The 57,671-nt window shown below is 54.3% G+C and carries 42 protein-coding genes and 1 tRNA gene (2 of these 43 cut by a window edge); 9 read left to right on the top strand and 34 right to left on the bottom strand.

Going from position 1 to position 57,671, the window contains the following annotated elements:
* From B088_RS00415 to B088_RS00270, 30 genes are all read right to left on the bottom strand, one after another.
* Positions 1-538: the 5' portion of a vWA domain-containing protein gene (locus B088_RS00415; RefSeq protein ID WP_018106429.1), read on the bottom strand. 497 nt of this gene lie to the left of the window's left edge; only the first 538 of its 1,035 coding nucleotides appear in the window; it begins with the start codon at positions 536-538; its stop codon lies off the left edge, out of view.
* Positions 539-550: 12 nt separating this feature from the next.
* Positions 551-1,531, bottom strand: coding sequence for a vWA domain-containing protein (locus B088_RS00410; RefSeq protein WP_018106428.1), 981 nt, complete (start codon positions 1,529-1,531; stop codon positions 551-553).
* Positions 1,528-2,520 carry a hypothetical protein gene (locus tag B088_RS00405; RefSeq protein WP_155802226.1) on the bottom strand — a complete coding sequence of 331 codons (993 nt, stop codon included), beginning with the start codon at positions 2,518-2,520 and terminating at the stop codon, positions 1,528-1,530. Before B088_RS00405 ends, B088_RS00410 begins: the two co-directional genes overlap by 4 nt.
* Positions 2,521-2,534: 14 nt before the next feature.
* The gene (locus tag B088_RS00400; protein ID WP_018106426.1) at positions 2,535-3,407 is read right to left on the bottom strand and encodes a DUF58 domain-containing protein; all 873 of its coding nucleotides are present in this window, start codon (positions 3,405-3,407) and stop codon (positions 2,535-2,537) included.
* An 11-nt stretch (positions 3,408-3,418) separates the two neighbouring features.
* Positions 3,419-4,417 carry an AAA family ATPase gene (locus B088_RS00395; RefSeq protein WP_026170401.1) on the bottom strand — a complete coding sequence of 333 codons (999 nt, stop codon included), beginning with the start codon at positions 4,415-4,417 and terminating at the stop codon, positions 3,419-3,421.
* A gap of 140 nt (positions 4,418-4,557) precedes the next feature.
* Positions 4,558-5,859, bottom strand: a complete 1,302-nt coding sequence (gene rimO / locus B088_RS00390) for a 30S ribosomal protein S12 methylthiotransferase RimO (RefSeq protein WP_025081442.1) — start codon at positions 5,857-5,859, stop codon at positions 4,558-4,560.
* A gap of 11 nt (positions 5,860-5,870) precedes the next feature.
* Complete coding sequence (ftsY, locus tag B088_RS00385) at positions 5,871-6,830, bottom strand: signal recognition particle-docking protein FtsY (protein WP_018106423.1); 960 nt, start codon at positions 6,828-6,830, stop codon at positions 5,871-5,873.
* Positions 6,831-6,842: 12 nt separating this feature from the next.
* On the bottom strand, positions 6,843-7,997 hold the full coding sequence (gene nspC, locus B088_RS00380) for a carboxynorspermidine decarboxylase (protein ID WP_018106422.1): 1,155 nt from the start codon (positions 7,995-7,997) through the stop codon (positions 6,843-6,845).
* 311 nt (positions 7,998-8,308) lie between these two features.
* A complete protein-coding gene (locus B088_RS00375; RefSeq protein ID WP_025081441.1) occupies positions 8,309-8,758 on the bottom strand; it encodes an ATPase in 450 nt (149 codons plus the stop codon).
* 49 nt (positions 8,759-8,807) lie between these two features.
* Complete coding sequence (locus tag B088_RS00370) at positions 8,808-10,652, bottom strand: V-type ATP synthase subunit I (RefSeq protein ID WP_155802224.1); 1,845 nt, start codon at positions 10,650-10,652, stop codon at positions 8,808-8,810.
* 8 nt (positions 10,653-10,660) lie between these two features.
* Complete coding sequence (locus tag B088_RS00365; protein WP_018106419.1) at positions 10,661-11,305, bottom strand: V-type ATP synthase subunit D; 645 nt, start codon at positions 11,303-11,305, stop codon at positions 10,661-10,663.
* 22 nt (positions 11,306-11,327) lie between these two features.
* The gene (locus tag B088_RS00360) at positions 11,328-12,683 is read right to left on the bottom strand and encodes a V-type ATP synthase subunit B (protein WP_018106418.1); all 1,356 of its coding nucleotides are present in this window, start codon (positions 12,681-12,683) and stop codon (positions 11,328-11,330) included.
* 13 nt (positions 12,684-12,696) lie between these two features.
* Positions 12,697-14,490, bottom strand: a complete 1,794-nt coding sequence (locus B088_RS00355; RefSeq protein ID WP_018106417.1) for a V-type ATP synthase subunit A — start codon at positions 14,488-14,490, stop codon at positions 12,697-12,699.
* Positions 14,491-14,526: 36 nt separating this feature from the next.
* Positions 14,527-15,441 carry a DUF2764 family protein gene (locus tag B088_RS00350; RefSeq protein ID WP_018106416.1) on the bottom strand — a complete coding sequence of 305 codons (915 nt, stop codon included), beginning with the start codon at positions 15,439-15,441 and terminating at the stop codon, positions 14,527-14,529.
* A gap of 6 nt (positions 15,442-15,447) precedes the next feature.
* Positions 15,448-16,062: a hypothetical protein gene (locus B088_RS00345; protein WP_018106415.1), complete on the bottom strand. Its 615-nt coding sequence runs from the start codon at positions 16,060-16,062 to the stop codon at positions 15,448-15,450.
* A gap of 264 nt (positions 16,063-16,326) precedes the next feature.
* On the bottom strand, positions 16,327-16,521 hold the full coding sequence (gene rpsU / locus B088_RS00340; protein WP_018106414.1) for a 30S ribosomal protein S21: 195 nt from the start codon (positions 16,519-16,521) through the stop codon (positions 16,327-16,329).
* A gap of 273 nt (positions 16,522-16,794) precedes the next feature.
* Positions 16,795-17,793, bottom strand: a complete 999-nt coding sequence (locus tag B088_RS00335; RefSeq protein ID WP_025081440.1) for a glycoside hydrolase family 130 protein — start codon at positions 17,791-17,793, stop codon at positions 16,795-16,797.
* A gap of 6 nt (positions 17,794-17,799) precedes the next feature.
* Positions 17,800-19,086 carry an MFS transporter gene (locus B088_RS00330; protein ID WP_018106412.1) on the bottom strand — a complete coding sequence of 429 codons (1,287 nt, stop codon included), beginning with the start codon at positions 19,084-19,086 and terminating at the stop codon, positions 17,800-17,802.
* A gap of 3 nt (positions 19,087-19,089) precedes the next feature.
* Positions 19,090-20,568, bottom strand: coding sequence for a rod shape-determining protein RodA (gene rodA, locus B088_RS00325; protein ID WP_018106411.1), 1,479 nt, complete (start codon positions 20,566-20,568; stop codon positions 19,090-19,092).
* Between the two features lie 4 nt (positions 20,569-20,572).
* Positions 20,573-22,414 carry a penicillin-binding protein 2 gene (gene mrdA, locus B088_RS00320; RefSeq protein ID WP_018106410.1) on the bottom strand — a complete coding sequence of 614 codons (1,842 nt, stop codon included), beginning with the start codon at positions 22,412-22,414 and terminating at the stop codon, positions 20,573-20,575.
* The gene (locus tag B088_RS00315) at positions 22,411-22,938 is read right to left on the bottom strand and encodes a hypothetical protein (protein WP_018106409.1); all 528 of its coding nucleotides are present in this window, start codon (positions 22,936-22,938) and stop codon (positions 22,411-22,413) included. Before B088_RS00315 ends, mrdA begins: the two co-directional genes overlap by 4 nt.
* Positions 22,935-23,798: a rod shape-determining protein MreC gene (gene mreC / locus B088_RS00310; RefSeq protein WP_018106408.1), complete on the bottom strand. Its 864-nt coding sequence runs from the start codon at positions 23,796-23,798 to the stop codon at positions 22,935-22,937. The genes B088_RS00315 and mreC overlap by 4 nt, the downstream gene beginning before the upstream one ends.
* Before the next feature lie 66 nt (positions 23,799-23,864).
* Positions 23,865-24,884, bottom strand: coding sequence for a rod shape-determining protein (gene mreB, locus B088_RS00305; RefSeq protein ID WP_018106407.1), 1,020 nt, complete (start codon positions 24,882-24,884; stop codon positions 23,865-23,867).
* Between the two features lie 19 nt (positions 24,885-24,903).
* Positions 24,904-26,478 carry a bifunctional phosphoribosylaminoimidazolecarboxamide formyltransferase/IMP cyclohydrolase gene (gene purH, locus B088_RS00300; RefSeq protein WP_018106406.1) on the bottom strand — a complete coding sequence of 525 codons (1,575 nt, stop codon included), beginning with the start codon at positions 26,476-26,478 and terminating at the stop codon, positions 24,904-24,906.
* Between the two features lie 43 nt (positions 26,479-26,521).
* Entirely contained in the window at positions 26,522-27,817 is a 1,296-nt protein-coding gene (locus tag B088_RS00295) for an L-serine ammonia-lyase, iron-sulfur-dependent, subunit alpha (protein WP_025081439.1), read from the bottom strand.
* 382 nt (positions 27,818-28,199) lie between these two features.
* Positions 28,200-28,272 (bottom strand) — tRNA-Pro (locus tag B088_RS00290).
* A 256-nt stretch (positions 28,273-28,528) separates the two neighbouring features.
* Positions 28,529-30,136: a phosphoenolpyruvate carboxykinase (ATP) gene (gene pckA, locus B088_RS00285; RefSeq protein ID WP_018106404.1), complete on the bottom strand. Its 1,608-nt coding sequence runs from the start codon at positions 30,134-30,136 to the stop codon at positions 28,529-28,531.
* A gap of 269 nt (positions 30,137-30,405) precedes the next feature.
* Positions 30,406-33,633 (bottom strand): carbamoyl-phosphate synthase (glutamine-hydrolyzing) large subunit, encoded by a 3,228-nt coding sequence (gene carB / locus B088_RS00280; RefSeq protein WP_018106403.1) that lies wholly within the window; start codon positions 33,631-33,633, stop codon positions 30,406-30,408.
* Positions 33,630-34,712, bottom strand: a complete 1,083-nt coding sequence (gene carA / locus B088_RS00275; protein WP_018106402.1) for a glutamine-hydrolyzing carbamoyl-phosphate synthase small subunit — start codon at positions 34,710-34,712, stop codon at positions 33,630-33,632. The genes carB and carA overlap by 4 nt, the downstream gene beginning before the upstream one ends.
* A 26-nt stretch (positions 34,713-34,738) precedes the next feature.
* Entirely contained in the window at positions 34,739-36,622 is a 1,884-nt protein-coding gene (locus B088_RS00270; protein WP_018106401.1) for an amidophosphoribosyltransferase, read from the bottom strand.
* 428 nt (positions 36,623-37,050) lie between these two features.
* Here B088_RS00270 and B088_RS00265 point away from each other — a divergent pair, with 428 nt between their 5' ends.
* From B088_RS00265 to B088_RS00255, 3 genes are all read left to right on the top strand, one after another.
* Complete coding sequence (locus B088_RS00265) at positions 37,051-39,273, top strand: trypsin-like serine peptidase (protein WP_025081438.1); 2,223 nt, start codon at positions 37,051-37,053, stop codon at positions 39,271-39,273.
* A 15-nt stretch (positions 39,274-39,288) separates the two neighbouring features.
* On the top strand, positions 39,289-40,479 hold the full coding sequence (locus tag B088_RS00260; RefSeq protein WP_018106399.1) for a TlpA disulfide reductase family protein: 1,191 nt from the start codon (positions 39,289-39,291) through the stop codon (positions 40,477-40,479).
* A gap of 396 nt (positions 40,480-40,875) precedes the next feature.
* Positions 40,876-41,352 (top strand): Lrp/AsnC family transcriptional regulator, encoded by a 477-nt coding sequence (locus B088_RS00255; protein ID WP_018106398.1) that lies wholly within the window; start codon positions 40,876-40,878, stop codon positions 41,350-41,352.
* On the opposite strand, the gene sov is transcribed toward B088_RS00255, so the two are convergent.
* Both sov and ruvA read right to left on the bottom strand, forming a co-directional pair.
* Positions 41,349-47,357, bottom strand: a complete 6,009-nt coding sequence (gene sov, locus B088_RS00250; protein ID WP_018106397.1) for a T9SS outer membrane translocon Sov/SprA — start codon at positions 47,355-47,357, stop codon at positions 41,349-41,351. The genes B088_RS00255 and sov overlap by 4 nt on opposite strands.
* Before the next feature lie 18 nt (positions 47,358-47,375).
* Positions 47,376-47,993, bottom strand: a complete 618-nt coding sequence (gene ruvA, locus B088_RS00245; protein ID WP_018106396.1) for a Holliday junction branch migration protein RuvA — start codon at positions 47,991-47,993, stop codon at positions 47,376-47,378.
* A gap of 376 nt (positions 47,994-48,369) precedes the next feature.
* Here ruvA and B088_RS00240 point away from each other — a divergent pair, with 376 nt between their 5' ends.
* From B088_RS00240 to B088_RS00225, 4 genes are all read left to right on the top strand, one after another.
* Complete coding sequence (locus B088_RS00240) at positions 48,370-49,752, top strand: UDP-N-acetylmuramoyl-tripeptide--D-alanyl-D-alanine ligase (protein ID WP_018106395.1); 1,383 nt, start codon at positions 48,370-48,372, stop codon at positions 49,750-49,752.
* A gap of 6 nt (positions 49,753-49,758) precedes the next feature.
* Positions 49,759-50,565: a ZIP family metal transporter gene (locus B088_RS00235; protein ID WP_018106394.1), complete on the top strand. Its 807-nt coding sequence runs from the start codon at positions 49,759-49,761 to the stop codon at positions 50,563-50,565.
* Positions 50,566-50,570: 5 nt separating this feature from the next.
* Positions 50,571-51,371 (top strand): zinc transporter ZupT, encoded by an 801-nt coding sequence (gene zupT, locus B088_RS00230; RefSeq protein WP_018106393.1) that lies wholly within the window; start codon positions 50,571-50,573, stop codon positions 51,369-51,371.
* A 253-nt stretch (positions 51,372-51,624) separates the two neighbouring features.
* Positions 51,625-52,158, top strand: a complete 534-nt coding sequence (locus B088_RS00225) for a DUF4294 domain-containing protein (RefSeq protein WP_245546710.1) — start codon at positions 51,625-51,627, stop codon at positions 52,156-52,158.
* 2 nt (positions 52,159-52,160) lie between these two features.
* On the opposite strand, the gene B088_RS00220 is transcribed toward B088_RS00225, so the two are convergent.
* Positions 52,161-54,236, bottom strand: coding sequence for a DNA topoisomerase 3 (locus tag B088_RS00220; RefSeq protein WP_018106391.1), 2,076 nt, complete (start codon positions 54,234-54,236; stop codon positions 52,161-52,163).
* A 25-nt stretch (positions 54,237-54,261) separates the two neighbouring features.
* The gene (locus B088_RS00215; protein WP_018106390.1) at positions 54,262-56,013 is read right to left on the bottom strand and encodes a phospho-sugar mutase; all 1,752 of its coding nucleotides are present in this window, start codon (positions 56,011-56,013) and stop codon (positions 54,262-54,264) included.
* 566 nt (positions 56,014-56,579) lie between these two features.
* Between B088_RS00215 and folP the strand changes: the two genes are divergently transcribed.
* Positions 56,580-57,467: a dihydropteroate synthase gene (gene folP, locus B088_RS00210; RefSeq protein ID WP_018106389.1), complete on the top strand. Its 888-nt coding sequence runs from the start codon at positions 56,580-56,582 to the stop codon at positions 57,465-57,467.
* A 17-nt stretch (positions 57,468-57,484) separates the two neighbouring features.
* Positions 57,485-57,671: the beginning of a diadenylate cyclase CdaA gene (gene cdaA / locus B088_RS00205; protein WP_018106388.1), read on the top strand. Its footprint extends 635 nt past the window's final position; the window shows 187 of its 822 coding nt (coding positions 1-187); its start codon is at positions 57,485-57,487; its stop codon lies beyond the right edge, outside the window.

Genomic DNA, 57,671 nt, shown 5'->3' with positions numbered 1-57,671 from the left:
GGGTCGCCAGCTTTATCGCATCGCCTATGACTGTCCCCTGAGCTGCTATTAAACTTGGATCAGCAGACTGAAGAAACATCTTGGCGGAGACAAAGTCCGACGTGATAGGTAGCTGAATGTAGGCTTCCCCGGCGAAGTAGATCAGACCGATCTTGTTATTAGCCAACTCGTCCGTCATACGAGACACAATGTTCTTGGCTAACGTGAGACGACTCGGGGTAACATCCTTGGCAAGCATCGAATTAGAGAGGTCGAGAGCGACGATCATCTCGATGCCCTCCAGCTTTACCTTCTCCGGCTTTGATCCCACCTGTGGGCGGGCAAGCGCCACTACGATGAGCATTCCGGAAACGATGAGTAAAATGTCCTTCGTCAACTTACGTCTCAGAGAGAGATCGGGCATCAGCTGACGGACCAGCTCTGTCTCGCCAAAGTTCTTCAGCTTTTTCTTGTCCCTCCTAATCCTCAGGAATGCCCACACCAAGAGGAGCGCGAGAGGCACGAGCAAAAGCAGTATATAGGGGTGTAAAAATCGCATATCCTCAGTTTATCACGGCATCGTACGGAAGACTGTCGTCCTCAGCAGGATCGCCCCAAATAAGCAAAGCAAGGCGGCACAGAGCCACGGCATAAAGTGCTCGGACTTCTCCGTATAGTTATGTACCTCCAGCTTGATCTTCTCCATCTGATCGATCTGGTCGTAGATCTCCTCCAAGCTCGAGTTGTCCGTAGCTCTGAAGAAACTACCGCCGGTGGTCTCAGCGATGGTCCGGAGGGAGCTCTCATCGATCTCCACCGGCATCATCTGATACTCGATACCGAAGTCCGTCATCACGGGATAGGGTGCCTGCCCCATCGTGCCGACGGCGATAGTGTAGACTCGGATCCCAAAGCTCTTCGCGATCTCAGCTGCCGTCATGGGGTCGATGGTTCCGGCATTGTTGGTTCCATCGGTTAGGAGGATCACCACCTTACTATCACCCTTCTGGTCCTTCAGCCGGCTCACTGCGGTGGCGAGACCGTCACCGATTGCCGTCCCGTCTTCCAGCAGTCCTATATCTACTTGACTGAGGAGACTGAGTAGGATGGCGTGGTCTGTAGTGAGCGGACACTGAGTAAAGCTCTCTCCGGCAAAGATCACTAAGCCAATGTTATCATGCTCACGAGAGGAGATGAATTCACTTGCCACTGCCTTCGCTGCCTCCACACGATTAGGTTGCAGGTCCCGAGCAAGCATACTTCCTGAGATATCCAGAGACATCATAATATTGATACCTTCTGTCTCACTTGACGACTTGTTGCTGAAGCTCTGCGGTCGGGCAAGCGCCGTCACCATACACGAGTAAGCGATGAGCAGCAGGGCAAATGGGATCCAGGTGAGGCGTGATCGCAAGCTGCGACGCATACCTCGGAAGGCATTGGCTGTGCTCAGAGTAAAAGTAGCCGGACGCTTCTGCCTACGTATGTACAGGTAGACAAAAAGCGGCAGAAGCAGCAGGAGAAGAAAAGCCCAAGGATGTGCAAAAGTCATAATTCTTCCTCTTTCTTATCCTTATCGTCCTCCTTAGTCTCCACCTTCGGTCTATGCTCCTCGACAAAAGCTCGAGAGGCACTCAGGAGACCCACATTCTCCCCCATCTCCGGTCGGTACTTGGCAAACTTCGCCAGATCGGCAGTTGTCAGGATGCGACTCAGGTCATCGTACATCCGCTCACGGCCGATGTGAGAGCGAAAGAGGTCCAGGATCTCTGACGAGGTCTTCTCACCCGTCTCGAAGCCATAGACCCGCTTGAGGTAGCGACGCAAAATATCTGACATCTCGGTATAGTACTCCTTCACCTGATCGCTCTCCCAGAGCTTCTCGTCCTTGAGCTTCGCCAGCTCCTCCACCGCTTCCTCGTAGGGATCACGGAGTGGCTCCTGGGCAACGGCAGACTCGGTTACAATTCCCTTCTTTCGCCGACTTATGAGGTAAGCAATCGACATGAAGAGCAAGGCAATAAGACTCAGAATAGCGTAAAACAGTGCAGCGTAGTAGAGATAGTCCCAGAGGACAAAGTCTGCCAGCCACTGGGGCTTGATATCCTTGATCTCATCCGGATGCTCGAGGTCCACAGGGACAGTTCCGACCATTAGGATCGGCTGATCCTGTGACCCCACAGGCTGATCAGCAATCATCGCCACAATATGCTCGAGAGTATACGATGCGGAGTCAAACGAAGTAAGAGTCACCTCGTAGACGATCTGACGCAGGCGGTCACTGATCATCGTCGTATCTCCGGTGGCAACACCCAAGATCTCCACCCCGGAGACCAAAGTGTCTGCAGGCAGAGCGAGCTGAACCTCCCTATCCGCTGGTGCGACGACACTCACACTAAGAGTGGTCTGCTCACCGATCAGGATCTTCGTCGGCTCCAGCTTCGGAATCACACGCGTCTCATCCTGCGCAAACCCGTTTCCGCACACACAGGTGAACAGAAGGATAATGGCAAGCCGGATGTGGCAGAGGCGATAATTCATATCTATATCAGTCATCAGATCCGAGGGTGAGTAAAGAGTCGCTGCAGTCTCGGCACATAGTCCTCCGAGGTCGACACGCTCGCATATCCGATATTGTACTTACTGAAGGTCTCCCTCAGCTTGGCGGAGAGCTCCTGCCAGTATTCACGATACTGCTTCCGGACGGACTTGGATGAGCTATCGATCACACGCACCTCGCCTGTCTCCGCATCCCTGACGCGTAGCAGTCCGACCATCGGCAACTCCGCCTCATGGGGATCGTAGACCTGCATAGCGAGTAGGTCGTGCTTATTGCGCACCACTGCCAGAGTCTTAGCATAGTCGCTTCCGTCGATAAAGTCGGAGAGGAGAAAGAGGGTGCAGCTCTTTCGCTGCACATTGTGAGCAAAGCGAAGAGCCACCGAGATATCCGTTCCCGACCCCTCAGGCTCGATAGAGAGGATCTCCGAGAGGATTGTCAGCACATGCTTGTGACCCTTGGAGGGGGGTATATACTTCTCCACCCGATCGGAGTAGAAGATCACGCCGACATTATCGTTATTCTTTATGGTACTAAAGGCGAGCGTGCCTGCGATCTCCGCCACTCTCTGCCGCTTTGTCATACCCACGGTACCGAAGTGCTCACTCCGCGAGATATCCACGAGCAGGATCATAGTAAGCTCTCGCTCCTCCTCGTAGACCTTGACGTACGGACGGGCATAGCGTGCGGTGACATTCCAGTCGATATCTCGGACATCATCCCCCGGCTGGTACTCTCTCACCTCGCTAAAGGACATTCCTCGTCCCTTGAAGGCTGAGCGATACGCACCGGAGAAGATATCCTCCGACAGACGACTCGACTTAATCTCGATCCTACGGAGTCTCTTGAGCAACTCCTGTGTATCCATCACCTCTCCGCTCAGGGCACCTGTACCTTATTGAGTATCTCAGTGATCACCTCATCCGTCTTGAGATTCTCCGCCTCAGCCTCGTAGCTGAGACCGATACGGTGACGCATCACATCGTGACAGACAGCACGCACATCCTCCGGAATGACGAAGCCGCGATGCTTGATAAAGGCGTAGGCTCTTGACGCGAGTGCCAAATTGATCGAAGCACGGGGCGAAGCACCATAGCTGATCATCCCCCTAAGGCTATCCAGCCCGGCATCGCCCGGGAAGCGGGAGGCAAAGACGATATCGATGATATACTTATTGATCTTCTCATCGAGGTAGACCTGATGCACGATCTCCCGAGCCTTGAGGATCTGATCACCGGAGACCACGGGGCGAACTTCGGCCGGAGTAGCCTTGATCTGCTCCGTCACGATACGGCTCTCCTCCTCCTTCGTGGGGTATCCTACCAGCACCTTGAGCATAAAGCGGTCGCTCTGAGCCTCCGGCAGTGAGTAGGTTCCCTCCTGGTCGATCGGGTTTTGAGTCGCCATGACGAGGAAGGGGCGTGGCAGCTCAAAGGTCTGGTCAGCGATCGTCACCTGACGCTCCTGCATCGCCTCGAGCAGCGCACTCTGCACCTTGGCAGGCGCACGATTTATCTCATCGGCAAGGACAAAGTTGGCGAATATCGGTCCCTTCTTCACGCTGAAGGTCTCAGACCGCTGACTGTAGATCTGAGTACCGATGACGTCAGCCGGGAGAAGGTCGGGAGTGAACTGGATCCGGCTAAAGTCGGAGTCAATAAGCTCCGCAAGAGTCTTGATCGCAAGGGTCTTCGCCAGTCCGGGGACACCCTCCAGGAGGATGTGTCCGTCAGCAAGTAATCCTATGAGAAGCGATTCCCGAAGATGCTTTTGCCCAACGATGACACGATTCATCCCCTCATCAATGAGGGTGAGAAAACCGCTCTCCCGCTCGATCATCTCCGTCAGTGCCCTAATATCTACGCTTGGTTGTTCCATTTCTAATTCTAATGCAATGTCTACCTGAGCCTCCCCCTCACACAGTTACAAAGATACCGATTTCGCCCCAACCCCTGCCGAAACAACTAATAATCTTACTTAACGAGCTGTCTCAGACAGTACGGTCGGTGTCCTTATGGTCAGGACTCTGAGCTCAGCACCTCACCGATGAGATCATAGTCGGCGGTGCCGGTGATACGCACCTGACAGAACTCCCCCACACTAGCTTCTCCCGTGAGGATTACCTCAGGATCCACATCAGGCGAGTCGTACTCTGTCCGACCGATATAGTGTCCCTCCTCCTCTCGGTCAACCAGTACTCTGAGCGTCTTGCCCACCATCGACTCCGCTGTCTCTATGGCGATCTCCTGCTGCAGGGTCATCAGGCGGTCATAGCGCTCCTCCTTGACCTCCTGCGGGACATTGTCGCTGTAGTGTCGGTAGTCATAGGTCCCCTCCTCGTGGGAGTACATAAAGGCACCCATTCGCTCAAATCGCTGCTCGCGAACGAAGTCCATCAGCTCCTCAAAATCCTCATCTGTCTCCTCCGGGTGCCCGACCATCAAGGTGGTCCGGATCGCAATATCGGGAACCTCCTCGCGCATACGTCGTAGGAGCTCCTCCGTCTCCTGACGGGTCACTCCCCGTCGCATCACTCGTAGCATATGGTCGGAAGCGTGCTGCAGGGCAATATCGAGGTACTTGCAGACCTTGGGCTGCTCGCGCATCACCCTCAGGAGATCCATCGGGAACTGTGCCGGATAGCCATAGTGAAGCCTCACCCACTCGATTCCGTCGACCCGGCAGATCTTCTCGATCAGCTCAGGCAGTCGTGGCTCTCCATAGAGATCCCGTCCGTAGTAGGTAAGATCCTGTGCGATGACTAAGAGCTCCTTCACTCTCGAGGCAGCCAGCCCCCTTACCTCCTCGAGGATCTCCTCCTCCGGTCGGGAGACATGCCTGCCGGTAATGATGGGAATGGCACAGTAAGCGCACTGCCGACTACAGCCCTCCGCAATCTTCAGGAAAGCATAGTGATCCGGCGTGGTCGTCAGGCGTGAGTCGGCGACCGTGCTATGGTATGCCTTCCCAAGGTGAGTGATCAGATCCTTCCAGTCAAACTTCCCATAGATCCCATCCAGCTCCGGGATAGCCTCTCTCAGCTCCTCCCGGTATCGCTCACTAAGACAGCCCATCACATAGACCTGCCCCACCTGCCCCGAGGACTTACCGGAGACCACCTCGAGGATCATGTCGATGCTCTCTTTCTTGGCACTCTCGATGAAGCCGCAGGTATTGACCACCACGATCTCGCCCTCTACCTTGTCGGGATTATGACGAACCGTATAGCCACTCTCTGCAAACTGTCTCATAAGCCGCTCCGAGTCGATCAGGTTCTTGGAGCAGCCCATAGTGATGACGTCTACCCTATTCTTCCGCATAAGCTGAGCTGTCAGAGTGAGCCATCGAAGAGGGAGTCCACGAACTCTTCCCTATTGAAAAGTTGCAGGTCGGTCATCTGCTCACCGAGACCGATATACTTGACCGGGATCTTGAATTGGTCCGAAATGCCGATCACCACCCCTCCCTTGGCAGTGCCATCCAGTTTCGTGATGGCGAGGGTATTAACGTCGGTCGCCTCGGTAAATTGCTTGGCCTGCTCGAAGGCATTCTGCCCGGTGGATCCGTCCAGCACCAGCAGGATCTCCTGCGGCGCCTCCGGATGAACCTTCTGCACCACTTTGCGGATCTTCGAGAGCTCATTCATCAGCCCCACCCTGTTGTGGAGCCTCCCGGCGGTGTCGATGATGATCACGTCTGCTCCATTCGCCTTGCCGTGCTCGACGGTGTCGTAGGCGACTGAGGCCGGGTCGGAGCCCATCTTCTGCTTGATGACCGGGACACCGACACGCTCTCCCCAGATCTCCAGTTGCTCGATGGCGGCGGCGCGGAAGGTGTCCGCTGCCCCCAGCACCACGTTGAGCCCCTCACTATTATACTGATAGGCAAGCTTACCGACGGTGGTGGTTTTGCCCACGCCATTGACCCCGACGACGAGGATCACGTAGGGCTTGACCTGCTTGGAGAGGTCGAAGGAGGTACCATCCTCCGTCCCGTTCTCAGCCAAGAGCGCTGCGATCTCTTCCTTCAGCAGCCGATTGAGTTCCCCGGTGCCGACATACTTATCCTGAGCGACACGCTTCTCGATCCGGTCAATGATCTTCAGCGTCGTCTCCACACCCACGTCACTGGTGATGAGTATCTCCTCGAGCTTATCGAGTACCTCGTCATCCACCTTGGACTTACCCGCCACGGAGTGAGAGAGTTTGTCGAAGAAACTCTGCTTCGTCTTCTCCAGACCGGTGTCCAGTGTCTCTTTCTTTTTCTTAGAGAATAATCCAAAAAATCCCATCGCTCTATATCTTTAATCCATTCTTGTCTTGTAATCCTCATAACCGTAGGCTCGCAGCAGCTCCGGCGTACCATCGCTGTGGAGTAGGTAAATAGAGGGGTGAGAGATGCCATTGAACATGGTCGTCTTCACCGTAGTGTAGTGTATCATGTCCTCGAAGATCAGCCGCTCCCCCACCTCAGGCTCATGGTCGAGGTACCAGTCGCCCATCACGTCTCCGCTGAGACAACTATTGCCACCCACCCGATAAGGTCCATAGGTATGCTCCTCGTCACGCGTTATGGAGGCTCCCCGAATGGCCGGCTGGTAGGGCATCTCGAGACAGTCGGGCATATGGCAGGAGAAGGAGGCATCGATCATCAGCGTGGTGACACCACCATGGGTCACCCGGTCAAGTATCGTGGTGATGAGAGGTCCTGTCTGCCAAGCAAAGGCACTCCCCGGCTCCAGGAGCACCCGCAGGTGAGGATAGCGCCGGTGGAAGTCTGTGAGAAGCTGTATCAGCAGCTCCACGTCATAGTCCTTTCGCGTCATCAGGTGACCGCCCCCAAAATTAACCCACTTAGCTCGCTCGAGGTAGCGTCCAAACTTCTCCTCGATCACGCTCAGCGAGCGCGCAAAGGTGTGCGAGTCGTCCTCGCAGTGCGAGTGAATGTGGATCCCCTCGATGCCGACCGGCAGTTCGTCCGGCAGGTCAGCGAGCGGTACGCCCAGTCTCGAGTCTGGTGAGGCGGGATTGTAGAGGTCGGTCTCGATCTCGCTGTACTCAGGATTAAGCCTGAGTCCACAGCTGATCGGATGTCCCGCATAGTCACGTACCGTGGGATACCAGCGGTCAAATTGCGAGAGAGAATTGAAGGTGATATGGCTGCTGCAGCGAAGGATCTCCTCCATCTCATCCGGACGATAGACCGGAGCATAAGTATGGGTCAGTGCTCCCATCTCCTCGTAGCCCAGTCGTGCCTCCGAGAGGGAGCTGGCAGTGGTGCCACTGATATACTCCCTAAATATCGGGAAGGTCTTCCAGAGAGCAAAGGCCTTAAAGGCCAGTATGATCTCCACGTCCGCCTCGACCGACACGCGCCGTATCAGCTCCAGATTGCGCCTCAGGAGCGTCTCCTCCATCACATAGGAGGGAGAGGGTATGCTGTGATATCTTTCGTTCATTTCTCAAAGGTACCAATTTCTTATGCTCATACCATTTTGTACTGCAGAGCACACGCATTAGGACCATGAGGCGGTGCCCTCAGACTAATATCGGTATTAGTGATCACTATAGTCGGTATTAGTCCTCACTAATACCGGTAATAGATAAGTCCATTACCGGAGTTAGAAACGAGCCATCGCTATCTATTGGTTTTCAAACTGGTGTATAGACTATGCTCTAGGACCACGACAATCTTGATATCGGAACAAAAAAAAGGATGCATCCCGCTACAGGACACATCCTTTTGTGAGTCTATATTAGTCTCTACATATCAGAGAGAGAACATGGTCAGGAGGGTAACGAGGAGCGCCAGGATCGCGTAGAGCTCGGGGAAGACCGCCTCGACCATGGAGATGGCAAATACATTGTGACCATCAGCGGTAGCAGCGATACCGTGTGCGAGCACCTTGCCCTGCTTGATAGCAGAGAGGAGACCTACCGACCCGAGGAGCAGACCACAGAGGAGGATAGCTGTGGCTGAGAGTACAGACATATCGGCAGCGATATGCTGACTGGCGAAGTACCAGCCCACAAATCCATAGAGACCCTGGGAGGAGGGAAGGGCCGAGAGACCAATGTACTGACCCATCTTGGAGGGATCCTTGCGCATAGCCCCGATAGCGGTGATACCGCAGGAGGAGAGACCATAGCAGCTACCGATACCGGCGAGACCGACCATCAGTGCGATACCCAGGTAGGCCATTAGAAGTGTAGTAGACATAAATTGATTTACTTATTGAGTTTGTTATTGTTTTGTCAAGAATAATATATCACTTGGAGACCTTCTCCTCGATCGGAGAGTAAGGTGTGCCCCCGCCCTCGTACTCGGAGTTATTGAAGTACTCCACATAGGTCAGTCGGACTGGGTGGACAAGCGAGCTGATCATCGTTAGGCAGAAATTGAGTCCGTGACCAAAGGCGAGAATCAGCAGTCCTACCGGGATCGCTGCCCAGATGGGCATAGAGGCGGTGACGGTCTCAGTGAGGGTATTGAAGACCCCACCGAGGATACCGCCCGTCAGACCGATGGCGAAGAGGCGGATATAGGAGAGCGTATCTCCGAGAAGCCCTGACGCGGTATTGTAGGTATCCCACAGTCCTTTACCAAGATTGACAAAGACGTTCTTGCCCGGAGAATTGAGGAAGAAGACTGCGAAGACACAGAGCCCCACGACACCCCAGAGAGCGTACTCAAGCCACTGTGGTAGCTGAATGCTGAGGGCGGGCAATCCAACCACAAGTCCGATGAAGATCACCATAGTCGGCCAGGCAAAGCTGGCGAGCGAGGCGCGAGTGCCGCTCTGGTGTCTCACCTTGAAGGCTGCCACATACTTTGCAAATAGGATTTGGACAAGTCCCAGTGCCAGGGAGATCACCATCAGGTTATCCGACGAGAGGAAGAAGTCCTTGATCGAACTGAGGAAGGGAACCTCGACGAGTGAGATGCCAAAGAAGGTACCAGCAAGGAATCCCATTACCACACTGGCTCCACCGAGCCACTGGAAGAGCTCGAGGTACATCTTGGCACTCTCGCCCACCTTGCGCTTAAAGATCGTTGCCAGGATCAGCACCACCAGCCCATATCCTGCATCCCCAGAGCACATTCCGAAGAAGAGCATGAAGAAGGGCGCAATGAAGGGCGTCGGGTCAAACTCCCAGTAATTAGGGAGCGAGAACATCTTTACCAGAGGCTCAAAGGCCCTGGCGTAGCGATTATTGGAGAGCTTGATGGGCACATTCTCCCCATGGACAATTTCCTCCTGGACATAGGCGATCCCCTCCTCTGAGAGCGCTGCCTGCATGGCGGCATCCTGCTTGGCGGGGACATAGCCCTCCAGCACCATCAGTCGGTCGTCATAGAGGCGATCCGCCTGATAGTAGGCATTGTCCATCTGGTAGGTATCGGCGAGACGGGCCTCCTGCCGGTCAAGTATCTGATCGTGATAAGCGAGATAGAGCTTGGAGTCTGTCAGGAGCTTCAGGTCCTCCTCCACACTCTGTCTCTCAACCCTAAGCGAACTAATAGATCGGTCGGGTAGATGAACCTGCTCGGCAAACTCGAGCTCAGGCTCCGGCTCGTCCTCGGAGGTGATGGTGACGAAGTAGGTGGAGCGACCGGCAGTCTGGATAATCTGTGCGTGGTAGAGCTCCTCCCACTCCTTATTGTACCTCTGAGAGAGGACAGTCCAGAAGGTCATATGGACCCCCTTAGCCCTCAGCTTAGAGATCAGAGTCGGGTCGAAGTCGCCCCAGTATGAGAGCTCATGCTCCTGGGACTTTAGGTCAGAGAGGATCCTCGACTTTTCCTTGATACGAGAGTCAAGGTCACTGATCTGGCTCCGATATGTGGCGTAGTCCGTCAGGGTATCCTGAGGGAAGTCTATGTGACGGATATCCTCAGGGGTCTGATCCTTCTGTAAGGGATGCTGGTCCATGAGGAAGCCGAGGCTCTTACGCAGATCGGCCAACTCGTCCTGTCGAGCCTTTACCTCTCTGATGCGGTCGAGCTCGTTGGGATCCTTATTCTGTCGGACATGGATCACGCCTAAGGAGCGCAATTTCTGTAGGAACGCCTCGTACTCCGGCTCAAAGACCAGAAACGAGTACTTATTCATCGTCTCTATCATACTATTGCTTCCTTTTCTGATTCTGCCTCCATGGCGTTACGGCGCTTCTCCTTCTCCTCATCGAGATGAGCACGCATGATCTTCTGAGACGCCTTGGAGAGCGATTCTTCATCCTCGAGATAGCGCTTGATCTTCAGGATCGCCTCCTTTAGACCGGGGATCTGAACTTTCTCGAAGAGGTTGACCTTCTGCGTCGTCTTACGTCTGGCATGCTGCAGGATGTCCAGCTCCAGACGTCCGACCTCTGCCTGGATGCCCACTGTCGCGAGATCCTTGATCAGCTGGGTGCCCTCCATGTACCAGGAGGGGGTATTGAGGAGACTAAACGGGCGCACCTCAAAGTCTACCTCTCCCAGCACCGGTACGGGAATACCGGCCACCTTACGGGTCTCGAGATGAACGTCCTCCACTCGGACGAGAGAGGGATCAAACTCACTCCAGAGAGCGGTCATGGTGTCAAAGTTCTCAATGCTCTGCTCTACCTGAGCCTCGAGATCCTCGACTTCTTTCTTGACCCGTCGTACCTCGAGACGAAGCGCACTCTCCTTACTCTTGATCGTAGGGAGGATCCGTTCTCGGAGCTGGAGATCCTTTTTCTGCCTCTGGAGGGAGGTCTTGTTGTATTGAAACTTTACAGCCATACCTCAGTCATACTCACCGGGATTACTCTTCCTCCTCGGAGTGACCGACCATCTCTACATCCTGTGGCCAGTACTTGTCGACAAGAGACTGCTTGATCGCCACCTCGGCAGGTGTAAAGTGCCGAGCGAAAAGGCGCCATGCCGTATCGAGCATCTCTGTGGTATTGATATTGACGTCGATGGCGAGGAGGTCATTGGCATACTCCTTGGCGAAGTCGAGCGTACGCTCGTCGTAGTCAGTGAGGTCAAATCCGTTCTCCAGCTTGGTCTGAGCATTGGACGCATCGGCGAAGAGACGAACTCCGGCATTCATCACCTGTGGGTGATCCTCGCGGGTCTTCTTCCCGATCACCTGCTGCTTCAGTCGAGAGAGTGAGCGGAAGGGGTCTACGATCACCTTGCCAATAGTGCTGTCGGTGCGGAGATAGAGCTGTCCCTCGGTAATGTATCCGGTGTTATCCGGAACTGCGTGGGTGATGTCTCCACCCGAGAGCGTCGTCACGGCGATGATAGTGATGGAGCCGCCGGAGGGGAACTGGGCAGCCTTCTCATAGACCTTCGCAAGGTCGGAGTAGAGGGAGCCGGGCATAGAGTCCTTAGAGGGGATCTGGTCCATCTTATTGGAGACAATGGCCAGCGCATCAGCGTAGTTGGTCATATCCGTTAGGAGGACAAGCACCTTCTCATTCTTCTCCACAGCGAAGTACTCCGCTGCTGTGAGAGCCATATGAGGGATCAGTACCCGCTCGATGGACGAGTCCTCAGTGGTATTGATAAAGGAGACAATACGATCGAGTGCGCCTGCCTCTGCAAAGGTATTGCGGAAGTAGAGGTAGTCGTCATTCGTCAGTCCCATACCGCCAAGGATGATCTTGTCGGACTCAGCGCGCATCGCCACGGTTGCCATCACCTCATTGTAGGGCTGATCCGGGTCAGCAAAGAAGGGAATCTTCTGTCCCGTCACGAGAGTGTTATTGAGGTCGATACCTGAGATACCGGTCGTAATGAGCTCTGAGGGCTGCTCACGACGGACCGGATTCACGGACGGTCCTCCGATCTCTACCTCCTCGCCCTCAACGATCGGACCGTCATCGATAGGCTCTCCGTACGCATTCATGAAGCGTCCGGTGAGAGAGTTGCCCACCTTTAGGGCGGGAGCTTTACCGAGGAAAGTCACCTCGGCATTAGTCGGGATGCCTTCCGTGCCGGAGAAGACCTGCAGCGTCACCACATCGTCCTCGAGTCGGACGACCTGAGCCACACGACCATCGATGAGAGCGAGCTCATCGTTACCCACACCGGTAGCACGCAGAGAGCAGGTTGCCTTGGTGATGTCGGAGATGTGGGTGTATATCTTTTGGAATGCTTTCTTAGTCATAATCAGTCTACCCTTAGGCGTTAGCCGTTTCCTGTACAGCGCGGGACTTGTCCGCCAGACGTGTCTCCACCATCTTCTTAGCCCGCTCGCGATACTTATTGTAGTCCTCGCTACGGAACTCGGAGTAATTCATCTGCCTCAGCTCGTTAATCAGCTCCTTGAAAAAGACGGAGACCTCATTGAAGTCCTCAAATGCAAGGTCACTCTCGCAGATGTCTATCACTAGAGCCAGCATCTCCTGCTGACGCTCCAGAGGACACATAGCATCGATGGCGTCAAAGGCATCCTGCTGTAGAATGACGAAGTCGATCAGCTCCGACTTCCAGAATGTGACGTGGTAGTCCACAGGCACACCGTCATCACCGAGGATATTGATCTGCTCAGCGATCTCGAGTCCCTGACGCATACGTTGCTTGATCTGGCCAACCATCTCCAGCCAGTCAGGAGACGCAGCCTCAGCAACATACTTCTGAAACTCCGGGTACTCCAGATACTTCGAGTAAGAGTCGATAGGATTGACTGCCGGGTAGCGCTTCTTGTCTGCGCGATCCTGCTGGAGAGCGTAGAAGCAGCGTGCCACCTTCTGAGTATTCTCCGTCACCGGCTCCTTAAGGTTACCACCGGCAGGAGAAACAGTACCGATGAAGGTGATCGATCCGGTCTTGCCATTCTTCAGGTGGACATAGCCGGCACGTGCATAGAAGGCAGAAATAGTAGCCGAGAGGTCCATAGGGAAGGCATCGGGTCCAGGCAGCTCCTCCATACGATTGGACATCTCACGGAGTGCCTGAGCCCAGCGAGAAGTGGAGTCGGCCATCAGCAGCACCTTCAGACCCATCGTTCGGTAGTACTCGGCGATCGTCATAGCGGTGTAGACTGAGGCCTCACGAGCCGACACCGGCATATTGGAGGTATTGGCGATGATGATCGTGCGCTCCATCAGCTTGCGACCTGTATGAGGATCCTCGAGCTCGGGGAATTCCTTGAAGATCTCGACCACCTCATTGGCTCGCTCACCGCACGCAGCCATAATCACGATATCCGCCTCGGCCTGCTCCGAAATGGCGTGTTGGAGGACCGTCTTACCGGTACCAAAGGCCCCGGGGATAAACCCGGTACCACCCTCTACCATAGGATTGGAGATATCGATACAGCGGATCCCTGTCTCCAGTAGCTTAAAGGGTCTTGGCTTATCTACGTAGCAGGGTACGGACTGACGGACCGGCCACTTCTGAGTCATGGTGATGGAGTGATCCACCCCACTCTCGTCCGTCAGCACAGCCATCTCGTCGTCCACAGTATATTGTCCCTTGGGCGTGAGCTTCTTCACCGTATACGTGCCCTTGAATGTAAAGGGAACCATAATCCTATGGGGCTGGTGATTCTCCTCCACAAGACCAATCCAGGATCCGGCCTCGACAGTGTCGCCTACCTTAGCAGTCGGCTCGTAGTCCCACTTCTTATCCCGATCAAGCGGATCAGTATACTCTCCACGCTTGAGGAAGAGTCCGGTCATCTTATCCAGATCATTCTGGAGACCATCAAAGTTCTTAGAGAGCAGTCCCGGACCGAGGGTCACCTCGAGCATATGTTGCTCAAATCGGACCTGATCACCGATCTTCAGCCCACGAGTACTCTCATAGACCTGCACATCCACCAAGATCCCCTCGATCTTGATGACCTCAGACATCAGCTCCGAGCCATCATCGAGGATGACGAAGCAGATCTCATTCTGTGCGACCGGACCATCTACCTCTACAGTCACCAGGTTGGAGACCAACCCTACCACCTTACCTGTAGTTTTCATCTATATATCGTTTTTTATTATTGTCTATCCCAAAGCTTAGAGACGGTTATGTTTCTTGGCCTCTGCCCGAAACTTCTCCAGGTCAGACCGACTCTCGTGATTGAGCTGATCCATAATCTCCCTGAAGCGACTCTTGCCCATCTCTGCGTCGAGCGAGCTCCAGCGGCTCAGCATCTGCAGCTTGAGCAGATAGGCGAGCATGGTATCTATGGAGAATGTGTCAGCAAAGGTGAGACTGTCTAAGTAATCCCACTTGAGCTGATCTATCCGATGCTCCCTCACAGAGAGATCCTGCTCCTCTGATATCTGCAGCACTTGCTGCACCACCTCTCCCTCCTCGAGGAAAGTGATATCGTGCCAGTTGCCACTCCTCAGAAGACGCACCAGGTCACTATCCCCGACGATCAGCCTACGAGCGTCGAGGTCGTGACGCTTGATAGTGATGGCTGCCAGCACAAGGCGAATGGATCGATCGAAGCGAACCCAGGTGCGGACAAACTTATCCCCCCGCTCCATAACGTAGCGGAAGTAATAATTATCTAAGATATCCTCATAGAAGTGCTCTGCCGGGCGGTCGATCTCCTGATCGTGGCGATACTCATACATAAAGTCCACCAGGTAGGAGGGATAGGTCTTCGGATCAAAGTGCAGCTCCTCGCCTACCATCTCAGAGGTAACCATACCTCTCTCCGCGGCGGTGATCAATCTGCGCAGCTCATCCTGTCCCACCACGTATGGAGTCTGTGGGTCGGGGATCGGTCGATCGTAGAGCAGTGCTACCAGTGCCCTATTGTCCTCACTGAGGAGCAGAAGATCCAGGAGCTGGTTGTCTCTGCGGCTAAGCTGCCCGCGCAGAGTCTCCACATACTCCCAGGGAGTAAGCGGAGGATTTTTCCCTATCTCCGGTCTCAGTGTCGGCAGACCTGCTCCTAAGGCATAATACTCAGCCATAGAGGATCACTCCTTGTCAGGTGTCGTAAAGAGAGCCTCCCGAAGCTGAGGACGCATAAAGTCCTTGAAGTACTCCGTCAGAGCCTCCTTGCTTACCACGACCTCGTAGCCCTTATCGGCAGGGGCGATGGCAAAAGAGGCTGCCCTACCCTGGACACTCTTGATCTCAAGTCCCTTCTCAAGGATCCCGGCGGCATGGTTCATAAAGTACTTACGGAGAGCCTCACCATCCTCAGTAGATACGGTGACGCTATTGCTTCCCTCGTCGAAAAGCTTCTGGCATAGTCTCAGCACTACATCGTAGAGTCTCTCAGGATCGGCAAATGCCTGGTCAATCCCCTTGCTGACGGCACGGTCATTGATCATATCACCGATCTCCGTCCTCAGCGCATCAGCGGCACGATCAGCCGAGAGCTGAAGCTCCCTAAGGGAGCGCTCACGGAGGCCGGCCACCTCGCTCTCTGCTCTGGATAAAATCTCCTTAGCCTTGGCCTCTGCCTCAGCAAGGATCTTGTCTCTCTTCTCCTCTGCTGCTGCTACGATCTCCTCTGCGCGAGAGTCAGCCTTGGCGATGCCATCCTTATAGATCTTACTCGCCAGCTCTTGTACTTTGTCGTCCATACAAACTCACTCGATATAGTTGCTTAACTGATTTTCATACTCTACGTGGACAACTCCACGCATAATGTTAGCAAACTTACAAATATTTCCCATTAAGAGAAGCCTAATCCCAATACAAAAGCTCAATTATCCAAGATATTATCCCGGCCGAGCTAAGAAAAATGAGAGACAACGGTAACTTACCGCTGTCTCTCTATACTTTACACCTCCTCAGTGCTATATTATATTCTACATGGTCTACTCACCTCGTGTGATAGGCAAGTATCACTCCATCATCTCTCTACGCATATTCTCCACGTAGCGAGCCTTCTCCATCTTACGACGGCGAACGTCGGATGGCTTGCGGAAGTTGCGATTATCGCGCAGACGGCGCATGGTGCCTGTGCGGTCAAACTTCCTCTTGAATCTCTTCAGGGCGCGCTCGATATTCTCGCCCTGGCTTACTGGTACAATGATCATATAGATATATTTCAATGTCCACGGGGATCCATACGTCCCCGTTTCGCCTGCAAAGGTAACCTATTTAATCGGGTTTCCCAATACTATTCCCCTGATTTGACACACTCTGCCATCGTGAGTCACAAAGAGGCTCCAAACTAATATCGGTATTAGAGAAATCTATTACCGGTAATAGCGAATACTAATACCGACATTAGTCGCAACTAATACCGGTAATAGAATCGACGCAGATGGACAGGATCTCTCTCCGATCAGAAACCTCCTTACTCTTTACTACAGAATGTTTGTCCTCCGAGTAAAGTCAATAATCTCCGGTATATAGCCAAAGGCGAGACCCGTGACGGAGTCGGCACATCCGTAGTAGACGGCTATCCGTCCGCTATCCGGATCATGAATAGCTGCACAGGGGAAGCAGACATTGGGGACATCCCCGACACACTCATAAAGCTCCTGCGGAGAGATAAGGTATGCCCCACTCCGTGCAGTCACCTTCCAAGGCTGATCCTTATCAAGGAGAGCAGAGCCGAAAGCGTATACATATCCATTGGCGCTCCTGAGCACACCATGGTAGATGAGCAGCCAGCCCTCCGAGGTCTCGATGGGGATGGGTCCTGCACCGATCTTGAGACACTGCCAGGCACTTACCTCGAAGTCCGCCGGTGCCATCACGTGTCGGTGGTGTCCCCAGAACTCGAGATCCGGCGACTCGCTGTAAAATATGTCTCCAAAGGCAGTATGACCGTTGTCACTCGGACGACTCAGCATAGCGTAGCGACCATTGATCTTACGAGGGAAGAAGACGCCATTGCGATTAAACGGCAGAAATGCATTCTCCAGCTGGTGAAATGTATCGAAGTCCTCCGTCCACGCCACTCCGATGGTAGGTCCATAGTAGCCATTGCACCACGAGACATAGTAGCGACCATCGATCTCTGTCACTCGAGGGTCGTAGCCATAGACCCACTCCCCCACCTCGGGGATGTCGCACCGGAAGTCTATCTTATCAGGAGAGATGTCCCAGGAGAGCCCATCCCGGCTAAACCCCACGTGGAGACGCATCCTCCGATTGGTGTCGTCGCACCGGAAGACACCGGCAAATCCGTCCCTGAACGGGACGACGGCACTATTGAATATACTGTTGCTTGTCAGGGTCTCGTGCCGACCAATTATGGGATTCTTGCTATATCTCCATAGCGGGGCATTGCATCCCTGAGGACGATCCTCCCACGGCATATTGGGGAGAGGTCTCCCGGCGATCTTGATTGATTCCATATTCATTTAGTTAGTAAGTTTGTTTCCATTCTCATCGTAGGAGAAAGGTACCACTTTTGCACATATCAGCCCCGGGATCGACACAAGGACAGCGATAAGGAAGAAGGTACTATACCCCACCGCATCGCTGAGCGTGCCACTGACCAGTCCGGGAATCATATAGCTAAGGTTCATCAGGCTATTAGCGATGGCATAGTGCGCCATGCGATGAGGTCCGGGTGCCACCTGCTGCATCATGAAGAGCGTCAGTCCGACGAATCCGAATCCGTAGCCAAACTGCTCCACCACAATCCCAACCGCCGGCCACACCAGACTGGTGGGGCGGAAGAAGGCGAGGAGGAAAAAGATGATGAAGGGGAGATTGAAGATCAAGGCGAGGGTGAAGAGGACCTTCCGAAGTCCATAGTGGCCAATATAGTAGCCGGCTAGGATGCTTCCTCCGATGAAGGCTATCGTCCCGAGCGTCCCATAGATGAGACCAAAGTCCGAATTTGTCATACCCAGTCCGCCGAGGTCAGAGTCGGCCTTCAGAAAGAGAGGTGCGACCTTGATAGCCAAGCCCTCAGTGAAGCGGTAGAGGAAAATAAAAAGCAGGTAAAACCAGATGTGCTTTTTATCAAAGAAACTGACAAAGATCTCCCACACCCCCTGTAGAGTCTCTCTGACAGATCGCTTCTCATCCACCACAGGAGTCTGATTGCGGGGTAGCACGGCCATGTGCCACAGACCAAGCAGGAGCATCAGCGCACCAGCCACCACTATCATACTCTGCCAGGAGCGGACAAGACCGATGGAGTTCGTGAGGTAGCCCACGAGGTAGACCAGTCCCCCTTTGGCCAGCACCTTAGCAATGTTGTAGAAGGCACCCTGCCACCCGACAAACTTACTCTGAAGTGTCGGAGTGAGTGCCTCCATGTAGATCCCGTCCCCGGCTATATCGTGCACCGATCCTGACAGAGCCATCACTGCCATTAGGAGGAGCAGGAGGGGGAAGGACTCCTCTAAGCCAAGTGACGCGGCAATCAGACCCAGCATCAGTGCCGAAATGATCTCGGAGATGAATACGTACTGCCGCTTGCTCCCGAAGAGCTCCATCACCGGACTGAAGAAGGGCTTCAGGCTCCATGGCAGGATCAGGAGGGAGGCCCAGAAGGTGATCTCCTTGTCGGGAATGCCCATGTCCTTGAAGAGCAGCAGCGAGACATCCGAGAGCATCACCATAGGTAGTCCCATGGCGAAGTAGACTGTGGAGACCCAGGAGATAGGATTGAGATTGGTGGCGTTACTCTTCATATCTTATCGCAGCGTGGAGACGGGCATACGTGAGGCGTCCAGTCGCAGGAGGACAAAGAGGAGGAGAGTAAAGCTCAGCAGAGACGATCCTCCGTAGCTGATGTAGGGGAGAGGAATACCGATCACGGGGACGAGACCGATCACCATACCTACATTTACCAAGAGGTGGAAGAAGAGTATGGAGGCAACTGAATAGCCGTAGACTCTGGCAAAGGTGTCCGGCTGACGCTCTGCAATGTAGATAAGGCGGCAGATCAGAGCAAGGAAGAGCAGTAAGACGACTAAGCAACCAATGAAACCTTCCTCCTCTCCAATGGTACAGAAGATAAAGTCCGTAGTCTGCTCAGGCACATAGGAGAGCTTGGTCTGTGTCCCCTGCAGGAAGCCCTTGCCGGTAAGGCCACCGGAACCGATTGCGATGAGGCTCTGGTGAACGTTGTACCCCGCCCCGGCCGGATCATCCTTTAGCCCCAGAGAGACAAGGATTCGGGTCTGCTGATGAGGCTGGAGGATGTTGTCAAAGAAGTAATCCACGCCGGCATACATCACGATGCTGACCACCACAAAGGCGATCAGGAGACCGATATGTCTCCCGCGATGATTGTACACCTGCAGTACCACCCAGGCAAGGAGGAACAGTAGTGACAGGACGGCGAAGATGGAGAAGTCTACAGGGGCCCAGATAGAGATAATGGCGGCTGCGAGCATCAGCCCGGGAGCGATCACCAGACCTGGCAACCAAGCTCGACTCAGATCGCAGTATGCCTGGGCTGATAGTACCACTGCAGTATAGATCATCAGCATCACGATAAGCCGCCCGGCGGAGGTGACTCCCCACATCACTTCGGAAAACCTTAGCTCAAGGATAAAAAGAAGAGCACAGAAGACGCCGAAGAGGGGTACTGCACTGCTGAGACCCTCCCGATAAAGGATGATGATGAATGAAGCGTAGACGAGTGCAGAGCCGGTCTCTGACTGCATGATAATGACCAGCATCGGTGCAATGATAATCGCACAAGCCACTGCCAAGTCCCTCGTCCGCTCCAGGCTGAAGTTGTACTTCGACATCCACCACGCCAGCATTAGGGCGGTGGTGAGCTTGGAGAACTCTGCCGGCTGCAGTCTCACCGACTCGGTAACCACTATCCACGAACGGGATCCCTTAATGTCCGGTGCGATAAAGATCGTCAGGATCAGCAGACCGATCATCATGAAGTAGAGGACCGGAGCGGACTGCTTTAGGAAAAAGGTGTCGATGAGAAGTATCGCGATGGCGGCAGATAGGGAGATTCCGATCCAGACCAATTGAGAGAGTGCCCTTCCCTCGATGCTGAAAGAAGTGTCAGTAATCGTATAGGTCCCATCGGCAGCGTATATTGCCAGCCAGCCGATCGCTACCAGTATCAGGTAGAGAAGGATTGTCAACCAATCCGCTCGGTGTCGCAGCCCCATGGTGCCTCCGGATGAGTATCTTGCGGCCATATCGTTATCGGATTACAGTGGATAGCATCGCCTTCTCGTAACTGGTAGACGATGGTGTAATAGAGTCACCATGGAGATAGTAGTCCAGCATGAGACGACCTATCGGGACGGCGTAGGTGGCACCGAAGCCCCCATTCTCCACCATGACAGCAATGGAGACCTTGGGGGACTCCATGGGTCCAAATCCGAGGAAGAGAGAGTGATCCTTTCCATGAGGATTCTCAGCTGTCCCTGTCTTGCCGCAGATAGCATAATCGGAGAGGTTTGCCTTGCGACAAGTTCCCCCTGTCACCGCCATACGCATGCCCTCAGCAATCACTTGGAAATACTCAGATCGGATCCCTGTCTCCATACGTTCGACGTAGAGAGAGTCCTGCGGCATACCATTGATCTCCTTCACCAAGTGTGGGGTATAGTAATGCCCTCTATTGGCAACGATAGCTCCGAAGTTGGCAATCTGCATGGGTGTAGCGAGGATCTCGCCCTGTCCGATCGAGATGGAGACTATAGAGCTGGAGGTCCAGCGACCATTGTGGATCTTGTCATAGACCTCAGAGTTTGGGATATAGCCACGGCTTTCTCCGGGGAGATCGACTCCGGTCTTATGTCCGAAGCCCATCTTGACAATGTAGTCTCTCCAGTGATCAAAAGCTTCTTCCACGGTAGCATAACGCGACCGGTCGTCGAGGAATGCGCGCAAGCCCCAGCAGAAATAGGCGTTACATGAGGTAGCGATAGCGTGTCTGAGATCTAGCGGCGAGCCGTGCCCGTGGCAGCGAGGACGTCCTCTCAAGAGCGGGTATCCACGATAGCAAGAGTACATCGTCCCCGGAGTGATACACCCCTCCTGTAGATAAGCTGCCGCTTGTACTGTCTTGAATGTTGATCCCGGAGGATAAGCCGCCTGCGTCGCACGATTGTATAGCGGCTTACTTGGATCGGTGACTAACTGCTGATAGTTTCGACCTCGCTCCTTACCAACAAGGCGTGCAGGGTCAAACGATGGTGAGGAAACCAGTGCTAGCACTTCCCCGGAGTTTGGCTCGATCATAACGATCGCCCCACTCTTTCCTTGCATCAGCTTCTCGCCATAAGCCTGTAGCTTGATATCAATGCTGAGCTTCAGATCATGCCCTGAGGTGAGCTCTTGATCATACTTTCCCTCCTCGTACTGACCCTGCACCCGTCCGTGTACATCCCTCAGGAGGATTGACGTCCCTTTATTTCCTCTCAGGAAGCGCTCATAGCTCTTTTCCAGTCCGGTTGTACCGGCGTAGTCACCGGGTGTGTAGTAGGGGTCTCGCTTGATATCCCCGGGACCCACTTCGCCGATATTCCCCAACAGAAGTGCCCCTGCCGTATATCGATAGGCCCGTGAGGTGTGATGCTCAATGAGGAGACCGGGAAACTTGTAGAGCTGCTCCTCCAGCAGACCCGCCTCGACTGAGGTAATCTGAGAGAAGAGAGTCTGCGGGACAAAGGGCGAATAGCCTCTATTGGACTCCCGATCCTTTACCTGCTCCAGCCGATCACGAAAGTCCTGGAGATCGATGTCCAGTATATGGCAAAAGGCAAGACTATCGAAGTCCTCCATCTGACGCATGATGATCTTCGCATCTGCTGTTGCAGTATTATAGACGACAAGACTATCGTTGCGATCTCGCATCAGTCCTCGTGATGGGTACAGGGTCCGGTGATAGAAGGCGATATTCTCCGCTGCGAGCTTATACTCCGGCGAGAGGACCTGGACGTAGAAGAGCCTCGCCACATAGACGATCACCACCAGCGTCACCACCCCAATGATGATATAGCTGCGCTCACTATACCGACTCCGCGACCTACTCATCCCCTCTTACGCGGCATAAAGAGTGCATCAAAGATCATAAAGAGCAGCACCGTTATCATAACGGATCCGCCTATGTACGGTAATGTGTGAACCAATAGTCCTGTGGAAAAGAACTCAAGGAGGAATATTGCACTGATCTGTACCAACGTGAGCGTTAGGATGAAGAGAAGATAAGCACCGGCACCCATTAAGCGAGGAGTGATAAGCGGATTCTCTTCGTCCGCATTATCTAGATCATCCTTGTCCACTAACCCTCCAAGAAGCTTCGGACGCAGGTAAAGCGTCAGAGCAGAAGAGGCCATGTTGAGTCCCGGAGTATTCATCATCAGGTCGATAAAGAGTCCAATGCAGGCAGCGACAAGCGTCAGCACCCACGGTTCCGTGCGATATGGCATCTTGAAGAGCGGGTAAAGATAAAGGATCGGCAGGAAGTACTGGAAGAGCAGGAGATGATTGAAGAGCACCACCTGCAGGAGCAACAGCACGAGGGTTAGGATCCCAAGCCTCAGGGTGTACTTACTCATACGGATCGTCTATCGGTGACAGGTTCTTCGACGGCAGTTCGCTCCTGACGATTTTCATACTGCAGGACGTACACATACTTGAGATCGGCAAAGCGAGTAGATAGCTTCACCCGATAAGCAAAGAAGCTGTCATCAGGCGACTTCCCGGGACCGACTATGGTGCCGATGGACAGACCGGAGGGGAAAGAGGCCGAGAACCCGCTCGTAAATACAGATCGCCCCGGCTCCAGAGACTGATGCTTGGGGATATTAGTCAGCAGCGAGTGATCAATGTCCTGACCGTCCCACTTCAGCACGCTGACGAAGTCAGAATCCTCCACCTTACAACTCACCCCAAAGGTACTATTGATTACCGGCACAACTCTCGAGTAGTGGTCGCTCACCGCCTGCACAATACCGACCACCCCATCTGTACTAACGACTCCCATGTCCACCGCAACGCCATCAAGCTTGCCGATATCGAGTGTCAAGTAATTACTCTTGTCGAAGAGAACCATCCCCACGACCCTGCCCACTATGTAGTGGTAGGGAAAGGGTCTCTCCAGGGTGTCACGTCCCAGACGCTGCCATGAGAGAGAGTCGACCGAGAGTCGCTCCAGCTGATTGTGTAGCCGTAGCACCTCCCGCTCCAGCTGAGCATTCCTATGGAGCAGCTCCACATTAGCCTCCTCCAGGCCGGTGTACGCACGTATGGTCTGTGCCGTCTCCATCACCCTGCCGGTGAGGTCGTTGGCAGAGCTCAGTATGACACTAGATCGGTACCTACTACCACTGAAGAGAAGCGCGAGAGCGATCACCTCCAGGAGTAGGAAGATCAGAAGATGTCTCTTGGACCGGAGAAATTCGATGAGGCGATCCATTAAGACGTATGACTTGAGAAGGACCCCGCCCTGCCAAACCTGACAGCCAGAGGGATCCTGTATGAGTTACTTAAAGAGGAGTGTGTACTTATCTGAGTTCTGGAGGGCAATGTATGTGCCGTTGGCAACGGAGTATAAGGGATCCTCAGCAATCTTAAAGGGGATCTGGAACTTGGACTGAAGTCTCTTATCCAACCCCTTCAGCTGAGCACCACCACCAGCCAGATAGATCCCGTTATTGAAGATATCGGCATACAGCTCAGGAGCAGTATCGTCCAGAGCGTTACCGATAGCGGTCTCGATCTTGGTGATCGACTTATCGAGGCAGGTCGAGATCTCGTGGTAATTGACATCCACTGTCTTCGGCAGGATGCTGGCAAGATCCTGTCCCACTACCGTGTAGGGATCAGGCTCATCGTCCAGTTGCTCCAGTGCCGAGCCTACATTCTTCTTGATCTCCTCAGCAGTTCGCTCTCCGATACGGATACCGTGCTGGACCTTCATATAGTCCACGATATCGTTGGTGAATTCGTCACCAGCCACCTTGATCGACTTATTATTCACGATGCCACCCAGCGAGATCACTGCGATCTCCGTCGTACCACCGCCGATATCTACGATCACGTTACCGGTAGGCTCCATCACATCGATGCCTATACCGATAGCTGCAGCCATTGGCTCGTGTATAAGGTACACCTCATTAGCCCCGGCCTTCTCTGCCGCATCGCGCACAGCTCGTATCTCTACATCCGTGCTGCCTGAGGGGACACAGACGACCACCTTAAGCGAAGTAGGGAAGAAGTGTTTCTTGGTCGTCGCCATACGGATCATCCCGCGGATCATATACTCGCAGGCATCCAAGTCAGCGACTACGCCGTCCTTAAGCGGTCGTACAGTGGAGAGATCGTTATTCTCCTTCTCGAAGCGACGATACGCCTCGGCACCGACCCACTCGACCTTATCCGTCTTCTTATTGAGAGTCACATAGCTCGGCTGGTCGATGATGATCTTACCATCCTCTATGATGACCGTGTTAGCAGTACCTAAGTCTACGGCTAATTTCCTTGTGAGTGAGAAAAAGCCCATCCTATATCTTAGTAAAAAATTAGTGTCTAAAGTGGCGATGACCGGTAGTCACCATGGACATTCCGTGCTCATCGCAATAGCTTATGCTCTCCTGATCGCGTATCGACCCGCCCGGCTGGATGACGGACACCACGCCCGCCTCATGAGCTATCTCAACGCAGTCGGGGAAGGGGAAGAATGCATCAGAAGCCATGACAGATCCCTCGAGAGAGAAGCCCATCGCTGCTGCCTTGCTGATCGCCTGTCTCAGCGCCTCCACTCGAGAGGTCTGACCATAGCCGGCGCCCAAGATCTGGCGATCCTTGGCGAGGACTATAGCATTGCTCTTGCAGTACTTTACCGCCTGCATCGCAAAGAGCAGGTCACTCGTCTCAGTCTCCGAGGGAGTCGTGCGAGTCACCACGGTGAGATCCTTTACTTGATCCACGAGCGTATCACGCTCCTGTACCAGGACACCGCCGAGGGCAGATCGGAACTGGAGGGGATACCTGTCCTTCCCGATCTTGTCTCTCAGGATGATCCTATTCTTCTTCTGCGTCAGTAACTCCAGCGCTTCCTTGCTATAGTCGGGAGCGATGAGTACTTCGATGAAGAGCTTATGGAGCTCCTCTGCAGTCTCCATATCGACCGGCCTATTGAGCACCACGATGCCGCCAAAAGCCGACTCCGTGTCACACGAAAGGGCAGCCAAGTAGGCGTCGCGTATAGTCTCACGGACCGCAAGACCGCAGGGAGTATTATGCTTGACGATGCCACAAGCAGGCTCGTCCATCTCCTCGATCATGTGGACAGCAGCATCCACGTCCAGGAGGTTATTGTAGCTGATCTGCTTCCCGTGGAGATAGTCGAAGCGCTCCTCGAAGCCCCTACCATAGTAAGCTGCACGCTGATGGGGATTCTCTCCATACCTCATCGACTGACACCCCTCCATCGAGAGGGCAAAACAATCCTGCGGGAGGAGATCATCCGACTCCTCTGCCGGACCATCCAGAGAGAGGAAGTAATCATGGATCGCCGTATCGTAGGACGAGGAGACCTCGAAGGCAGCTCGTGCGAAGTGTCTCCTCTGCTCCAGTGTCGTCTCACTATCCTGCTCTGCGAGCAGGGCAGTAAGCTCATCGTAATACTTAGCCGATGGGATGATCACCACGTCGGAGTAATTCTTTGCCGCTGCACGGATCAGTGAGATACCGCCGATATCGATCTTCTCAATGATGTCCTCATGCGAAGCGCCGGATGCTACAGTGTCCTCAAAGGGGTAGAGATCCACGATCACCAGGTCTATCGGATCGATGTCGAAGCGGCGGCAGTCCTTGTCATCCTGCTCATTACCACGACGAGTCAGGATACCACCAAAGACGACCGGATGGAGCGTCTTTACCCTTCCCCCCAGGATGGATGGAAGACCGGTTCGATCCTCCACCTTGGTACACGGGAGATCCAGACTGGTGACATAGTCATAGGTGCCACCGGTGGAGAGGATCTCCACACCGCTCTGTCCGAGTTGTCTCAGGAGCTTCTCCAGCCCTTCTTTGTGATATACCGATACAAGCGCTCTGCGGATAGGCTTGCGACTCTCTGCTGATCTTGTCATTATGTGGATCGTGATTATATTCTCTATTCAGAAGCAGACAAACTTACATAAAAAAGGACAACTTAGGGCCCTCCTCCGACTGCTCTGCCGCCTCTCTATTGTACGATATCTCCCCACCGAGTCGAGCAATGGGGTTTCTGTAGCTGGTCGCTAGACCGCCGGTAGAGGTCTCCTTATACAGGCTCGGGAGGTCATGTCCTGTCTGACGCATCACCTCGACCACCTGGTCGAAGGAGACCCGGTGAAAGCCATTGGAGAAGGAAGCGTAGACATTTGCATCCAGTGCTCTTGCTGCCGCAAAGGCGTTTCGCTCGATACAGGGGATCTGGACAAGACCACAGATGGGGTCACAGGTTAGTCCTAAGTGGTGCTCGAGACCCATCTCGGCGGCGTACTCTACCTGATTCAGACTGCCTCCGAAGAGCTGATTGGCGGCTGCAGCAGCCATCGAGCAGGCAACACCCACCTCACCCTGGCAGCCCACCTCAGCTCCGGAGATGGAGGCATTTGTACGACAGATCGCACCGAAGAGTCCCGCTGTCGCCATAGCTCTCAGGATCATCTTGTCCGGGATCTCCTTGGAGACCTTGAGGTGATAGAGGACTCCCGGCATCACTCCGGACGAGCCGCAGGTAGGACCGGTGCAGACCTGACCGCCGCCTGCATTCTCCTCACTTGCTGCGAGGGCGTAGGCATATACAAGGCCGCGTGACTTGGTGGAGTAGCTGTAGTTATTGGCCTGGACGTAGTACTCTCCGGCCTTGCGGCGGAGATTGAGTCCTCCGGGGAGGATGCTATCATTGTCGAGCCCACGCTCCACTGCGGATCGCATCACCTGCCACGCCTCTCCCAGGTGATCCCAGATGGAGGCGTCCTCAAATCGCTCCACATACTCCCAGAGCGATAGATGCTCATCGAAGCAGTAGGCCAGGATATCCGTCATCCGACTATGGGGGTAGACCTCAGTCGCTCTACTCTCATCAAAGTCTTCGTTGGCAAGATCACCACCGCCGACACTGTACACCGTCCATGAGTCGATGAGCTTGTCATCCTTGTCCAGTGCCTCGTAGTACATGCCATTGGTGTGGAAGCGCTTGACCGTCTGTGGCTCCCACACTATCTCGGTAGGAGCTACCGGCTCAAGCACCTCTATAATGGCGACATCTGTCATGTGCCCCTTACCTGTAGCGGCAAGAGAGCCATAGAGTGTCACCCTAAATCTCGCCGGCGTACCACCACTCAAGCGATCAAGGAACATCAGCGCCGCCCGCCTCGGACCCATAGTATGGCTGCTCGAGGGACCTTTACCTATCTTGTATATTGATTTAATTGTCTCCATGAGTGATAGTTGCTTGTGAGAAAGGGAGTACACCCTCTATGACCTTACAAAGATAGCCCAATTAAACGACTTAACGGACTAGCCATGAAGCAAAACGGGCACAAAGAATATTAGGTCTCAACCCCGCAATTCACAGTCAATAATGGTACGTCTCTGGCACGGTGACAAAACAGCGAGGAACAGCTGAATATCAAGGAAATAGACTCTGGTCCGAAACCAGCCCCAACACACTGATCCTCATCACTCTATCTAATACCGATATTAGTGAAGTCTATTACCGGTATTAGTTGCGACTATTACCGGTAATAGATTTCACCCTGATCGGGAAGAGATAAAAAAGATCGAGAAAGTGTGCGAACACACTCTCTCGATCTGGGATCTGTCGGGATGAACAGACTCGAACTGTCGACCTCCACGTCCCGAACGTGGCGCGCTACCAACTGTGCTACATCCCGTACTCTTAAGTGGTGGCAAAGGTACACTTTTTTCCTCACACTTCAAGCCCCAAAGCGACTGTTTTGTCCGGTCTGACGGGATTTTGCATAATCCACCACCGTCGTCTCCTTTCGAGCAATCGTCTCGATCTGAGATCGTGGCAATACCTGTGTAAAAAAGAAGAGATCCCGGCACCGATATATCGGTGCCGGGATCTCTTAGTACTTAGGCGAGAGGCGCTTTTATGGAGCGTCTCAGGCTATTGTTGTAAGCTGCTTAGAGCTGGGGACCGGCAGGTACGAGGGACTTACCGTGGTCGTTGGTCTCAAACTTCTTGAAGTTCTTGATGAAGCGACCGGCGAGGTCCTTAGCCTTCTCCTCCCATGCAGCCTCACTGTCGTAGGTGCTGCGCGGATCGAGGATATTAGAGTCTACGTTGGGCAGCTCTGTGGGGATCGTGAGATTGAAGTAAGGGATCTTCTTCGTGGGTGCATTCTCGATAGAACCATCGAGGATAGCGTCTACCATTGCACGGGTCTGCTTCAGAGAGATACGCTTACCGGTACCATTCCATCCCGTATTGACGAGATAGGCCTTGGTATTGTAAGCCTTCATCTTCTTGACCAGCTCCTGAGCGTACTTGGTGGGGTGCAGAGTCAGGAATGCAGCGCCGAAGCATGCTGAGAAGGTGGGGGTAGGCTCGGTGATGCCACGCTCTGTACCAGCCAGCTTAGCGGTAAATCCGCTGAGGAAGTAGTACTGAGTCTGAGCGTCGTCGAGGAGAGAGACGGGAGGCAGTACACCGAAGGCATCAGCGGTCAGGAAGATGACACGCTCTGCGTGACCGGCCTTGGAGACCGGCTTCACGATGTTGTCGATGTGGTAGATCGGGTAAGAGACACGAGTGTTCTCAGTGACAGACTTGTCTGCGAAGTCGATCTTACCCTCCTCGTCAAGAGCAACGTTCTCGAGGAGTGCATCACGACGGATGGCACCATAGATGGCAGGCTCACCCTCCTTGCTGAGGTTGATCACCTTGGCGTAGCAGCCGCCCTCGTAATTGAAGACACCATCGTCATCCCATCCGTGCTCATCGTCACCGATCAGGAGACGCTTGGGATCAGCGGAGAGGGTGGTCTTACCGGTACCGGAGAGACCGAAGAAGATGGCGGTGTGCTCGCCATTCATATCGGTATTGGCAGAGGAGTGCATCGAAGCCATACCGCGACGGGGGTTGAGGTAGTTCATGTAGCTGAACATACCCTTCTTCATCTCACCACCATACCAGGTGTTGAGGATGACCTGCTCGCGGCTGGTGAGGTTGAAGACAACAGCGGTCTCGGAGTGCAGACCGAGCTCCTTCCAGTTCTCCACCTTAGCCTTGGAGGCATTATAGACTACGAAGTCCGGCTCACCAAAGTTCTCCAGCTCCTCCTTGGAGGGACGGATGAACATGTTGGTGACAAAGTGTGCCTGCCAAGCCACCTCGACGATGAAGCGGATCTTGACGCGAGTGTCCTCGTTAGCACCACAGAAAGCGTCCACGACGTAGAGCTTCTTATCAGAGAGCTCGTCGGTGGCAAGCTTACGCACTACATCCCAGGTCTCCTTGGAGCAGGGGTGGTTGTCATTGTGATACTCCTCGCTGTCCCACCAGATGGTATCCTTGGAGGTCTCGTCTACGACGAAGAACTTATCCTTAGGAGAGCGACCGGTGTAGATGCCTGTCATTACGTTGACAGCACCCAGCTCGCTCACCTGACCCTTCTCGTAACCCTCGAGAGACGGATCGGTCTCATCCTTGAAGAGACGGTCATAAGACGGGTTGTGGATGATCTCCTTGACACCCTTGATGCCGTACTTGCTTAAGTCGATGTTTGCCATAATTTAATGTTGTGTTCGTATAAAGTTTATCTTCTTTCTTACACTCTACTGATAGCCGCAAAGGGGAGTAATTGATCTCCACTCACATCCCCTTATTGCACGACAAAGGTAATCTAAAATAGTAGCTTAACCAAGGATTTAGCGAATTATTTCATCAATACAACCCCGTTGCATTTAATTTACTCTTTTATCACCCCCGCCTCCATACGAAGCAAAGGGCACTAATCAGTGATTAGATGCCCTTTGCAAGTGCTATTCCAGACCTTGAGTTACTTGAATTCGTCCCAGCTCATGATCTCTATTTCATCCACGTCCTTGGCACAGAATGCCTCAATGAAGGAAGCAGCGAGACGAGCATTGGTCACCAAGGAAATATTGTGATCAATGGCTGCACGACGCAGCTTGTAGCCGTTGGTCAGCTCTCTCGGGGTGAGGTTTTTATTTATATTCACCACGAGATCGACCGTGTGATCCCGCACCAGGTCCAGCGCCTGAGGCTCCTTACCCTCGTCGCTTGGCCAGTGGCAGAGCTCAGCAGGGACGCCATTTTCATTGAGGAAGCGGCAGGTGCCCTCGGTAGCATAGATCTTGAGGCCGCGCTTGATCAGCAGGCGGGCAGGCTCAAGGAGATCCACTTTTTGCTTAGCTCCACCTGTGGACATCAGCACGCCTCTCTCAGGGATCTTTTGCCCTACGGCAAGCATCGACTCGAGGAGTGCCTCGGAGGGACTGTAGGAGATACAGCCCACCTCTCCGGTGGACATCATATCCACTCCCAGGACAGGATCGGCTCGCTGGAGACGAGAGAAGGAGAACTGTGACGCCTTCACACCGACATAGTCGAGGTCAAAGACACTCTTCTCCGGCTTGTCGTACGGCTTGCCAAGCATGATCTTCGTCGCCAGAGTGATGAGGTTCATCTTGAGCACCTTGGAGACGAAGGGGAAGGAGCGTGAGGCTCGGAGGTTACACTCTATCACCTTGATCTCATTTCCGCGAGCGAGGTACTGCACGTTGAAAGGTCCGGAGATATTGAGCGCCTTGGCGATCTGGCGGGTGATGCGCTTGATACGGCGAACCGTCTCGATGTAGATCTTCTGTCCGGGGAATTGGATGGTGGCGTCGCCGGAGTGTACGCCAGCGAACTCGATATGCTCACTGATCGCATAGGCAACCAGCTCGCCCTTGTCAGCAACGGCATCCATCTCGATCTCCTTCGTATTCTCCATAAAGTCGGAGATCACCACCGGGTGCTCCTGCGAGACATCCGAGGCAAGACGGAGGAAGCGCTGAAGCTCCTCCTCATTGGAGCAGACATTCATCGCTGCACCACTGAGGACATAGGAGGGACGCACCAGCACCGGATAGCCGACCTTATCGACAAACTCCTTGACATCGTCAAATGAGGTGAGCTCGCTCCATGCCGGCTGGTCGATGCCCAAACTGTCGCACATCTCGGAGAACTTGTATCTGTCCTCCGCATGGTCGATATCCTCAGGCTGAGTGCCAAGGACCTTGCAACCACAACGGTGGAGTCTCATGGCGAGGTTATTGGGGATCTGACCACCTGTCGATAGGATCGTGCCGTGAGGCTGCTCCAGGTCAATGATATCCAGTACTCGCTCCAGCGTCAGCTCATCAAAGTAGAGGCGATCCGACATATCGTAGTCGGTGCTGACCGTCTCGGGGTTGTAATTGATCATGATGGAGTGGTAGCCCTCCTCCTTGATCGCCTTGAGGGCAGAGACACCACACCAGTCAAACTCGACCGAGCTACCTATGTGGTACGCTCCGGAGCCAAGCACGATCACACTCTTGTCCCCCTCCTCAAAGGAGATATCGTGGCGGTGACCATCGTAGGTCAGGTAGAGGTAATTGGTCTTGGCAGGGTACTCGGCAGCAAGCGTATCGATCTGGCGCACCACCGGGGTGATACCCATATTCTTTCGCAGATCTCGCACCTCCAGCTGGGCTGCATCCATATCCTTGATCGTGTGCTTGAGCACCGCACGTGCGATCTGGAAGTCGGAGAAGCCCTGCACCTTTGCCCTCCTCATCAGCTCTGGCGAGATGTCGCTGATCTGTGACAGAGCCTCCAGCTCCTCAGCGGTATCTATGATATTGCGAAGCTTGTGGAGGAAGAACCTGTCGATCTTCGTCAGATCGTGGATTTGATCGATCGTATACCCTGCTCGGAAAGCCTTACTGATGACAAAAATACGATTGTCGGTAGGCTCCCGTAGGGACTTGTCTATGTCCGGAATGACCAGCTCCTTATTCTCGACGAAACCATGCATACCCTGGCCGATCATCCGAAGTCCCTTCTGGATAGCTTCCTCTATGGTGCGACCTATCGCCATAATCTCGCCTACAGACTTCATACTGGAGCCGATCTCACGCGACACGCCGGCAAACTTGCTGAGATCCCATCTGGGGATCTTGCAGACGACGTAATCGAGTGCCGGCTCAAAGAAGGCAGAAGTGGTCTGCGTGACACTATTCTTCAGCTCATGGAGTCCGTATCCCATACCGAGCTTGGCAGCCACAAAGGCGAGCGGATAGCCGGTGGCCTTAGAGGCGAGAGCTGAGGAGCGGCTCAGGCGAGCATTAACCTCGATAACGCGATAGTCCTCGCTCTGGGTGTCCAAGGCGTACTGGACGTTACACTCCCCCACTATGCCTATATGGCGGACGATTCGGATGGCGATGTCGCGGAGCTTCTGAAACTCCGAGTTGGTCAAGGTCTGAGAGGGAGCAACGACAATACTCTCACCGGTATGGATACCGAGCGGGTCGAAGTTCTCCATATTGCAGACCGTGATGCAATTGTCATACTTATCACGCACCACTTCGTACTCGATCTCTTTCCACCCCTTGAGACTCTTCTCCACCAGTACCTGTGGGGAAAAGGAGAAAGCGCGCTCGCAGAGAGCATTTAACTCCTCCTCGTTGTCGCAAAAGCCACTCCCCATACCACCGAGGGCGTAGGCCGCACGGATGATGACGGGATAGCCGAGCTTCTTAGCAGCCTCGCGGGCATGCTCGATGTCCTCACATGCCTCGCTGGATATGGTGTGGACACCTATCTCATGCATACGCTCGCTAAAGAGCTCCCTATCCTCAGTGTCCATAATCGCCTGGACAGGAGTTCCGAGAACCTCTATATTATAGTCCCTGAGGATCCCTTTCTCATAGAGGGCCACACCACAGTTGAGTGCAGTCTGTCCACCGAATGAGAGCATAATGCCATCGGGACGCTCCTTCTTGATCACTCTCTCAATGAAGTACGGAGTGACGGGGAGGAAGTAGATCGTATCAGCGATTCCCTCCGACGTCTGCACCGTGGCGATATTGGGGTTGACGAGGACAGTATGGATTCCCTCTTCCTTCAGAGCCTTTAGGGCTTGAGATCCGGAGTAATCAAACTCGCCCGCCTCGCCGATCTTGAGGGCACCGGACCCGAGGAGGAGGATCTTCTTGTATTTCTTTACGTTCACGAGTTTAGGAGCTTAATAAAGTCATCAAAAAAGAATTCGGTATCCATCGGGCCTCCGTGGCACTCGGGATGGAACTGGACCGCGAAGTACCTCCCGGACTCGTGGATGATACCTTCGTTGGAGCCATCATTGAGGTTCTCAAAGTAGGGACGCCAGCCGGCTGGCAGTGTGTCGCCGTCTACGGCGAAACCGTGATTTTGGCTGGTGATAAAGCACTTATCAGTGCCACAGAGACGCACCGGCTGATTGGCTGAGCGGTGACCAAACTTCATCTTCTTTACCTTGGCACCGATGGCAAGCGCCATGATCTGATTTCCCATGCAGATTCCCCCTATAGGCTTTTCACCGCTCTCAATGACCTGTCGTACATGGTCAATGAGGGCGGTGCACTGCATCGGATTACCCGGACCGTTACTGATGAAGAGACCATCATAATCCATCCCGGTAAAGTCGTAGTCCCAGGGAACAATCGTAAGATCCACATCCCGGTCGAGGAGCATCCGGACGATATTCTCCTTAGCGCCACAGTCTACGAGGACCACTCGCTTGGCACCACTCTTGGATAAATGTATCACCTCAGGAGTGGAGACCTCAGCGACAAGATTGACCTCGTCAGTCTGGAAGAAGTCTATATCCTGATCATCCACCACCAGCTTACCGATGAGCGGACCATGGTCACGGATCTCCTTGGTGAGCTCCCGCGTGTCGACACCGGAGAGACCGACCACACCATGACGCTCGAGAGCATCTGAGAGAGACTCTGCGGCATTCCAGTGCGAGTAGTCATCAGTGTAGTCGTGGACGATGAGAGCCAGCGGGTGTAGCTCACTACTCTCGAGGTAGAGAGCCAGATTGGTGGCAGGATCTACATCCTCCGGAGGGAATCCGTAATTGCCGATGATCGGGTATGTGCAGACAAGCATCTGACCCATGTAGGAGGGGTCGGTGAGTGCCTCGGGATAGCCGGTCATGCTGGTATTGAAGACAACCTCTCCGCTGACACTCTTATCAGTGGCACCGAAGAGAGTCCCCTCGTAGCAGGTCCCGTCCTGTAAGATGAGCTTACCTTTCTTTTTCATGGTCGCTATATGGTTTCGTGTATCTCTTATCTTCTGTAGTCCTCTTCGAAATAGTCGATGAAGGCTTGATTAACTAAGCGCATACCACCCGGCGTCGGGTAGTCTCCGGTAAAGTACCAGTCCCCTGGATTGTCCGGGATCGCCTTGTGGAGACCCTCGATACTCTGGAAGACAATGTCTATCGGACAAGTGACCTCAGCGGGTCGCATCAGCTTGATCATCTGTTGATTGAGTTCCTCGACAGTGAAGGGCTCGTAGATCTCCTTGACGAAATTAGTTCGTCGCACCTCCTCACTACCCATGAGGGACTTAATCCTCTCATAGAGCTCGCTGATCCGATCCTCCATACCCCGCTCCTTATGAAGTGAGATGGCAGCGCGGAATGCTACAAACTCCTCCATCCGGCTCATGGCGATGCCATACCAGTCCGGGTAGCGTATCTGTGGAGCGGAGCTGACGATCACCATCTTGCGCGGTCCGAGTCGATTGAGGATGCGGATGACACTCTCCTTGAGGGTCGTCCCGCGGACGATGCTGTCATCGATCACAACGAGATTGTCCTCACCACGACGGATAGAGCCATAGGTAACATCATACACGTGAGCAGCCAGCTCATTACGTGATGCCCCCTCGGTGATGAAGGTCCGCATCTTGATATCCTTGATCGCCACCTTCTCCGAGCGGATGCGCTTCCGGAGGATATCGCGAATCCTCTCCGAGTTCCTATTCTCCGGCATCTCCAGCAGCTCCTGTTTACGTCGGTCGAGGTAGTCCTCAAGTCCCTGAAGCATCCCTTGGTAAGCCACCTCGGCGGTATTGGGGATAAAGGAGAAGACCGTATTGTCCAGATCATAGTCCACCTTCTCAAGGATCTCCGGCACAACAAAACTCCCGAGAGCCTTCCGCTCATGGTAGATATCGATGTCACTACCACGCGAGAAGTAGATTCGCTCAAAGGAGCACGCCTTATTCTCCTGCGGCTCGATCACCTGCTCCAGATGGACATTCTCTCCACTACGATCGATCGCAATGGCCTGTCCTCTCTCGAGCTGATGCACCTTGTCGAAGGTGAGATTGAGCGTTGTCTGGATCACAGGCCGCTCGGAGGCGACTACGAAGATCTCATCGTCATAGTAGTAATAGGCGGGACGGATGCCCCAGGGGTCGCGCACCGCATACATCTCGCCACTACCGGTCATACCACAGAGGACATAGCCTCCGTCAAACATAGGTCCGCACTCCCTCAGAGGCTGCAGCGCATCGATATGATCCTCTATATCCTCCGTGATGTCCATTCCCTGGAGCCCCTTTGCCAAGCTGTCTGCATAGCGGCGCTCCACCTCTCGGTCGAGACGGTGACCGAGGAGTTCCATGAGCACGCGAGTGTCGGAGGTATCTCGAGGATGCTGTCCGCGAGCGGTAATGTACTTGAATATATCCTTGACTGTGGTGAGGTTAAAGTTCCCACACATGGCGAGCGTCTTAGCCCGCCAGTTATTACGTCTCAGCGCCGGCTGGAGGTACTGTAACCCTGACTTCCCAGTCGTGGAGTAGCGGAGATGACCCATGTAGCACTCAGCAATATAGGGGGCCGACTCAGCGTAGAAGCGGTCGTCCGCCTCCTCGTCAGAGATTGCCTCGTCGATGGAGTGGTGGATGGTATTAAAGATCTCAGAGATAGCTCCCGATCCGAGAGCCCGCTCCCTGTAGAGGTACTCCGTACCCACAGGAGCCTGAAGCTTGACGCAGGCGACACCCGCTCCATCCTGTCCACGATTGTGCTGCTTCTCCATCATCAGGTAGAGCTTATTGAGACCATAGCGTCTGGTGCCGTATTTCTCCCAATAATACTCGAGAGGCTTCCGGAGTCGGATAAGTACCACTCCACACTCGTGCTTTAGTTGCTCCATACCTATATATGTGAGGCGCTTTATTGTTTTAGACTACTTACTATGCTGCAAAGGTAGAGAAAATAATGCCACTTTACTCTCCTTTCCCAAGCTCTTCCAGAGCAAATCCACCCTGCCCACGGATCCCCTCAGACTAATATCGGTAGTAGTGATTATTATAGTCGGTATTAGTCGAAGCTAATACCGGTAATAGATAGCTCTAATACCGGTATTAGAAGTGTCGGACCATTACCCACTGAAAATCAGGCTTGTGCTACACACCCCCCCCCAGAGACTCCCGCATCAGTGGTATTCGCCCTAATGCCTGTGCCGGTAGATGAGAATGCATGTGCCGTTATTGCCCGCCAAATAAATTCCGTCCAAGGTGTGAGGACCACCAAACCCAATATATCGGATGAAGATTAAAAAATAGGTAATTTTGTGCCGATATGAGACTACGTACCTATATAATAGCCGGAGTAGCCCTCCTCGTCTCTGCAGTCTGCTCTGCGCAGATTGCCACACCGGGCTCCAGTCCTGTAGGGTTAGGGGGTGAGGTAAAGATGAGGAGCATGCTCCACCTGCCTGTGTCTCGACTCGGCACATTTGACAGAGACTCTGCTCTGCTTGCGATGGAGGCAGCGGACAAGGCGTCTCTCAGGCTCTACCTCTTTGCACACAAGCAAGAGACGGATATCGACCTGATCCGATCGGGACATCACTCCACACTGAGCGATGGACGACAAGTGTGGCAGTATAGGGTCACATCGCCCGGTGCGCTGAGTCTGAGCTTCTTCTTCGATCGTGTGAGCCTGCCGGAGGGATCTCTGCTCTTCATCTACACAGACGACGGCAGTAAGGTCCTCGGAGGATATGGTGCTCAGAATATCAGTCGCTCCGGGACCATCGCTACGCAGCCGATTGAGACAGATGACGTAGTAATCGAGATCCAGGCACCCGCGGGCAGCAGTCCGTCGCTAAGGCTAAGGGAGGTCAATCACGGCATCCGACCACTCAACCTGCGCGCCACCTTTGGCTCCAACTTTGGTCGTGCGAGCGATGCTCTCACCTGCACCCCTGAGGTAGTCTGTATGCCGGGACTGGATGAGATGAAGCGAGCCGTAGTCGTCGTGGTCATCAATGGCGAAGGGGTCGGCAGTGGCACCATGGTCAGTAATACCGAGGGGGGGAATACGCCCTACCTCCTCACTGCCGCACACGTGCTGTCTGTCAACTTCAAGCATATGAATATAGAGCAACAGGCGGAGCGCACGGTCGCAATATTCAATTATGAGTCCCCATCCTGCAGCGGAGAGGTGATGCCTGACCTTACGCAGTCGGTGAGCGGGGCCACTGTGGTGGGCTTCGACAAACCAACCGATGCCTGCCTCATCCGGTTGAATAACGTACCTCCCGAGAGCTATCGTCCCTACTATATGGGATGGACGGCGGAGAAGCATCCGGGAGGCAATTACATCAATCTCCACCACCCTTATGCGATGACCAAGAGGGTCAATTACTACAATGGAAATGTGAAGGTCAACGTCACCTGTGAGACTGACCAACACTACTTCGATGACCATATGCACTACGAAGTGCCGGCGTGGGACGTGGGTACCACCGCCCCCGGATCCTCGGGATCACCGCTCATCGACAGAGCTCAGAGAGTCATGGGCGGACTGTCAGCCGGGAAATCCTACTGTAGCGTCAAGTCAGCCGACTACTTCTTCTCTCTCGCCAATGTCTGGGAGCAGAAGAGAGAGGCGACCGAGAACATTGTCCGTGCGCTATCCCCAAGAGGGTCAGGCACGCTTACCTGCGACGGACGAGACCCCTACGGATCTCCCAGGAGCCGCGCACGTCGTATCACTCATGTCTCCTCTGCCCTGTCCGGAGACTCACTCTCCAGTCAGGGAGCACAGCTGAGCTCAGAGGTGATCCTCGGTGATGCAGACGCCGTCGGTGAGCACTACCTACTGAAGCCACACACCCAGCTCTACGGAGCTTATGTCATGCTGGATATGTCTCATGTAAAGCCTAATGAGATAGGGAGCGAAGACGTATCCATGACCCTGGAGGTCTATACTGGAGGTGAGAGCCCCGCTGCGACTATCCCGGTGGATCTTAGCAAGATCATTCAGGGGACACTGAGTTCGCGACAGGATAATCTCAAGTATCGAGAGGTCTTCGTCTCCTTCCCGCAGCCGATCGAGCTGTCCGAGCGGGGAGAGCTGATCCTGGCTATCACGACACAGTCACTGCCTAAGGGTGTCTCTATCCTCCATCAGCAGTACAGTGGAGCAGGAGGTCAGATGATGATCAAGTCGGGCAACAAGTGGACTCCCAGGACACTGACCAAGGGGACAATTGCCCTCTGGATGGATCCCCTTATCGGGGACCCTGAGGAGGATCAGACAGAGCGGTTCTACCCTCTCTTCTCCCTCACAAGCACCTCCCCTGAACAGATCCTCCTGCAGCTCGCCGACAGAGTTAGCGAGACGGCAGAGCTAGGTATCTACACCATCTCAGGGCAGAAAGTCTACACCGCCACCCTACCCTCCAAGTCTACCATCCTCGACAGACGGATGCTGGAGGGTCTCGGCGTCGTAGTCATCCATGTCACTGCGGGTAGCGAGCAACTATCCATAAAAGCACTATTCCCTGCCAACTAACACTACAGCATAAAAATGAGCAATACGTCTTTTACCTCACTTACCTCGGCCCTCACACTTGGCATCCTGCTACTACTCTCCTCCTGCGGAGGCAACAAGAGTGAGTTTAGGATCCAAGGGACTGTCACCGGCGCCGTCGGCAAGACGCTCTATCTGGAGCATCAGGGTCTCTCCTCGATAGATCCTCTGGACTCGGTCGTCCTAGACGAGCGAGGCAAGTATAAGATGAGTGCAGATGCCCCTGAGTATCCCGAGTTTTATCGTCTCAGGCTCGACAAGCAGGTGATCCCCTTCAGCGTGGACTCCATAGAGACGATCACAATCAATAGCGACGCACAGAGCTTTGCCACTGGTTACACTGTGGAGGGCTCTATACCGGCCGAGAAGATCAAGCATGTCTGGCTGGCTCAGCTGGATGCTAATGTCGCTATGTCGCATCTGGTACAGAAGTACGATGCCGGTAGTATCTCCTATGCAGACTTTGCTCAGAACCGAGACAGCATCCTAAGCAGCTATAAGGACATCGCCCAGAAGGTAATCTTTGAGGACCCCAAGTCTCCGGTTGCCTACTTCGCCCTCTTCCAGCAGATCGACGGTAACCTTATCTTCAATATCTACGACAAGAAGGACTCCAGGATCTTTGCAGCTGTCGCCAATGTCTACGACACCTTCTACCCCAATAGTGAGCGTAGAGATCATCTGTACAACCTCGCCCTCCGCTCCATCGCTGTCGTGCGGCAGCAGGAGAGAGCAGCCAGGGAGATCGCCCAAGTGGACTCTCTGCCAAGTAAGGATGTGCGCCACATCGGGTACTTCGATATCACCCTTCCCAGCCTCGACGGTCAGGAGATCAGTCTCTCAGATGTTGCTAATGGACACGTCACCCTCCTCAGCTTTACCTCTATGGACACAGACTGGAGCACGGCGTACCAGAGCCAGATAGCGAGCCTCTACGAGACTTACTCTCCGCGCGGTCTGAGGGTCTATCAGGTCAGCTTCGACACAGACAGCTATGTGTGGAAGAATAGAGTGGTCAACCAGCCATGGCACAACGTCCGGGACAAGGATGGAGTCTACTCCTCCCTCATCGGTCTGTACAACATAAGCTCAGTCCCCGCACTCTTCCTCATCAATGCCGAGGGAGATATCGTGACAAGAGCAACCTCCTTCGATGAAGTAAGAGGGCTACTCGGCAGACTGCTCTAACCTGTCATCCTACAGTAAGAGAGTGTGCCCCCCAACAGTCGGTGAGGGGCACACTCTCTTATTTTGACGTCAGAGAAGGTGACAATTATGTTCCCGAGTCGTCTTTCTTGTGGAGTCTCGGCTCCTCGGACGGAGAGTCTCACAGTCTGCATATTTGGCAAGTAAGAGACCGGAGGAGACACTCAGAGACTCCGTGAGACAACCTCTTCCGGTGGAGATGGTATATTTGCACCACTGACACTTCCGTGTACACCCGATCAAACGCAATGAGTTGAATGGTTTCGCAGCACTTTAATGCCTCGACCAAGCAGAAATATCTAAAAATGACGAGGATTTGCTTATTTTTGTTTCGGAAACAAGACTTACCCACTAATCAATCACGCAGACAACAGTTATATGAGCTACACCTTAGACAATATTGATATCAAAATACTGAGAGAGCTCCAGAAAAGCGGGAAGATAACCACCAAGGAGCTTGCGAGTCGTGTCGGGCTCTCTCAGTCGCCTGTCTTCGAGAGACAGCGCAAGATGGAGCAGGAGGGCTACATCAGCAAGTATGTTGCCATCCTCAATCCGGAGAAGACCGGCAACAACATCCAGGTATGGTGCAACATTAAGCTCAAAAAGCATGCACAGGAGATGGGGCAGGACTTCATGAATAAGATCATTGGCTTTGACGAGGTGGTTGAGTGCTACAACACTTCCGGCGACTATGACTTCATGGTGAAGATCTTGACCCACGATATGTCCGAGTACCAGAATTTTGTACTCAATAAGCTGGGTACGATCGATAGCATCGGCAGTCTTGACAGCGTCTTCGTGCTCGGGGTAGTCAAGCAGACATCTGCCATCCCTCTCCGAGACATCGACTAAGGGCGGAGACTTAGCATCAGCATCACGCCGTAAGAGGACTTACGGTAGGGATATTGGTGTCCGGTGACTAAGGGATTTCTTATCTCCTCTCTCCAGAAGCCTCTGATGGAGAGACTGCTCGAGCAGTGGTAGTCCAGCGTGAGCCTCATGCTGTGTAAGTCTAACCCACGCAGCCTGCTCTGGCTTTCGCTTCGCACACTTGCCTCCTCCATCGATGTGTGGGTGTAGGAGTAGCTGAGATTGCTCTCTAGTGATGTCTGCGATGATGAGAGTATCGGGATACCCGATCTGATGAGCGGAGGGAGGGCAACCTGATATCTGACGGAGAGATCTCCACGTCGGTCGGTCTGTGTGAGGAGTCTCAGGCTCTCGATCAGGAGAGATCGGGAGTTGCTTAGGATATAGGCGGCCGAGAGCGTGAGCCCCTTACCGACTGTGGCGTCTACGCCGATCAAAGGACCAAAGTGGTCCGAAGTGGTGATCGTCTGTAGATCGTATGGACTCTCAGGAGTGGCATCACTTCTTAGTCGGTAGTCAGGCAACTCAAGCAACCCCTGATACTGGTGCTTGACGACCAGGCGCGGTGTCACAGACCGGATCGCATCGGAGAGGGAAGCGAGATCCAGCGTGATGAGCCAATTAGGAAGAAGGTTAAGCGACGAGGGGAGCCCCTTTTGCTCCTTGGGACTGACGAGGTAGTGCGATCTAAAGAGTCCAATAGCCCTATCCCTATCGTTATCACTCGCCAAGTCTCTCAGGATCTCCGCAGTAGCATCTTTCCTAAGACCAATGGTAGACATCCTGAGCCGCCCTGTCATATCTGCCCCATCGCCACTGACGCCACTACATATATAGGAGCGACTTCGGACCTGGCTGAGGAATAGATCCACGGTCACGCCACTGAGTGGACGAAGCCGCAGCTCACAGGCAAGGTCATCCTTGACGAAGTAGGAGGGGAGCCGACTAAGAGTGGGATCTTCCTTGACCCACTTGGATCTCATCGCATGATTGATCTCCTCAGCAAAGTCGCTTATCCCCAGCATATACCCAAGCGTAGGAGAGATCGCTCCCTCCAGATGCCCCACCCCGAAGACCTTGCCTGCCTCCGGTAGGAAGCCCGGGATCGTACTTCCTCCATAGCGACCATACTTCACCTGCAGTTCACCGGGACTCTTACGACTATCTCCCTGAGGAGCCAGTTGACCAAAGTTGTATCTAAGGAGGAGATCCATCCGGCCATCGTTTCGGATCGTGTGCCCGCTACTCTCTTCCCCCACGATCACACCTCTTCTCCAGGAGTAATCCCCACTGTAAGTAAGACTTGCATAAGCCGGACGGAGGAGCCGATGACGCATCATGGGGGTGTGGAGAGAGAGGGTATACCTGCCCTGATACCTGTCTGTCGTACCGAGGGTAGCAATGGAGCGTAATATCTGCTCGGAGAATAGGCGGAAGGAGAGGTCCTTGTCCCGACGCTCAATGCTGGATGGGGTGTCGTCAACGAGTGCGAGTGTGTTGCTGTGGATCGTGACCGAGCCGAAGGTCACAGGGGACCACTTCACCCCGAGAGATCGATCCCAGAGCCAGTTGCGATAGACCTGAGTGGAGTGCTCCTTCTCCTCGCCAGGCGTAGGCAGGAGGGAGGAGTCGTAGACTCGGCTCCAGCCACTGTGGAGACGCACATAGTCTCCGGTGCCGCTCTCTCTGAGGTAGTCGATGGTGGAGTGCATGCGCCGACTATTCCGATCCAGTGTCTGCGGATCTCGTCGGCGATGATGTGCTAAGTCGTAAGAGAGAGTGAGGTCGGACTTATTGCCTGCGGTACTACTCTCCGGTCTCACTCTCCAGTTACTCAGGCTTAGACGATCGGAGTGCTCATAGTATATCGGCTCGCCTCCATTGTATGGCCGATCCGTATCATAGGGATCATAGCGGGGGGTACTTCTATTCTCCTGCAACGTGTATCTGACCGGAGCCTCTACTCCCCACCGCTTAGGCAGCAATTTACCTAACTCAATAATTGACTCAAGATCGAAGTAGGTGTGAGAAAGCGGTCTCTGAAGCCTCACATCACTCCTGATATCTCCATAGCCTGCACTCTGACTGCCTACCTTAAGGCTCGCTGACCCGAGGTCTGAGAGAGTGGCGCTGACATCGGTTAGCCATGCACCGCCCGACATCTGCCCTGCGCCGGATACCGACAGTTCATTGACCCAGACCTCTGCCGATACCCTCCTGCCACTCTTGTTTCTGACGCCTATCAGTATCGCCGTCACGTTACCCAGGGAGGGGTATCCCCGCAGTGAGACTCTCCCTCGGGAGTATACCTGACTTCGATCCTCACCGGCAAACGACTCCCGCTCCTCCTTCAGACTTATTAGTTCGCTGAGGTCTATCTGGAGGACATTGGCGGTGGGCCAGACGACATCCTGCAGCTCCCCATTACTCATCTTGCTATAGTCCCTCCGCGGCGTCACCTGCAGAGGATGGCGGTACTCATAGTAATTGGACGAAAAGTCCGACCCCACCCTTATGAAAAGCTCCAAATCCTGATCCCTCACCTCTCCCTCAGCATGAGTATAGAGGACAAGCTGTCGATAGTGCCGAAGGTCAAGGTCGGTAGCTCGATAGACTGCCGCTGTCTCATCCTTTGCCATATCCGGAATCGAGATCGCCAGCGCCTTCTCATCGTATCTCACTCGTGAGAGCACCCCAGGACGTCTGTCTCTTGCCACACCCCTCGGGGAAACGTACGGTATGGGAGAGCGACCCGAGTCCTCCTCCAGGCTGTGGGTCTGGAGGGTGATCTCCGCATTGGTCCGATCGGGATCTATAGTCGAGGTGTAAGGTTGCCAGGGGGAAGAAACGAGCCTAATCGCAGCGCATCTAAGGTGAATCGGCTGATTGAAGCGCCTCAGGGTGAGTCGCACTGCACTGATGTCCTGCATGCTGGGATGTATTCCCATGGTGGCATCATACTTTGAGAGCGGAATGGTAAGCTTGACCCATCTTGAGGTTTGACTGCCATCCTCACGGACCACCACTTCGCCAGTGTACCACTTGCCACCAGGCTGAAGTTCCTCTCTGGAGAGCGACAGCTGATAGCGGAAGAAGCTCTCTCTCGAGGTCAGTACTCCATCTCCATCGAGATCCTCAGTGTCCGGAAGGTCGGTCCACGCCGCCGGACGCCCTTGGATGAGCCTTGGGAGCGAGTTTCCTTCCGTACCATTGATGTACTTATACCTCTCCAGTATGCTTGCCTCAGCACGATCCCACCGCTCTCCGAGGTAGAAGTGGTAGTCATCCCCGGAGGGATCCTCCAGCGGAGAGCCGGGGAGAGTCACACCCCCCATAGTCCAAGCGTCAGGGTCAATGACAGTCCGAAGCGAGCTGATATAGTCAGCAAATAGCTCCTGCTCCTCACCGGAAGAAACTCCATCCAGTCCCACATCCTGACTCTCGATACCATCCGAGGAGAAGGAGCGAACCGGCGGGACTGACTCTGCCCGTCGCCCATGGGGAGTGGTCACAGTCGGAAGACTGCTCTCAAAGTCCAGTGCACCGTCCGGTATGATCTCCTCAGAGAAGTGGCCGAGGTCGATCAGCAGGTCTCCCTCAGGGACATCCTGTCCGGAGTAGTAAGGATCCAGCAGCCATAGCTCAAGGGAAGTGATACGCTCTTTCTCCAGATCCTGTACCTCGAGTGGCGTGGCAATGGCAGCCCAGTTGTCAGTCGCCCGACTGAGCTTGGCGCCCTCGACCCAGCCCTCGGTACGGTAGTTATAGGGACCACGCTCATCAGGATAGTAGGACAAGTTAAGCATCTGAATAAACTGCGTACCCAGCTGATTGAGGTCCCGTCTCGGGAAGAGCTCCTCCATCCGATACTCTCTCACCAGAGGCAGACGTCTCATATCCTGCCGACGGGCGAGACTGACTGGCTGCCCGGGGGCTCCGTCCCTTACCAAGAGAGGGTCGACATTAAACCATGCCAAATGGGCTCTGTGATCGGCGTCGTTCTCACCAGAGGAGGAGAGCTGCCATCTGAGAGACGAGGTAAGGTCGACGGCACTACCCCCGTCCTCAAAGTCGTCAATGACAATCTGACCTCGCTCGCCGGAAGTATTGTAGTCTGAGATCAGATGAGCGTACGCCATCCTGACCCTGAGCGAAGTGGGGAGATCGGGCGACACTTGACTGATCCCGGCGAGCCTCTGTGAGAGCCTCCTGGAGCTGTAATCGTAGGAGAGGTGAGCCCCCAGGATGGTATTACGGAGATCCTCCTGCTGGATACTCATCTTCTCCTCCCCGCTATCTTCTACGTAACCGTACAGACTGGTTCCGAAGGTAAGGTGCGAGACCAGTGACAGTTCAGCCTCTACGCCGAAGAGGGACCTCCGCTTAATTTCCGTCTGCGACTCCAGCGGGATGGAGAGCTCGACCGGCTCCTCCGATGAGCTAAGTATGGTAAGCTCCCCCTGATCATAGTCGACCTGATAGTCGGACCCCTCTATCAGTGTCCGACCGCCCTGCACTGCGGTGATGCTCCCCTTAGGGATGCGGTGACCGATCCGGACTGAACCATTTGACCTGGAGGAGACCGCACCAGTTATCCTAAAGAGATCCAGATCCTGCCGTTCCCTGGCCTTTGTCCGACTCTCCACGTACAGGCTCTCGTAGGGCTTGTACCCCCGGGGAAGGGATCTGAATGGCTCTCTCCGGGGGAGAAAAACGGTTCCCATCTCCTCGCTCACGGTCACACCCGGGATATAGTCAAACCTCCCATCACTGACTCCGCCCACCCCTCTGCTATCCTGCAGGTCCCATCCCATCCATCTCATCCAGGACTCACCGGACGGAGTCATCTCTGTCGGCACCCCGGTAGAGGGCTCGACATAGCTCAGCCTCACCTCCAGATCATCCGACCCCGTCAGACCACCTGATCCACCTATAGAGTAGCCGTTCTTCATCATCAGAGGCCAGAGCTCCGAGGCGGGAGACTTATCGCGGTCTACCAGGAGAGCCGCCGAGATCTTACCGGATGGATCGGCATCGAAGGACCCGACACGTATGATCCGCCCCTGATACTGATACTCATAGGCGACGGCGAGTCTCTTCGTGTCGGCGATGGGGAACTTCAGGGAGATAAAGCCAAGGAGGCGATTGACCTCATAGCTCTCCTCATCCAGGCGTACGGCATAAGGGATCTCTACCTCATTACCGGAGCCCTGCCCCTCAGGGGGTGTCTCAGCCTCCTTGCTCAGAGAAGTATAAGCAGTCACCTTATGCACCCGACCACCATTGTCAGAGGTATTATCCGACTCCATCCAGACAGTGACCCGAAGGATCTTGATCTCGCTCGAGACGAGGGGGAGCCTCTTTAGCGCATCATCGTACTTTTGGGCAAAAAACTCCGAGAGGAAGAAGTGCTTATTGACCTCATAGTCCGAGCTCTTCAGCTCGAAGGGGTAGATCTGCTTCCCTCTTCTGACAGTCATCCTCCTGACGTTGTCCCTCCCTATAGAGGTCAGGAAGCGTAACTGCAGCGGACCGATCCAGAGGTCCCCCGTGACCCCGAAGAGATTAGATGGCATCGAGATCAGAGGGTTGTGGCTCCTGTAGTTGATATTACCCGCCTGCAGTGACTGTAGGAGCTCATACTCTGCTCCCTTATAGCCCAGTCGGAGCCTATTCTTGGATGAGCTCAGCCCCCGATCGGTATTATAGTCCAGGTCGAGAGAGAGCCGATCGCCGTAGCGTACACTGGTATGTAAGTTACCCTGATGCTCCAGGAGAGGGACAGATCTCTTGCGGTAGGCCTGAGGGAGGAGAGGATTGTCCTCCCATATCGTAGACTGTCCCACAGAGAGAGTGATCGAGCCACTGGAGGTGACCCTGAGCTGAGGGGGTGTGACCATCGCACTATCTCCCGACAGCTGGGCAGCTGCTGAGATAGGAGCGAGCAGTCCGAGCACAGAGAGCAGGAGTAGGAGACGACCCTTCATCAGCGCTCAGCAAGTTATTTAGATCATCTTCAGCCCCTTGCGGATGATATCATTGACACTCATCTCCGGATCCTCTCGGATCAGCTTCTCGATGACCTTATGAGCCATTGCCTTCGTATATCCCAGTGTGACAAAGGCCTGCTCAGCCTCATCCAAGACCTCTTTGCGGGCAGTAGGCGTAACGGTTCGGCTGACACTCATCTCCTTCGTCCCCATATAGTCTGCCATCTCAGTCACCACCTTGTCTTTCAGGTCAAGGATCGCCCGCTTGGCCGTCTTAGATCCGATCCCCTTGACACTCTGTAGTGACCGGTCGTCTCCGGAGGCAATGATAGAGACCAGATCCCCAGCGGTAAAGGTACTGAGGATAAGTCGCCCCGTCGCAGGACCAATGCCGGAGACACTGGTCAGCAGACGAAATATCTGACGCTCGCTTAAGTCCATAAATCCGTAGAGCTCAAATGCATCCTCCCGGATCACCTCATGGACAAAGAGACGCACCTCGTCGGACTCCATTCGGTCCAGAGCATTGTACGTATTGAGGGTGATATTCAGCATATACCCAATGCCTCCCGCCTCTACGACGACAGCTGTCGGAGTCTTGGAGGACAATTTCCCATAGATATACTCAATCATGGTTGAAAGGTACCAAAAAATATGACTTCCCTTATTCTCGAAAAGAGTAATCGCGATAGAATCAGCCTTCATAGGTCGTCTGTCTCAAGACAAGAACGTGAGAGAGCCACACCTAACTGGCTATCAGCATGTAGGAGTCCCCTAATTCTATTACCGGTATTGGTCGCATCTAATACCGGTAATAGTGTCAGCTAATACCGACTATAGATTTGACTAATACCGGTATTAGGCCGAGGGGTGCTTTGCCATGAGACGACACCGGCACTCAGGTCTTACCACGACTGCTTTTCCGGATGGAAGACCCTATGAGCCGTCAGGGTTGCGGGGGGACCTCTTTTAGACTAATTTTGTGCCTACATAAGTGACCATATCATGTATGAATAGTATGAGTATAGAGGAGCTGTACCAAGTCTTCCTGCGTCATCCCTCCATCTGCACCGACTCAAGGCAGGTAGAGCAAGGGGACTTTTTCGTCGCCCTACCCGGCGAGCGGGTGGACGGAAATACGTTTGCCGAGGCGGCGCTAGAGCTCGGTGCTGCCGTGGCTCTGGTCTCAGATCCGGCTCTCGCCGAGAGGGACGAACGCTGCATCTACACCGAGGATACGCTCCTTGCACTGCAGCAGCTCGCCAAGAGACACCGGGAGAGCTTCAGGATCCCGCTGCTCGCCATCACAGGAAGTAACGGCAAGACCACGACGAAGGAGCTCTGCGCCGTCGTCCTCACTCAGAGGTACAAGGTACTCTATACGGAGGGAAACTTCAATAACCACCTCGGCATGCCGCTCACTCTCCTGCGTCTCACTGACGAGCATGAGATAGCAGTGGTGGAGATAGGGATCAATCACCCGGGCGAGATGGCTCCTCTCGCCGATATTGCCCGTCCGACCCACACTCTGATCACAGGGATAGGGAAGGCGCACCTCGAGGGTTTTGGTTCACTCGAGGGGACGCTGCGAGAGAAGAGCATACTGGCCGAGAGAGCCTATGAGAGAGGGGGAGTCGTTTTCCTTAATCTCGATGACCCGCTCCTCCGAGAGCGCTGGTCTGACAAGGCTCAGGTGACCTACGGTCTGGCAGATGGCTCCTACGAGAGGGAGCCGGACTTCAGGGTGACGATCCTGAGAGAGCAGCCCTACCTCTCCCTCCGCATCAGCTGTAGCCTGGGAGAGCAGGAGGTGAGGACCCATCTCGTGGGGCGATACAATTACCACAATGTCCTCGCAGCCTTTGCCGTCGGGGTGACCTTTGGACTCACTATGCCTACGATTGCCAACGCAATAGAGTCCTATACTCCGACCAATGACCGCTCTCAGGTCGTCAGGCTGCCGCGCCATGTCTCGCTGATTATGGATGCGTACAATGCTAACCCCTCCTCGATGCGGGCGGCCATCGAGAATCTCTTTACCGCACCAGAGCCGGCAAAGTTTGCCATCCTCGGCGATATGCTTGAGCTGGGCGACGCATCTGAAGAGGAGCACCGGGAGATCATGAGACTGATGGAGGGGGAGCCGGAGATCACGACACTCTATGTGGGCGAGACCTTCTGCCGACTCGCCTCGCCGGAGACGATGGCCTTCCGAGACATTGGGGGGCTTCGGTCGTTTCTCGAGGTGATCGAGGTGCCGGACGAGAGTGTCTGGCTACTCAAGGGGTCTCGTAAGATCGGGCTTGATAGGCTCAGAGACACACTGGCGATGAAGGCAGAGGAGGGGGCATTAGACTCCCACATGCTTCCCAATTCGAAGTATAGATACTGATCTCCTATGAGCCTAGACCTATACGCTCTTCTGCTGACTCTGGGAGCCGGGATGGCGACACCTCTCGGGGGCGCCCTAGCACTCATCGGTCGGAGAGGATCCCATGAGGATCGGCTCCTCGCGCTGGGTATGGGGCTTGCCGGTGGTGTCCTCCTTTACCTGGCTCTGCAGGGCTTGCTACCTGAGGCATACGAGGAGCTGGTCTCACTCTATGGGGAGCGGGGGCATCTCCTTGCTCTCGTGGGCTTCGCCGGCGGCATGGCGGTGATGGCACTACTCGACAGGCTGTTGCCCGGGAGCACTCACCACACGCACCACGACAACGGAATGAGGATCACGGAGAATGCAGAAGAAAAGCGCTCTCTACTCATCTCCGGGCTGGCGGCTGCAGTTGCGATCTCGATCCACAATATCCCGGAGGGGATGATGCTCTATCTGACGGCAGCGGAGTCGCCCATAGAGGGGATCCCGGTGATGCTGGCCGTCGGCATGCATAATATCCCTATCGGACTCTCGATCGCCATTCCTATATACTATGCCGGGTATGGGCGCATGAGGGCGCTGTTGGTCTGCCTTCTCTCGGGGGTGATGGAGCTGATCGGAGCGGTGCTCGGAGCTTTCCTCTCCGCGCCGATGGAGTCGCCCCTTTTCCTTGGTCTGATGCTTGCACTGATAGCCGGGATTATGGTTTACGTCTCTTTCGATGAGCTGATCCCCGCCGCATACAGCTACGGGAGGCGCCACGCCTCCCTCTATGGGATCCTTTTGGGTCTGCTCTTCATGGGGCTGACGATGGCTCTGATACACCACTGATCTTTATGGAAGGCAATTTTACAATCGCCCTGATGATGACCCTGCTGGCAGGGCTATCCACAGGCATCGGCGCTGTGATCGCCGTACTCTCCAAGCGAACCAATAAGTCACTCCTCTGTGTCGGACTGGGACTCTCCGCCGGGGTGATGATCTATATCTCCTTCGTGGAGCTGCTGTCTCAGGCGCGGGTCTCTCTCGTGGAGACGTGGGGACCGGTGGGAGAGCTGTATGCGGTGCTGGCTTTCTTCGGCGGTATACTAGCGACACTGCTGATCGACCTGGCAATCCCCGAGACGGAGAATCCCCACGAGATCCACGGCGTAGAGGAGATGGGTACCGGGGAGGATCACTCTATGGAGGGTCTGAGGAGGATCGGGCTGATGAGTTGTCTCATCATCACGCTGCACAACTTCCCAGAGGGCATGGTCACCTTCCTTTCCGCCCTTTCGTCCCCTACCACAGCATTACCAATAATGCTGGCAATTATGATCCACAACATCCCTGAGGGCATCTCCGTCTCCGTCCTGATCTACTACGCGACCGGGAGCCGCTCACGGGCACTGCTCCTCGGCGTCCTCTCCGGACTGGCTGAGCCGGTCGGGGCACTGGTGGGCTACCTCTTCTTACAGCCCTACCTGACCCCTGCCCTACTCCACACCACCAATGCGGTCATAGCGGGGGTGATGATCTACATCTCGCTCGATGAGCTTCTCCCGGCGGCAGAGCGGTATGGGAAGCACCATCAGGCGATCCTGGGCGTGATCTCCGGCATGGCGGTGATGGCGGGGACACTCCTTGTATTGTAAAAAAGACTATACTTCCTCCTTTTTCCTAAATCTCCCTTATAATCAGCCTTTGGGAGAGTTTCGAGGGGGCTTTTTGCGTATATTTGTGCCGTGAATGAAGGGCGTACCACACGTCCTCAACTCAAGAACTATGAACTATCTACTAGTGCATCCTCTAAGGCTACGTATCCCCCTATTGCTCCTCGTCCTAATGCAGCTATCAGCAGTGGCAGAGGCGCAGGAGTCACTCCGCGAGGAGATGAAGGAGATCTCTATGGAGGGGAAGAAGGTGAAGGGTTTCCTGGTACCGGTGCGGACAGAGTACGGCGAGAGCCTCCCGACCGTAAACCTCGGACCGGTCTCACTATATCGGGAGATGAAGTATGCTACCCCCGAGGAGCGCAGAGCCTATAACCGCCTGGTAAGAGACGTGAAGATCACCCTTCCCTACGCCAAGATGGTGAATGAGACAATGATGGAGACCTACGAGTATCTCCTAACCCTGCCCAATGACAAGGCTCGAGAGGCTCACCTCAAGCGGATGCAGAAGGAGCTCTACGAGCAATACAAGCCGGAGATGAAGAAGCTCACCCTCCGACAGGGCAAGCTCCTCCTAAAGCTGATCACGAGAGAGACCAATAGCACATCATACGAGCTTATCGACTCATTCCTTGGCGGCTTTGCGGCAGGATTCTGGAATATGTTTGCCAAGTTCTTCGGCGCCTCTCTGAAGGCTGACTATGATCCTTATGGGAAGGACGCCATGATCGAGCGAGTCTGTACGGAAGTTGAGTACGGACTGATCTAAAGTTACTCCTCAGGTATTGGGAAGCGGTAATCGCATCCCTCTGCATACCTAGAGCATCCGAGAGCTGTCCGTCCACGAAGGAGGTGTCCCTTATGACACTTAGGACAGAGGTCTCCTTCATGGGGGACAATATCATCAGATCTATCTGACTTAGAGGAGGAGCGGCGCTGCCGTTTCTTCTTTTTTGCTTTCCCCCCCGAGGAAGAGGACTTCTCCTCCTCGATCAGGGCACTCATGGTGCGAGGATCACGGATCACCTCAGCAACCATACGAGTGACCTTCTGCGTCAGGTCGGAGATGAACTGGCGAGCATCGTACTCTCCACTCTCGATCTGGCGCAGCTTCCGCTCCCACTGACCGGTCAGCTCCACACTCTTGAGCATGTCGTCACGGATGATGTGGATCAGCTCCTTACCAAGTGGGGTCGGAAGTAAAGCTTTCCGCTGCTTGCGGATATAGTCTCGATTAAGGAGTGTCTCGATGATGGCGGCGCGAGTAGAGGGGCGCCCGATACCGTTTTGCTTCAGCGCCTCCTTCATCTCCTCACTCTCCACCAGTTTGCCGGCAGTCTCCATCGCCCTGAGGAGCGTCGCCTCAGTGTAGGCTCTTGGAGGGCGGGTCTGCTTCTCTTGCAACTCCGGTTTGTGCGGGCCCTGCTCTCCCTCTACAAAGGCGGGCATAATACCCGTAGGCTGCTCTTCGTCCCCAGACTCCTTATCATCCTCAGGTTTTACCACAGCCTGCCACCCCTGATCGGTGATCACTCGCCCATTGGCTCGGAAGCGTACGCCCTCGACTGCTCCCTGGACCGTCGTCTGCTCGTACTGCATATCGGGATAGAAGGCGGCGATGAAGCGTCTCGCTATGAGGTCGTAGATCTGTATCTCCTCGTTAGTGATTAGTACCCCGCCCTCACCGGTCGGTATGATCGCATGGTGATCGGTCACCTTACTATTATCCACGACACTCTTAAGTTTCCGGAGCTTCTTATGCCCCAGTGGGGAGATTAGGTCGCTCAGCATCCGGTGATGCTGGTAGAGGTTATTGAGGATCTCTGGACACTTGGCGAAGACATCCTCAGTGATATAGGTTGTATCCACGCGCGGATAGGTGACTAACTTCCGCTCGTAGAGTGCCTGAATCGTTCGGAGGGTCTCATCGGCGGAGAGCCCCAGCTTCTTATTTGCCTCGATCTGGAGGGAGGTAAGGTCAAATAGATGCGGAGGAGCTTCCTTCCCCTTCTTCTTCGTCACCTTAGTGACTGAGAAGGGCTTACCCGTGATCTTATCCAAGATCTTCTGCGCCTTATCGACCGTACTGTAACGCCCCGAAGTAGTGGCAAAGGTTGTCTCCCGGTAGATCGTCTTGATCTCCCAGTAGGGCTCCGGGACAAAGTGCTCTATCTCCTCCGCCCTCTCGACGATAAGGGCAAGTGTCGGCGTCTGTACACGTCCGACAGATAGCAGACGGCGAGAGTCCCCCGACCGATACTTAAGGGTATAGAGCCGAGTCGCATTGATCCCAAGGAGCCAGTCTCCGATCGCTCGCGTCATGCCGGCATAGTAGAGTCGCTCATACTCGGCAGAGTCGTGGAGGTGATCAAAACCCTCCCGGATCGCCTCCTCGGTCATCGACGAGAGCCAGAGACGCCGGATCGGGACCCTACAGTCAGCCAGCTGGAGTACCCAGCGCTGGATCAGCTCTCCCTCCTGACCTGCATCACCACAATTGATCACCTCGTCAGCCTCGGATACAAGTCTGCAGATGATGTCAAACTGGTGCTTGATGCCGCTATCCTTCTTAAGCTTGATCCCAAATCGCTCCGGCACGATCGGCAGATGGACAAGACTCCACCGCCGCCACCTTGTGGCATACTCCGCCGGCTCCTTCAGCTCACAGAGGTGACCAAAGGTCCAGGTGACCCGGTATCCATTGCCCTCCATATAGCCGTCGTGTGCCTCATTGGCACCCAGGACAGCGGCAATGGAGCGCGCCACAGAGGGTTTCTCAGCGATACAGACCTTCATCCGATAGACAAGGGAAGGGATGGGAAAGACAGGTTCACACCGCTCTCCCATCCCTTTGTTTCTTAAATTAAAAAGCTCAGATATCGAGCTGCTTGCGGATCGCCTCTACACGCTCGTCGCAGGTACGGCGTGCCTCGGTCAGTTGATCAGAATCCTTCGGAGAAGCATGTACCTCAATGTAAAACTTGATCTTAGGCTCCGTTCCCGACGGGCGGATAGAGAGCTTGGTGCCGCTAGCGGTAAAGAACTGAAGGACGTTGGACGTGGTGGGGAAGTCAAGCGTGTAGGTCTCGCCACTCACCTGATCTCTACCCTCCAGTGTGGAGTAATCCAATACCTCCGTCACCTGCTCGCCTGCAAGCTCTTGGAGGGGGTGATGACGGAAGTTCTTCATCATATCCTCGATTTCCTGAGCACCGGTTACGCCGGGACGCACCACGCTAATGGTCTTCTCGATGGAGTAGCCATACTCGAGATAGATCTTGTCGAGAAGCTGATAAAGCGTCATACCCTGCTCCAGTGCCCAGGCGAAGATCTCTCCCATAATGATACAGGCTGAGACAGAGTCCTTATCGCGGACGAAGTCTTCCCAGAGATAGCCGATACTCTCCTCACCACCACCGAGGTAGCGACGGGTGCCTTCGTTTTGCCTCATCACGCTGGCAATCCACTTGAAGCCGGTGTAGCAGTCGTAGAGCTCGACGTGACCTGCTTCAGCCACATTACGGATCAGGTCGGTGGTCACGATGGTCTTGACGAGATAGTCACTCTCGGACAGATCACCAATCTCCTGATGACGCTTGATCGCATAGTAGGCATAGAGGAGGCAGGTCTGGTTGCCGGTGAGTAGGACATACTTCCCCTCATTATCCTTACACCCCACAGCGAGACGGTCGGCATCGGGATCCGAGGCAAGGACGAGATCGGCATCCACCTGATGAGCCAGATCCAGCGCCATCTTCATCGCCTCAGGGTTTTCCGGATTGGGTGAGTCCACCGTGGGGAAGTCCCCATCGACCACCATCTGCTCCTTGACCGGATGGATGTTGTCAAATCCAGCCGCCTCCATAGCACGGACATTTATCTGGCTGCCGGTACCGTGAAGCGGTGTGTAGACAATGCAGAGGTCGTGGTGAGCCTTGATCGCCTCTGGAGTCAGCCGAGTCGTCAACAGAGCATCAATGTACTGCTTATCGAAGCTCTCATCGATGATCGTGATCAGATCCTCTCGTCCCTCAAACTTGATGTCACGTACGGAGCGGATCTTATTCACCTCCCCAATGATATTCTTATCATGAGGTGCGATGATCTGGGCCCCATCCTCCCAGTAGACCTTAAATCCATTGTACTCGCGCGGATTGTGAGAAGCGGTTACCATCCCTCCGCTCTGACAGCCGAAGTGACGAATCGCATAGGAGATCATCGGCGTAGGTCGGAGGCTCTTGAAGAGGTATACTCGGATGCCATTGGCAGTAAAGACATCAGCCACGATACGAGCAAAGGTCGTACTATTGTGGCGTCCGTCGTAGCCAACGACCACCTTAAGGTCTGCGTCCTCGCCAAACTCCTTGATCATATAGTTGGAGAGACCCTGAGTGGCAGCACCGATATTGTATTTATTCATACGATTGGTCCCGGCACCCATGATGCCCCGCATACCACCGGTGCCAAACTCAAGATCCCGGTAGAAGGCATCGACCAACTCCGCCGGATCCTCTGCGTCCAGGAGCCGCTGCACCTGACGGCGTGTCTCCTCATCATAGTCCTCAGAGAGCCACTTCTGAGCCCTCTCACGTGCCGAGGCGATTAAGCTTTCCGATACTGCCATAGCAATGTTACGATTATAGTATGTGATTATTATATTCTTTCGTACTACTGACACCGTGAGTGTCACTCTGAGTGGGATCGATGGGAAGAGCCCACTCTTTGTGGGACCGCCACAATCCATCCACACACAAATGTACCTTTTTTTCTCTACCCTCATAATCCGGTACAGACCTGTCGCGCCAAATCCGTATGGTGATGCCATCAAACTAATACCGGTATTAGTCCAAACTATAGTCGGTATTACTCAGCACTAATACCGGTAATAGTGAATGCTAATATCGGTAACAGAATTAGCGGATCACTTTATTCTGGAAACCAGACTATTGAGTTGATCTATATTCACCTCATAGAGACGGTCGGATTTAGATGGTTGGATCTATTGCATTTGCCCTGCCATTCTGCAGCAAAGTCCCATTCATTTCCTATAGACTGGTGGTGTATAGTGAACTAAGGAAGGCAAAAGGTTGCGGGCAATTTTGGGGAGCCGAGCGGAAAAAGTTAGATTTGCTTTGTGAGCGACACAACAGGTCGCCGCCAAGTCATAGTTATATAAGAAACTCACCTACCATGAAGTCTGATCAGCACTGCACACTGCGTGTCAGGGGTCAAGTCCTGGATCTCACCGAGGAGCCCGTCGTCATGGGCATCCTCAATCATACGCCGGACTCCTTCTATGCCGGGAGCCGTATCCAGGGGGAGGAAGCTGTCGAGGAGCGTATCGACAGGATCATCGCTGAGGGAGCCAAGATCATCGATGTGGGGGGCTACTCCTCCCGACCCGATGCGGACGACGTCTCCCCAGAGGAGGAGTGGCGACGGCTGCATGAAGTGCTTACCGCTATACGTCGCCACTATCCCGATGTAATTGTCAGTGTAGACACCTTCCGCGGGGAGGTGGCTCGCAGGTGCATTGAGGAAGGCGGTGCCGATATCATTAACGATATATCCGGCGGACTAATTGACCCAGAGATGCTCCCGACGGCAGCACAGCTCGACGTTCCCTATATCCTGATGCATATGAGGGGCACACCCAAGACTATGCAGAAGCAGCTCCACTACGATGGTCGAGTCGCCGACGGAGCTATTACGGAGCTACTCAGTCAGCTGCAGAAGGCTCGTGAGCTCGGTATGAGGGACGAGAATATCATCGTAGACCCGGGATTTGGATTCTCGAAAAACACGGAGCAGAACTGGGAAATGATGGCGGACCTCGACAAATGGGGCGACCTTGGGTACCCACTTCTCGTGGGCATCAGCCGGAAGAGCATGATCTATAAGCTCTTTGGATACACTCCATTTGAGGCGCTGAATGGGACCACCTTCCTCAACACATACTCACTCCTTCATGGGGCACACATACTGCGGGTGCATGATGTGCGTGAGTGCGTGGAGTGCGTACGTATGTATCAGGAGCTTCGCCGACTCTCTGACGAGGACGCCAAGCCGATCGACTAAGTAGTATCCTACTATGTATGGAGTGGCTATCCTTTAATTTCGTCGACGTACTCGACATACTTCTCTTTAGCGTCCTGCTCTACTATCTCTTCAGGGCGCTGCGCAAGGGGGGCAATAGCACGCTCCTCGTCGGCATCATTACCTTCGTGATGATGTGGGTGCTCTTCTCCCGGATCCTCAGTATGCGCCTCATGGGGCGGATCA

It is taken from the genome of Porphyromonas bennonis DSM 23058 = JCM 16335, from assembly GCF_000375645.1.
Lineage (GTDB): Bacteria > Bacteroidota > Bacteroidia > Bacteroidales > Porphyromonadaceae > Porphyromonas_A > Porphyromonas_A bennonis.
The sequence above is the reverse complement of the archived record's forward strand: the minus strand, read 5'-3'. Positions and strand labels throughout refer to the sequence as shown.

Excerpts from the sequence above, each read along its gene's own strand:
- carA (WP_018106402.1), bottom strand. The coding sequence starts at position 34,712 with ATGAAAAAGAAAGGTAAGCTCATCTTACAGGACGGGACCTGCTACGAG.
- folP (WP_018106389.1), top strand. The coding sequence starts at position 56,580 with ATGAAGTCTGATCAGCACTGCACACTGCGTGTCAGGGGTCAAGTCCTG.
- B088_RS00315 (WP_018106409.1), bottom strand. The coding sequence starts at position 22,938 with ATGAGTAAGTACACCCTGAGGCTTGGGATCCTAACCCTCGTGCTGTTG.
- B088_RS00335 (WP_025081440.1), bottom strand. The coding sequence starts at position 17,793 with ATGGAATCAATCAAGATCGCCGGGAGACCTCTCCCCAATATGCCGTGG.
- B088_RS00345 (WP_018106415.1), bottom strand. The coding sequence starts at position 16,062 with ATGGACGACAAAGTACAAGAGCTGGCGAGTAAGATCTATAAGGATGGC.
- ruvA (WP_018106396.1), bottom strand. The coding sequence starts at position 47,993 with ATGATTGAGTATATCTATGGGAAATTGTCCTCCAAGACTCCGACAGCT.
- rodA (WP_018106411.1), bottom strand. The coding sequence starts at position 20,568 with ATGGCCGCAAGATACTCATCCGGAGGCACCATGGGGCTGCGACACCGA.
- mrdA (WP_018106410.1), bottom strand. The coding sequence starts at position 22,414 with ATGAGTAGGTCGCGGAGTCGGTATAGTGAGCGCAGCTATATCATCATT.
- purH (WP_018106406.1), bottom strand. The coding sequence starts at position 26,478 with ATGACAAGATCAGCAGAGAGTCGCAAGCCTATCCGCAGAGCGCTTGTA.
- mreB (WP_018106407.1), bottom strand. The coding sequence starts at position 24,884 with ATGGGCTTTTTCTCACTCACAAGGAAATTAGCCGTAGACTTAGGTACT.
- B088_RS00265 (WP_025081438.1), top strand. The coding sequence starts at position 37,051 with ATGAGACTACGTACCTATATAATAGCCGGAGTAGCCCTCCTCGTCTCT.
- rpsU (WP_018106414.1), bottom strand. The coding sequence starts at position 16,521 with ATGATCATTGTACCAGTAAGCCAGGGCGAGAATATCGAGCGCGCCCTG.
- sov (WP_018106397.1), bottom strand. The coding sequence starts at position 47,357 with ATGAAGGGTCGTCTCCTACTCCTGCTCTCTGTGCTCGGACTGCTCGCT.
- B088_RS00350 (WP_018106416.1), bottom strand. The coding sequence starts at position 15,441 with ATGGCTGAGTATTATGCCTTAGGAGCAGGTCTGCCGACACTGAGACCG.
- B088_RS00235 (WP_018106394.1), top strand. The coding sequence starts at position 49,759 with ATGAGCCTAGACCTATACGCTCTTCTGCTGACTCTGGGAGCCGGGATG.
- pckA (WP_018106404.1), bottom strand. The coding sequence starts at position 30,136 with ATGGCAAACATCGACTTAAGCAAGTACGGCATCAAGGGTGTCAAGGAG.
- B088_RS00370 (WP_155802224.1), bottom strand. The coding sequence starts at position 10,652 with ATGAATAAGTACTCGTTTCTGGTCTTTGAGCCGGAGTACGAGGCGTTC.
- B088_RS00240 (WP_018106395.1), top strand. The coding sequence starts at position 48,370 with ATGAATAGTATGAGTATAGAGGAGCTGTACCAAGTCTTCCTGCGTCAT.
- B088_RS00295 (WP_025081439.1), bottom strand. The coding sequence starts at position 27,817 with ATGGAGACAATTAAATCAATATACAAGATAGGTAAAGGTCCCTCGAGC.
- B088_RS00225 (WP_245546710.1), top strand. The coding sequence starts at position 51,625 with ATGGAGGGGAAGAAGGTGAAGGGTTTCCTGGTACCGGTGCGGACAGAG.
- B088_RS00270 (WP_018106401.1), bottom strand. The coding sequence starts at position 36,622 with ATGGAGCAACTAAAGCACGAGTGTGGAGTGGTACTTATCCGACTCCGG.
- B088_RS00375 (WP_025081441.1), bottom strand. The coding sequence starts at position 8,758 with ATGTCTACTACACTTCTAATGGCCTACCTGGGTATCGCACTGATGGTC.
- B088_RS00410 (WP_018106428.1), bottom strand. The coding sequence starts at position 1,531 with ATGACTTTTGCACATCCTTGGGCTTTTCTTCTCCTGCTGCTTCTGCCG.
- ftsY (WP_018106423.1), bottom strand. The coding sequence starts at position 6,830 with ATGGGATTTTTTGGATTATTCTCTAAGAAAAAGAAAGAGACACTGGAC.
- nspC (WP_018106422.1), bottom strand. The coding sequence starts at position 7,997 with ATGAACGAAAGATATCACAGCATACCCTCTCCCTCCTATGTGATGGAG.
- rimO (WP_025081442.1), bottom strand. The coding sequence starts at position 5,859 with ATGCGGAAGAATAGGGTAGACGTCATCACTATGGGCTGCTCCAAGAAC.
- mreC (WP_018106408.1), bottom strand. The coding sequence starts at position 23,798 with ATGGATCGCCTCATCGAATTTCTCCGGTCCAAGAGACATCTTCTGATC.
- B088_RS00400 (WP_018106426.1), bottom strand. The coding sequence starts at position 3,407 with ATGGATACACAGGAGTTGCTCAAGAGACTCCGTAGGATCGAGATTAAG.
- B088_RS00215 (WP_018106390.1), bottom strand. The coding sequence starts at position 56,013 with ATGGCAGTATCGGAAAGCTTAATCGCCTCGGCACGTGAGAGGGCTCAG.
- B088_RS00255 (WP_018106398.1), top strand. The coding sequence starts at position 40,876 with ATGAGCTACACCTTAGACAATATTGATATCAAAATACTGAGAGAGCTC.
- B088_RS00260 (WP_018106399.1), top strand. The coding sequence starts at position 39,289 with ATGAGCAATACGTCTTTTACCTCACTTACCTCGGCCCTCACACTTGGC.
- zupT (WP_018106393.1), top strand. The coding sequence starts at position 50,571 with ATGGAAGGCAATTTTACAATCGCCCTGATGATGACCCTGCTGGCAGGG.
- B088_RS00395 (WP_026170401.1), bottom strand. The coding sequence starts at position 4,417 with ATGGAACAACCAAGCGTAGATATTAGGGCACTGACGGAGATGATCGAG.
- B088_RS00355 (WP_018106417.1), bottom strand. The coding sequence starts at position 14,490 with ATGAAAACTACAGGTAAGGTGGTAGGGTTGGTCTCCAACCTGGTGACT.
- B088_RS00330 (WP_018106412.1), bottom strand. The coding sequence starts at position 19,086 with ATGAAGAGTAACGCCACCAATCTCAATCCTATCTCCTGGGTCTCCACA.
- B088_RS00365 (WP_018106419.1), bottom strand. The coding sequence starts at position 11,305 with ATGGCTGTAAAGTTTCAATACAACAAGACCTCCCTCCAGAGGCAGAAA.
- B088_RS00360 (WP_018106418.1), bottom strand. The coding sequence starts at position 12,683 with ATGACTAAGAAAGCATTCCAAAAGATATACACCCACATCTCCGACATC.
- B088_RS00220 (WP_018106391.1), bottom strand. The coding sequence starts at position 54,236 with ATGGGAGAGCGGTGTGAACCTGTCTTTCCCATCCCTTCCCTTGTCTAT.
- B088_RS00405 (WP_155802226.1), bottom strand. The coding sequence starts at position 2,520 with ATGAATTATCGCCTCTGCCACATCCGGCTTGCCATTATCCTTCTGTTC.